Below are 56685 nucleotides of genomic sequence, written 5' to 3' on the forward strand. Positions count from 1 at the left end.
TCGCATGCTCGAGCAGGTCCTGCGCCTCCTGCTCGATCACGGGGACCCACTCGGCCGCGAGACGGTGCAGGGCATGTTCCGGTTCGAGGACCGACTCGTTGAACGCGCGTCGCTGGGCGCGGATGTCCCCTCGGGAGATGAGCACACCGTTGGGCTGGAACGGGCTCAGTGCGGCCACCTTCTCCTTGTTGGCCGCAGTGAACGATGCCGTATCGGTGCGCAGGATCCGGTTCACGTCCTCCGGCGTCAGGACGATCGCGAGGGTGCGGCCGGGGATCGGCACGACCACGGGCCCGTCACCGTGCCGCTTGCGCAGATCGGCGACCAGGCGGACCACACCGGCATCGGACTGGTTCTTCTCGAGCAGTTTCATCGCCCAACGCCGACGAGCGATCGGTCCCACCGCCACGAACGGCACGGCCACCTGCCCGAGGAGTCGAGCGGCGTCGGTGGGCGAAACGGTCGCGGTCGATGCAGGCACAGGTGCTCCCGGCGTCGGAGGGGACAGGACCTATGAAGGCTTCCCGTCGGGAGCACATCCAAACGTCCGTCCGGACCCGCAGGGGGAGATCACCGCAACCCTGGAACGAGCAGGCGTGCACGGTCCGCGGACAGAAGCACGCCTTCGGACGGCATGCAACTGTCTTCAGGGCGCGCAAACGTTCGGCGCTGCAGTGACAACTACCCGCCCTGGTTTCCCTGTGCCCTATTTTCCGCGCGCCTGCTTGCCGCGCGAGAGCACCCTGTCGGCCGCTTCCCAGTGCGCATCGCCGATCCACAACCGCGCGAACGCGTCGACCGCTTCCTCCGGACTCGCGCCGTTCACGACACGCTTGATGGACGCGGAGGACGGATTGGCGAGGGCGCGGCCGAGGGCGCGCCACCCTTCCTCGAAGGTCTCCCGCGGGATCAACTTGTCGACGAGGCCGATGCGTTCGGCCTCCTCGGCCCGCAGGATGTCGCCGGTCCCGGCGAGCATGAGGGCACGCCCGCGCCCGATCAGCGACGCCAGCCGTTCGGCACCGCCCCAGGCGGGCATGATCGCCAGCGACACCTGGTTGAAGCCGATCTTGATGTCGTCCGCGGCGATGCGGATGTCGGCGGCGACGGCCACCTCGGCACCACCGCCGAGTGCGTGACCGTTGAGCGCGGCGACGACGGGCGCCGGGAAGCCGGCGATCCGGTCGCACACGGCGCGCATCTGCCGGGCCATGTCGGCGGCCTGCTCGTGGGTGCGGAGCTCGGCGAGTTCCTTCAGATCGCCACCGGAGACGAAGGCGCGGTCGCCACCACCGCGGATCACCAGGGCACGTGCCTGCGCCTGCTCGGCCTCGTCGAGCACCTTCTCGAGCTGGTCCATCGTCTCGGGGGCGATGGCGTTGCGCGCGTGCGGGCGATCGATGGTGACGACGGCGAGTCCGTCGTCGAGCTCCAGCTCCACCATGGTCTGCTCTCCGAACTGATATTGGAATTCTACTTTTCGGAGAATAGCATCTCCACAACCGGCCAAGGCCGGTCTGCACCGGTCGCGCCGCGACGAACGGCGGCGTGACGCCACCCCCGACACTGGAGCTTTCAGATGCGGCAGATCCCCTCCGAACTGGTCGAACGCTACGAGAGCGAAGGGTGGTGGACTCGCGAGACGATCGGCGACATGCTGGCGCGCGGCCTGAAGGCCGCACCCGACACCGAGTTCCGCATCCACTCGACCATCCGACCGTGGGCGGGCACCGTGAGCGAGGTCGAACACGTCGCGCGGCGCCTCGCGGCCGGTCTGCACCGCCGCGGAGTCGGCCCCGGCGACGTCGTGGCCTTCCAGCTCCCCAACTGGATGGAGGCCGCGGCCGTCTTCTGGGCCTCGTCCTTCCTGGGCGCGACGGTCGTGCCGATCGTCCACTTCTACGGTCCCAAGGAACTCGGGTACATCCTGCGCGAGTCCGCTCCCAAGGTGTTCGTGTGCGCCGAGAAGTTCGGATACACCGAGTACCGGCCCGAACTGTGCGCCGACGTTCCCGTCGTCGGTGTCGTGGGACGCGACTTCGACGACCTGCTCGACGACGAGCCCTTCGAGAGCGTGCTCCCCGGCGATCCCTCGCAGCCGGCACTGCTGGCGTTCACCTCCGGCACCACGAGCGATCCCAAGGGCGTGATCCACACGCACCGGACGCTCGGCTTCGAGACGAGGCAGCTCTCCGAGCGCTATCCCGCCGACCGCGGCTCACAGCTCACGGGCGCGCCGGTGGGTCACTTCATCGGTATGGTCAACGCCTTCCTCATCCCGATCCTCGACCACACCCCCATCAACCTGCTCGATGTCTGGGATCCGGCCCGCGCGATCGAACTGATGGAGAGCGACGGACTCGTGATCGGCGGCGGTGCAACCTATTTCATCACCAGTCTGCTCGACCACCCGAACTTCGATCCGGACCGGCACCTGCAGTACATGAAGTACGCCGGCCTGGGCGGGTCGACCGTGCCCGCCGCCGTCACCCGTCGTCTCGACGATCTCGGCATCACGGTGTTCCGCGCCTACGGCAGCACCGAGCACCCGTCGATCACGAGTTCGCTCGTCACCGATCCGGTGGACAAGCGCCTGTTCACCGACGGCAACGCGTGCCCGGGAGTGGAGATCCGTATCGCCGACGACGGCGAGATCCTCAGCCGCGGACCGGATCTGTGCATGGGATACACGAACCCCGAACTCACGGCACTCGCATTCGACGAGGACGGCTGGTACCACACCGGAGACGTCGCGATCGTCGACGAGGACGGCTTCCTGACGATCACCGACCGCAAGGCCGACTTCATCATCCGCGGTGGGGAGAACATCAGCGCGCTCGAGGTCGAGGAGGTGCTCCTGACCCTGCCCTCGGTGGCCGAGGCCGCCGTCGTGTCGGCGCCGGACGAGCGCCTCGGAGAACATGCCGCCGCCGTGCTGCGCCTGCGGCCTGGGCACGAGATGCCGACGCTCGAGGACATCCGCACACACTTCCGGCAGGCGGGCATCGCCAAGCAGAAGTGGCCCGAGGAACTGCACCGCGTCGACGACTTCCCGCGCACGGCGAGCGGGAAGATCCAGAAGTTCCGGCTTCGTCAGGATATTGCGGCTGCGCACACATGAGAATAGTATTCTCGTAACAGGAGAAGGAGGATTTGATGACCGCGAACGATTTGCCGTACCAGCTGTTCGATGCGGACAACCATCTGTACGAGACCGAGGAGGCGCTGACGAAGTTCCTTCCGGAGAAGTACAAGGACGTGATCAAGTACGTGCAGGTCGACGGCCGCACGAAGATCGCGATCCGCGGTCAGATCAGCGATTACATCCCCAACCCGACCTTCGAGGTCGTCGCCCGGCCGGGCGCCATGGAGGATTACTTCAAGAACGGCAACCCCGAGGGCAAGAGCCGTCGGGAGATCTTCGGCAAGTCCATGAAGTCGATCCCGGCCTTCCGCGAGCCGGCGGCCCGTCTCGAACTCATGGACGAACTCCGCATCGAGCGCACGCTCATGTTCCCGACCCTCGCCAGCCTCGTCGAGGAGCGCATGCGTGACGATCCGGAGCTGATCCACGCCGTCGTGCACTCGCTCAACCAGTGGCTGTACGAGACGTGGTCCTTCAATTACAAGGACCGCATCTTCACCGTGCCGGTGATCAGCCTGCCGATCGTCGACAAGGCCATCGAGGAACTCGAGTGGTGCGTCGAACGCGGCGCGAAGGCGATCCTCGTGCGCCCGGCTCCGGTTCCCGGTTACCGCGGACCGCGTTCGTTCGCCCTGCCGGAGTTCGATCCCTTCTGGAAGCGTGTCGTCGAACTCGATGTGCTCGTCACCCAGCACTCGTCCGACAGCGGCTACGCCCGCCACACGGCGGAGTGGGACGGTGCCGACAAGGAGATGCTGCCGTTCGTCACCAACACCTTCCACATGGTCAACGAGTGGCGTCCGATCCAGGACGCGGTCGCGTCGTGGGTCTGCCACGGTGCACTCCTCCGCTTCCCGGAGCTGCGGATCGCGGTGATCGAGAACGGCGCGAGCTGGCTGCCCGGTCTGCTGCAGAACCTCGCCGACACCTTCAAGAAGGCCCCCGAGGGCTTCGGCATGAAGGACCCGGTGGAGGCGGTCAAGAACAGCATCCACGTCAGCCCCTTCTGGGAGGAGGACTTCAGCAAGCTCACCGCCCTCATCGGCGCCGAGCGCGTGCTGTTCGGTTCCGACTACCCGCACCCCGAGGGCCTGGCCGAGCCGACCACCTACATCCAGCACATCCAGCACCTGCCCTTCGAGGACCAGAAGCTGGTCATGGGCGGCAACCTCGCGAGGCTCCTGAAGGTATGAGCTGGCGGACCATCCCCGAGATGGTCCTCAGCGCCGGCGACCGCTTCGGTGATGCCGAAGCGGTCGTCGACGGGGACCTCCGGATCTCCTTCACCGATTTCACCGATCGAATCCGCCGCGCCGCCGGAGCATTCGCCGACGCAGGTGTCGGCAAGGGTGATCGGGTGGCGATCTGGGCCCCCAACTCCGCCGCGTGGATCGTCGCGGCCTTCGGCCTGCTCACCGCGGGTGGTGTGCTCGTCCCGGTGAACACCCGCTACCGCGAGGACGAGGCGGGCGACATCATCCGGCGCAGCGGAGCGAAGCTGACCCTCGTGCAGGACGGCTTCCTCGACCAGGAATACGCGGTGCCGGCCGGCACCCCCCGGATCGACATCGCATCCGGTTTCCTGGACAGCGGAAGACCTTTCACCCGCGAGGTGGTCGGCGAGGACATCGCCGACATCATGTACACCTCGGGCACCACCGGACGCCCCAAGGGCGTGATGATGAACCACCTGCAGACCCTCCGGATGTTCTCCGAGTGGTGCGATCTGGCCGATCTGCGACGCGGCGACCGTTACCTGCTCGTCAACCCGTTCTTCCACATGTTCGGCTACAAGGCCGGCCTCGTCGCGTCGTTCATCCGCGGCGCCACGATGATTCCCGTCCCGGTCTTCGAGACGGACACCGTCCTCGACCTGATCGAGCGGGAACATGTGACCATGCTGCCCGGACCACCCACGCTCTACCACTCGCTCCTCGCAGCGCAGCAGGACCGGACCCACGACCTGTCGTCGCTGCGCGCGGCGGTGACCGGATCGGCCGACATCCCGGTCGATCTGATCCGGCGGATCCGGAGCGAACTGCCCTTCGAGACGATCATGACGGGATACGGTCTGAGCGAGGCCGGCACCGCGACGGCCTCCCGCCGCGGCGACACCTTCGAACAGATCGCCACGACCGTCGGAAAACCCTGCGACGGTGTGGAAGTGAGCATCGCCGACGACAGCGAAGTGCTCATCCGCGGATACAACGTGATGCAGGGCTATCTCGACGATCCGGAGGCCACCGCCGCAGCCGTCGATACCGAAGGATGGCTCCACACGGGTGATCTCGGCGAGATCGGCGCCGACGGTCACCTCCGGATCATCGGCCGCAAGAAGGACATGTTCGTCGTCGGCGGTTTCAACGCCTATCCCGCCGAGATCGAAGGTTTCCTGCTCGAACACCCCGCCGTCGACCAGGTGGCCGTGATCGGGATCCCCGACGAACGGCTCGGCCAGGTGGGCAAGGCGTTCGTCGTCTCGTCCGATCCCGTCCCCGCCGAGGACCTGATCGCCTGGAGCCGCACACGCATGGCGGGATTCAAGGTCCCGCGTGTCGTCGAATACATCGACGCGCTCCCCCTCAACGCGACCGGCAAGGTCGTCAAAGAACTACTCCGTTGACACATCCCCCGCAGACAGGAGTTCCGGCATGTCGGACGAAGCTGCGATGATCGATTTCGCCGTGAAGTGGCGGCACTGGAACGGTGGTCCCGACGAGGACATCTGGGTCACCTTCGGGATCACCCCCGAGAACTACTTCCACCGCCTCCGCGGCCTGCTGACCAAGCATCGGTGGAACCGGTTGGAACCGCACATCCTCGAACAACTCGTGCGCATCTGCGACGAGCGGCTCGACACCGTCGACATCGCCTCCGCAGCGGGCCGACGTGATCGGGCACGGTACGCCTCCTCGGCACATCCGCTCAGCAGATTGTCCGCCTGACCAGGGTTTCGAGGAACTTCACGGGAATCGGTTTCGCCCTCCGTCGACTCGCGTATCCGCCGAGGCACCGAGCTCGATCGGAGGGAACAATCGTGAAGAACGGTTCCGTCGACCCGAAGCCGGAAGCTCACGAAGAGCCGCCGGAGAAGGTACGCCGCGCCATCGGTGCGTCGGCCATGGGTAATTTCACCGAGTGGTTCGATTACGGCGTCTACGCCTACACGGCCACCTACATCGCCGATTCGTTCTTCCCCGGCGATCTCGAATCCGCGACGCTGCTCACGCTGGGTGTCTTCGCGGTCTCCTTCATCATTCGGCCCCTGGGCGGTTTCGTGTGGGGTCCGCTCGGCGACCGGTTGGCCGTCGTCAGATCCTGGCGCTCACCATCCTTCTGATGGGTGGTTCGACGGTGCTGCTCGGCGCGGTCCCGTCGTACGAGTCGATCGGGTTCTGGGCGCCTCTGCTGCTCGTGCTGCTGCGCATCATCCAGGGCTTCTCCACCGGCGGTGAGTACGGTGGCGCGGCGACCTTCATGGCCGAGTACTCGCCCGACCGCAGGCGTGGCTTCTACGGCAGCTTCCTCGAGTTCGGCACGCTGGGCGGTTTCTCCGCCGGCGCGTTCCTCGTCCTGATGATCGACCTGCTGTCCACGGACGCCTTCATGGCGACCTGGGGTTGGCGCCTGCCGTTCTTCGTCGCCGGCCCGCTCGCGTTGGTGGGCCTCTACCTCCGTTCGAAACTCGACGAGACGCCGGTCTTCAAGGAACTCGAGGAGGCGCACCAGGAGGAGGCCAGCATCGGTGCCGAGTTCAAGGACCTGCTCACCCGGTACTGGCGACCGATCATCAAGATGATGGGTCTGGTCATCGCGCTGAACGTCTGCAACTACACGTTGCTGAGCTACATGCCGACCTATCTCGAGGATCGGATCGGTCTGACGACCACCTCGGCGCTGATCCTGGTGTTGATCGGTCAGCTCGCGATGATGGCGGTCATCCCGTTCTCCGGGGCGTTGTCGGACCGGATCGGGCGCAAGCCCCTCTGGGCGGCGTCGCTGGTAGGTCTGTTCGTTCTCGCCGCGCCGATGTACATGTTGATGTCGGTGGGCTTCGGCTGGGCGATTCTGGGCTTCACCGTGCTCGGCCTGTTGTACGTGCTGCAGCTGTCGACCATCTCGGCGACCTTCCCCGCCATGTTCCCCACGCAGGTCCGGTTCGCCGGGTTCGCGATCTCGTACAACCTGTCCACCTCGATCTTCGGTGGTACGGCTCCCGCGATCAACGAATGGCTCGTCGAGCGGACCGGCAACGATCTCATGCCGGCCTTCTACATGATGGGCGCGTGCGTGGTCGGGCTCGTCGCCCTCTACTTCGTGGCGGAGACCGCGGGGGCATCGCTGCGTGGACGCGGCATCCCGGGTATCGACAACGAAGCACACCCCACCGCCCTGTCCCATCACTGACGGGAGACGGCCGGCGCAGCTTCTGTATCGGTCCGGTCCTCGGGTCGGACACGACGGATGGCCAGGGTCACGGCGGCGGCCAGCAGCGCGGACGCCGCCCCGATCAGCATGCCGGTGAGGAGTCCTCCCTCGGACGGGATCGATGTTCCGCGGAAGGCGACGGTCGTCTGCGCCAGCACGACCCCCGCGACCGCCGCCGACGCCGTGCCTCCGACCGAACGCAGCAGGGTGTTGACGCTGTTGGCCGACGAGATCTGCGTCGGCGGCACCGCCCCCATGATCAATGTGGGGATGGCCCCGTACGCCAGTCCGATCCCCGCCGCGACGCAGCAGGTGAGCGCCATGAGACCCCACGGTGATCGCATGAGGAGTCCCGCAAAGGCATAGGCCGCGGCGATCATCAGGCAGCCCGCGAACAGGGTCGTGCGGGGGCTGCGCAGGGTCGTCAGCCGCGCCCCCAGCGGGGAGATCGCCATCATCAGCAGACCGGCCGGTGCGCACCACAGCCCCATGGCCACCATCGACTGTCCCAGTCCGTATCCGGTCTCCGTGGGCAGCATGAGGATCTGGGGAACGAGCAGCGCCTGGAAGTACATCGAGAAACCGATCAGGGCCGCGACGATGTTGGTGACGAGGACCCGGTTCCCCTTCGAGACCCGGAGATCGACGAGCGGTGCCGGAGACCTCAGTTCCCACCGGCCCCACACCACGAACGCGACGATCGAGACCGCGAACAGGATCGGGATCGTCGCACCCGTCCAGCCCCAGTCACCGCCCTTGGATATCGCCAGCAACCCGGCGACCAGTGCGACCGAGAGCCCGAGGGTGCCGACGAGGTCGAATCGGCCCGCCTCCGCCGGCACCGGGGTGTCCCGCACCAGCCGGGCGATGAGCACCGCGACGAGCACACCGGCGAGACCGGCTCCCCAGAACAGCATCCGCCAGTTCGTGTACTGGACGACGGCCGCAGCGAGCGGCAGGCCGAGTGCTCCCCCGATCCCCAGGGACGAACTCATCAGGGCGATGGCCGAGCCGAGACGAGCCGGTGGCACGAGGGAACGCAACGCACTGATGCCGAGGGGCACGATCCCGAAGCCCGCACCCTGGAGGGCACGGCCGACGAGCATCGGGGCCAGGGACGACGACAGTGCACACAGGAACGACCCGACGATGAGTGGGATCGTGCACACCAACAGCATCCGGCGCGCGCCGTACATGTCGCCCAGGCGTCCCGTCACGGGTGTCGCGACGGCACCCGCGAGCAGGGTCACCGTGACCACCCAGGACGCATTGGACGGGCTGGTCCCGAGCAGGGCGGGCAGTTCACCGAGCAGTGGGATGACGAGGGTCGACATCACCGTGGTGACGATGCCCGCGAAGACCAGTACCCGGATCGTGCGGCCCTTCGGTCGATCAGGCGTCCGCACCGGCACCGACGGCGGCGGGTTCGGGAAGATCGCGTCCGGTCACGGACGGCAGCGGGAAGTGGCAGGCCGCGTACTGGCCCGGACGGACCTCACGCATCTCGGGTTCCTCTTCGGCACAACGGTCCTGGGCCATCGGGCAGCGGGTGCGGAACCGGCAACCCGTGGGAGGTGCGAGCGGCGACGGCACGTCGCCGGCCAGGGGTGGTCCGGCGAAACCCTTCTCCGGGTCGGTCAGCGGCACCGAATCGAGCAGCGCGCGCGTGTAGGGATGCGCCGGGTCGTCGTACATCTCGATGGAATCACCGAATTCGCAGACCTTGCCCAGGTACATGACCATGACCTTGTCGCTCACCGTGCGCACCACACCGAGATCGTGGGCGATGAACACGACGGTGAGATCGAACTCGGCCTTGAGTTCCTCGATCAGGTTGAGGATCTGGGCCTGCACCGACACATCGAGCGCCGAGACCGGTTCGTCGCAGATGAGCAGCCGGGGATTCAGGGCGAGCGCTCGCGCGATGGCGACGCGCTGCGCCTGGCCACCCGAGAGCTGACGGGGCAGCATGCCGGCGAATCGCTCGCCGGGCAGACCGACCTGTTCGAGGACCGACACCGATGTCGTCGCCCGTTCCTTCGCAGGTGTTTTCGCGACCGTCAGGCCCTCGACGACGATGTCGGCGACCGACCGGCGCGGATTGAGCGAGGCGACCGGATCCTGGAAGATCATCTGCATGTCGCGCCGGAGGGAGCGCATGCGCTTCTCGCTCGCCTCCTCGATCCACTCGTCGCCGAACCGGATACGGCCGGAGGTGATGCGGTCCAGCCGCAGCACCGCACGACCGGTGGTCGACTTGCCGCACCCGGATTCGCCGACGATGCCGAGGGTTTCACCGGGCAGGATGTCGAAGCTGATCTTCGAGACCGCCTGCACCGTACCGTTGTCGGTGGGGTACTCGACCACCAGGTCCTGCACACTGAGCAGGGCCTCGTCGCCGCGCAGATGAGTGGCACCACTACCGGCCATGGGATTCACCTCCGGAAACGGCCCCGACCGGAACGGTCACCGGGCTCAGACACGCAACGTGATGATCGACGCCCACCGACTCGAGTGGGGGCGGCGTGGTGTGGCACTGGTCCGACGCGTGATTGCAGCGCGGCGCGAACCGGCACCCCTCGGGCGGTGAGGTCGGGTCGGGCAGCGACCCGCCGATCACCCGCAGCGGTGCGTGCCGCACGTGGTCGATCGTCGGGGTCGCCCCGAGCAGTGCGTGGGTGTAGCGGTGCATCGGCTGCTCGAACACCTCACGGGTGGAACCGACTTCGGCGAGCCGCCCCGCGTACATCACCGACACCCGGTCGGTGCGACCCGCGACCACCGCGAGGTCGTGACTGATGAGCATCATCGACATGCCCCGGTCGCGCTGGACGCGCCGCAGCAGGTCGAGGATCTGACGCTGGATCGTCACGTCCAGGGCGGTCGTCGGTTCGTCGGCGATGAGCAGATCCGGTTCGCACGCCAGCGCGATCGCGATCATCACGCGCTGGCGCATGCCACCGGACATCTCGTGGGGATAGTTGCGGAGGCGTCGTTCCGGATCGGGGACGCCCACCTCCTCGAGGAGCTTCAGCGCCCGCGTGTGTGCCTCGGATCTGCTGACGCCGAGGTGCTTCCGCATCCCCTCGGTGAGCTGTCGCTCGACCCGGACGACCGGATTGAGCGAACGACCCGGATCCTGGAAGACCATCGCGATCTGTTTGCCCCAGATCTCGCGCTTCTCCTTCTTGGTCAGGGCCAGCAGGTCGCGGCCCTGGAAGGTCACCGATCCGGATCGGCCCGAGCGGGGTGGCATGAGCCCCATGATCGCCCGGGCCATCACCGACTTTCCGGAGCCCGACTCGCCGACGATACCCAGCGCCTGTCCGGAGTCCAGGTCGAGCGACACGTCGTCCACTGCGCGGACGGTGCCTCGTGGCGTGCCGATGTAGGCACGGAGATTTCTCACTTCGAGAATCGGCTGAGTAGTCACGGCGAGCCGGTCCCTTCCGTCTTGTCGGCTGTATCGGCTAGTTGCTGAGCCAGAATTCGGCCGGCATCGGCGATCCGAGGGTGTAGAGCTGCACGCCCTGCAGATCCTTCGAGTAGGCGACCGAGGGGGTGGCCCGGACGTACCAGAGACCCACCACCTGATCGGCCAGGCGCTGCTGGACGACGTCGTAGGCTTCCTTGCGTTCCTCGACGGTCGCGCCGAACCGGCCGCGCTCGAGAGCTGCGTCGAGCTCGGGATCGTTGATCCCGGTGAAGTTGCCGGTCGACGTGGAGTCGAACGCGATCGAGAGCGGGAAGTCGGGGTCCTGCGTGATCGCCGAGGAAATGATCATGTCGAAGTCGCGCGCACCCGCCCGCGCCGTGAGCGTCGGGTAGTCGAGCACCTCGACCTGCATGTCCACGTTCTCGAATGCTCCGAGCTGGGCCTGGATGGCTTCGCCGAGAGAGCGCGCCTCCGCTGTCGGGTAGGCCAGGTAGGTGAACGAGACGGGCTTGCCTTCGGCAGCGAGTTCGTCGAACAGCTTCTGCGCTTCCTCGGTATTCGTCTCGGAGAGCTGGATGTCGGCGTAGTAGGGCGAATCCTCGGGGAAGAAGGTGCGGGGGATCTCGCCTTCGCCGTTGTACACCACGGTGTTCGCGGCATCGAGATCGACAGCGAGAGACACCGCGCGACGTGCCCGCTCATCGTCGAAGGGGGCCCTGCGGAAGTTCATCGCGGCGAACTGTCCACCGCCGGTCGATGTCACCTGGGTGGCGAGGCCCGCAGATTCGGCACGCTCGAGGCTGGTCCAGCTCGATTCCATCGACAGGTCCGCGGCCCCCGTCGTGGCTGCGTTCAGTCGCTGGTTGTAGTCGGCCACCGTCCGGATCGTGAGTTCGTCGAGGTAGGGCTTCGGGGCGTCCCAGTACGATTCGTTCTTCTCGAGTCGGATCGAGTCCTGACGGGTCCAGTTCACGAGCGTGAACGGCCCTGCACCGATGGGGTTCTCGTCGAACGCCTGCTGCCCCTGTTCGAGGGCGGCCGGCGATGCGATCCAGTTCAGTGCACCGGCGACGATGGCCTGGGCGAACTGCGGGTTGGGCTCGACCATCGTCACACGCAGGGTGGTCGGGTCGACGACCTCGGTGGACTCGATCTGCGATGCCTGACGGATCGTCGTCGAGGCCAGCGCCGGGTCCTTGAGGCGGTCCCAGTTGAACTTCACTGCGGCGGCGTCGAGAGGGGTGCCGTCGCTGAACTTCAGGTCGGGCTGCAGTGCGAGCGTGAACGTCTTCCCGTTGTCCTCGGTCGAGAAGTCGGTCGCCATGCGGTATTCGACGTCGAACGTGTCGTTGTTCGTGATGATCAGTTCGCCGTAGAGAGCGTTGCCCAGCACCGGCTGATGGGCCCATGTGTTGGACAGCGCGGCGGGATCGAGCGAGCGAGGCTCACCGGCCTGGAGGATGGTCGCGGAACCACCTGCCACGGGATCACCGACCGCCGCGGTGTCCTGGGCCGAGGCGGTATCGGAACCGCTCGATCCACAGGCCCCGAGGACCAGTACGGCGGAACAGGCCACGGCGACCGCCGCGAACATTCTTCTACGTCGAATCATGGTCGACCTTTCTTCGGAAATTCTGGGTACGAACACTTCTCGGTATCTCAGTCGTGGAGCGTGCGGTCGTACTTGGTACGGAGATGGTCGCCGACCTGATTGAGGGCGAACACCGTGAAGAAGATGACGAGCGCCGGTACGAACACCAGGTGCGGTGACGTGGCGATGGCGTCCTTGCCGTCGTTGATCATTCCGCCCCAGCTGGGCTGCGGCGGCGGGATGCCCAGGCCGAGGAAGCTCAACGATCCCTCCGCGACGATGAGCGCCGCGATCACGATGGGCATGTACGACGCGAGGGGCGCGAGGACGTTGGGCATGATCTCCCGGAACAGGATCCGTCCGCTGCCGGCGCCCATGTTCTTGGCGGCCCTGACGAATTCACGCGACGACCAGGAGAGGGTGTTGGCTCGCGCCAGGCGGATGAACGACGGGATCGCCAGCAGGCCGAGACCGAAGAGGATGGTCCGGATACTCGGGGTGAGGATCGAGGCGAGGGCCAGGAGCAGGATCAGCGGGGGGAAGGCGAGCATCGCGTCGGCCAGCAGCGAGATCACGGCGTCGACACGCTTGCCGAAGTATCCGGCGATCATGCCGAAGAACGATCCGATCAGGAAGCCCACGAGGCCGGCCACGGCACCGATGACGAGCGAGACCTGCGCGCCGTAGACGACGCGGGACAGGATCGACCTGCCGAGGGTGTCGGTCCCCAGGAGCGTGTCGAGCGAGTCGAGGTTCGGGGGCGTCCGCGGAGGTCCGATCGGAACGTTGTACGGCGCCAGCGGGAGAACGCTCGCGAAGATCGCGGCACCGATGATGAGCACCAGCCACACGATCGACAGGTAGACCAGCACCGAGCGGGTCTTCTTGGCGGCGGGTACCTTCGGCAGATCCTCGGTGGTCGACTCGACCCGCTGTGCGTCGTCCTTCTTCTCGAGCGCGACCTGCGTCATGCTCCGACCACCTTCCTGACCCGCGGGTCGACGACTTGGTAGCTGAGGTCGACGAGGGTGTTGATGCCCACGTAGACGACGGCGATGAAGGCCACGATCCCCTGCACCATGATCACGTCGCGGGAGGTGATGGAGGAGGCGACGAGTTGGCCCAGACCCGGGAGGCCGAACAGGGTCTCGACGATCACCGTGCCGCCGATGAGGCGGCCGAGGTTGATGCCGGCAACGGTGATGAGCGAGAACGACGAGGGCCTCAGTGCGTGCCGGAACATCACGTACCAGGACGGCATCCCCTTGGCCCGGGCCGCGGCGATGAAATCCTCACGCAGCGTGCCCATGAGGTCGGTACGGAGCAGGCGGTGGAAGGCCGCGATCTCGGTGAGGGCGATGGCGAGCGCCGGGAGCATCGCGCTGCGCAAGTTGTCGCCGAGACCTTCGCTGATCCGGGACCAGCCCATCACCGGGAAGATCTGGAGCTTGATCGCGAGGAAGTAGATGAGGACGGGGCCGGCGATGAAGGCGGGCACCGAGAGGAAGACGGCCGACAGGGCGTTCATGCCGCGGTCGACGGCGCTACCCGGGCGGGATGCGGAGATCACGCCCATGACGAGTGCGACCACCAGTGCGATCAGCAGACCCATCGCGGCGAGCTGGAGAGTGACCGGCAACCGTTCGGCGATGGCCTCGCTCACGGATTGACCCGTCAGCGGCGAGGTTCCGAGATCGCCCCGGACCGCGTCGGACAACCACCCGAAGTACTGGCTCCAGAAGGGCGCGTCGAGGCCGAGCTTGGCGTTCAGTTCGGCGACCGCCTGGGGAGTTGCGTTCTCCCCCAGGATGACCTGGGCGACGGAGCCGGGCGCGAGACCGAGCAGGCCGACGACCGCGATGGTCACCAGCAGGACCACCAGCAGGCTGCGGCCCACCTTTTTCGAAACTGTGAGAAACATCCGACTCAACTTTCGTCGTACTACCGAGGCCGTGGATCACGGCGACGCAGAACACGAGCAGAGTGCACTACCTGTGATGCCCCACACATTAGAGCCTGCGTGTGGCCGCGGCAATAAGGATTACAGAAAAGACGAATGGAGTTTCTAATTATTCAGAACGGCAATCTTGCAGCGCTGCAAGATACTCGAGATACGAGACGGAAAGACGGTGACGGGCCGGCTCGTACGCACGGCGAGGACCCGTGCACCGGACGGGTGCACGGGTCCTCGCCGAACAGCGATGGCGGGTGGAAGTACGGGATCAGCCTCCGGGGCCCTCCAGGATCGTCACGGCCGCAACGGCCGTCGGGCCTCCGACATTGTGCGCGAGACCTGTTCGCGCTCCGTCGACCTGGTTGACCGCCTGTCCGCGGAGCTGCTCGAACAATTCCACGCACTGGGCGACACCGGTCGCGCCCGGCGGATGCCCCTTCGTGTTCAGACCGCCGCTGGGATTGACCGGCAGCGACCCACCGACCTCGGTGACTCCCGCCTCGAGAAGCTTGAAACCCTCGAAGCGCTCGGCGAATCCGAGATCCTCGTAGCTGATGATCTCGATTCCGGTGAAGTAGTCGTGGATCTCGGCAACGTCGATGTCCCCCGGTGACAGGCCCGCGGTGCCGAACGCCTGCTTCGCCGCGCGCCGCGTCGCCACGAAGGAGGTGAGATCGCGCTTGTGCTGGTGCATCACGGCGTCGAAACCCAGACCGGTGCCGCGGATCCACACGGGCCTGTCGGTGTAGCGGTCGACGACGTCGTCCGCCACCAGGATCAGCGCGGCCGCACCGTCGCTCTGCGGCGCGCAATCGTAGACGCCGAACGGCGTCACCACCGTGTCGGCGGCCAGCACCTCCTCCACCGTCAGCTCGAATCGGCGGCACGCCTTGGGATTGTTCAACGCGTTGCGGTGGTTCTTCACCGCGACCATCGCCATGTGTTCACGGGTGGCCGGCGACTCGTACAGATAGCGGCGCATGTGCAACGCGAAACCCGCCTGCGCGAGGCCGAGCGGGAAATCCCACGCCATGTCGCGCGTCATGGATTCCCATTCCCAGAGCATGCCCTTCGAGGCCGTCTCCCGGAGTTTGTCGGCACCCATCACGAGCGCGACGTCGCATGCCCCCGATGCGATGCCGTAGACGGCGTTGCGGATCGCGTCGTGTCCGGTCGCGCAGGAGTTCTCGACCCGCGTCACCGGAACGTCGTGCAGCCCGAGGGTGTCGGCGAGGATCCCGGACGGGAAACCGTCCGTCGTCCCCATCGAGCCGAACCACGCCGCGTCGATGTCCGACTTCCGCACGCCCTTGTCGACGCTCGCCGCGCAGTCGGCGAAGGCCATCGGAAGCAGGTCCCGGATGCCCAGAGCGAAATGTTCGGCGAAGGGTGTCATTCCTGCGCCGACGATCGCGACCTTTCTCATGCCGCTTCCTCCTCGTCCACGGGATCCGAATCGGGTTCGAAGGCGTATCCGTAGTCGGGGACACCCGAGCGCACCGCGATGCGGCGGAGCACCAGCCGTCCCCGGTCTCCGATGTCGACACTGCCGGCGGCAGTGCCGGTGACCCGCACCAGCGCACGGACTCCGACACCGTCGAGGTCGACGACGACGAGCGAGTACGGGGTGCGCAGACCCGGCACCGGCACGTGCACGGTGACCTCGGTGTAGACCGTCCCAGTGCGCGGTAGTTCGACGAAGGTGTACTCGGTGTCGAGCGAGCCGTCCTCGTCCACCCGGTAGCGCGGCGGGAAGTCGACCTGGTCGCTGTCGAGGAAACGCCCGCCCTCCCATCGCACCTTGGCTTCGAAGGCCCGCTCGTAGGCCGCCAGCGAGATCGGGATCTCGCCGGGCAGGGTCTGCGCCGAATCGAGCACGGGCCGCGCAGGTCTCTCCCGGCGACGGACCTCGGCCGTCCCCTCCGCGACGGTCAGTCCCGACAGGCTGGCCTGTTCGACTCCGACGAGAGGTCCGGTGAGACCGGCCTCCGCCATCGCCGCCAGGGCGAAGAGCGCCGAACTCGCGCCCGTCGTGGGCAGATCCGTGGTCTGCGTGGCCGCGAGCGAGGCGGCGTGCTGCGCCGGGACCCCCGCCACGACGGCCGGGGTGTCCACCCAGGCCGTCGCGAGCGAGGCGAGATAGCCCCGCTTCCGGAGCAGTCTCGGGTCCCCGTAGTCGTGGATGTCGCCGGAGGCGTTCCGCGTACGTACGGGCAGGCTGCGCGACACGCGTGCGGCGGTGCGCACCTGCAACCCGTGGTCGGAGGTGAGGGCCGCCGCCGCACCGGCCGAGTTCAGGTCGACCCCGATGACCAGTGTCCGTGGTCGCGCCGAGCCGAGGGCGTCCAGCGTCGCCGGCGCGCCCCCGAGCCGCTCGATCACTTCGAGTTCGGGATCGAGTCCGAGTCCTGCGAGCAGAACCGCAGCGTTGCTGCTCTCGGTCAGCGGCAGATCCCGGCCGACGAGGACGACGTACTCGACGGATCCGCCCGCTTCGAGTGCGGCGCGGCCCGCCTCGACGGCGAGGGTGACGGCGTCCTCGTCGTCACCGGCGATCCTGGCGTCGGGGGTGCCCCAGCACGGCAGGTACGTTCCGATCGATGCGATGTAAGGCATTGGCCCTCCCTGAACCGGGTGCAGCCCCGACTAGGTGACTGCGCCCGCTGTCTTGAGCTCGATGATGCGCTCCCAGTCCAGCCCGAGCTCCTGCAGGATCTCCTCGGTCTGGGCGGCGAACTCGGGTGCCGGTCCGGTCTGCGGCGGCGTCACGTCGAACTGCACCGGATTGGCGACGAGTTCGAGTTCCCCTGCCTTGACCAGATATTCGTTGTCGCGGACCTGCGGGTCGCTCACGACCTGCAGCGAGTCCTGGACCGGTGCCCACGGCCCGGCGAGCGTGCCGAACCGCTGGACCCATTCCGCGAGCGGGCGGCTGCCGATGACCTCGCGCAGGATCTCGACGGCCTCGACGGTGTTCGCGGCGATCGACTGTGCGTCCGCGAAACGCGGATCGTCGATGAGGTCGGGGCGGTCGATGTGCGTGCACACATCGGCCCAGAACCTCGCCGGCTGCAGCATCACGAACGAGATGTAGCGTCCGTCCGCCGTGCCGTAGACACCCGAGAGCGGGTTCGTCGGGGCGCCGTGGCCACCGGCCTTCGGTGCTTCCATGTGCTGCCCGAGATGCGCGGACAGTGCGATGGTGTGGCCCATCGCCCACACCCCGCTGCTGAGCAGCGAGACGTCGACCACCGAGGGTTCGCCCGTGCGTTCACGCTTGAACAATGCCGCCGCGATACCGCCGGCGAGGTTCGTGCCCGAGATCGTGTCGCCGAAGGCGGGCCCGGGAGGTGCGATCATCCCGTCGATGCCGGGCGGGGTGAGCGTGGCGGCGACACCGGCGCGCGCCCAGAAGGCCGTCATGTCGTATCCGCCCTTGCCGGACTCGACACCGCGCGGGCCGAGCGCACTCCCCCGCGCGTAGACGATCTTCGGGTTGACCGCGCGGATGTCGTCGACGTCGATCTGCAGCTTGGTCCGCACCTTGGGCAGGAAGCTGGTGAGGAAGACGTCGGCGGTACGCACGAGCTCGAGCAGCACCTCGCGGCCCTCGGGGATCGAGATGTCCAGGCCGAGGCTGCGCTTGCCGCGGTTGGCGTGCTCGACGTTGGGGTTCGGATCACCTTCGACGCGAAGGGTTCCCGTCTGTCGCAGACCCCGCTGCGGGTCGCCGGTCACCGCGTGCTCGATCTTGACGACGTCGGCGCCCCACTCCGCGAGCACCGCGCCCGCGGAGGGAACGAAACCGTACATCGCGACCTCGACGACGCGGACGCCTTCGAGTGGCTTCACGAGGTCACCGCCTTCGAGAACGCCTTGAGCTGCTGGAACTCCTCGAGTCCGGCCCTGCCCATCTCACGGCCGATGCCGGACTGCTTGTAGCCGCCGAACGGGACGTCGGGGCTGAAGTAGTTGCCGCCGTTGACGGAGAAGGTGCCGGTGCGGATGCGGCGGCCGATCGCGATACCGCGTTCTTCGTCGGCGGTGAGCACGCCGCCCGACAGGCCGTACTTGGAGTTGTTGGCGATCCGCACGGCATCGTCGTCGTCGTCGAACGGGATGACGGCGAGGACCGGTCCGAAGACCTCCTCCTGCGCGATCTCACTGTCGGGGTCGACGTTCGCGAGGAGGGTGGGCTTGTAGAACCAGCCCGGATCGACCTTCTCTCCACCGGTGACGAGGGTGGCGCCGTCGGCCACGGCGCGCTCGACCATGCCGTGGATCTTCTCGCGCTGCTTCTCGCTGATGACCGGGCCCATGTAGATCTTCGGGTTCGACGGATCGCCGTAGGGCACGTGCTGCATCATCCCGGCGACCTGCGCGACGATCTCGTCGTGCTTGTCGCGGGGGACGAGCAGACGCGTGGTCAGCGCGCAGCCCTGGCCGGCATGCGAGCAGATGCTGAAGGCGGCGAACTGCGCGGCGGTCGCGAAGTCGGCGTCCTCGAGGACGATGAGCGCCGACTTGCCGCCGAGTTCGAGGAAGACCTTCTTCAGCGAGTCCGCGGCCGCGGCCATGATCTTCTTGCCCACGGGGGTCGAGCCGGTGAAGGTGACGACGTCGACGTCCGGATGGGTGGTCATGAGCTCACCGGGGGCGACCTGCGACGACGAGATGATGTTGACGACACCGGCCGGGATGTCGGTGTGCTCGGCGATGATCTCGGCGAGCGCCTGGGTGACGAGCGGGGTGTCGGGTGCGCCCTTGAGCACCACCGTGCAGCCCGCGGCGAGCGCGGCCGGCAGCTTCGCCATGGCCAGCTGGGTCGGGTAGTTGTAGGCGACGATCGCGGCGACGACGCCGGCCGCTTCCTTCTCCACCCAGCGGCGGTGCGGCTGTCCGCGGAACTCGACGTCGCCGAGGTCCTCCGTGAACTCGGTGTTCCGCAGCAGGTCGGCGTAGTACTTCACGATCTCGAGCGGCGCGTCGACCTGGTTGCCGTGGGTGAGGATGCGCGGGGCGCCGACCTCGGCGATCGTCAGCTCGCGCAGTTCCTCGACGTTGTCGCGCAGGGCCTTGTAGAGCTGGTCGAGGCACTTGATCCGGAACTCGACATCGGTGGACCAGGTGGTCGTGTCGAATGCGCGTCGCGCTGCACGGATGGCGGCTTCCGCCTCCTCGACACCCGCATCGGGGGCGTAACCCACCAGTTCACCGGTCGCCGGATTGTAGGAAGCGAAGGTGCGCTCGGTGGTGGTGAGCTTCCCGTCGATCAGCAGCCGTTTCGCCACTTCGGTGGTCGCGGCGTCGGCCACCGCGGTGGCTCCGTTCTCCTGCACTGACATCCCATCTCCTCGCATCGTGTGGAAATCACATTCTCAGATCAGAGAATTAATCTGTTCGACTTTCGAGAACTTTAGCAAGGAGCAGTCCGGCAGGATAGCCCCGGGAGTGACCCGCGCCACGCGACAACGGCCTACATGGGCGAATTCTCCGGGTCTTGCGGCTCCCAATTGCGCGAGAGTATGGTTCTCGCAACCGGAAGGGAGATTCTTGTGATCAGCACTACAGCCCTCAGCCCGTCACTCGGTGTGGAAGTCACCGGCCTGGACAGCCTCGACGACGAGCGTGTGGTCGCCCAGCTGCTCGAGGCACTCAAATGGCGTGGCGTACTTCTCGTGCGCGGTATCCACCTCGACGACGAGGCCCAGGTCGCCTTCAGTCGCAAGCTCGGCAAGGTCGTCATGCCTGTCCCGGGCGAAGAGATCTTCACCGTCTCGCTCGACCCCGCCAAGACGCCGACGGCCGAATACCTCAAGGGCACGTTCCACTGGCACATCGACGACACCACCAACGAGGTGCCGGCGAAGGCCACCACACTCACCGCCCGCCACGTCGCAATGGTCGGTGGCGGAACGGAGTTCGCCAGCACCTACGCCGCCTACGAGAATCTTCCCGACCACGAGAAGAAGCGGTACGAAGGCCTGCGCGTCGTCCACAGCTTCGAGGCCGCCCAGCGTCTGGTCTACCCCGACCCCACCGAGGAGCAGGTCGCACGCTGGCGTGCGCTGCCGCCCCGCGAGTCCTCCCTCGTCTGGGAGCGCCGCGACGGACGACGCTCCCTCGTCATCGGCGCCACGGCCGATCACATCGTCGGCATGCGCCCCGAGGAGAGCCGCGAACTCCTCGACGAGCTGCTCGCGTGGACCACGCAGGAACGCTTCTGCTACTCCCACGAATGGCAGGTCGGCGACCTCGTCGTCTGGGACAACACCGGCATGCTGCACCGGGCACTGCCCTACGACCCGTCGTCCGAGCGCCTCATGCGCCGCACCACGATCGTCGGTGACGAACCGTGGCAGTGAAGACAGCGGTCGTCACGGGCGGAAGCTCCGGAATCGGCAAGGCGATCGCCGAACGCCTGCGCAAGGACGGCCACCAGGTCGCGGTGCTCGATCTCAACCCCTCCGGTGAGGAGCTCGAGTACAAGGTCGACGTCTCCGACCGCGCACAGGTCGACGACGCCTTCGCCCGGATCCGCGAACAGCTCGGCCCCGTCACGATTCTCGTCAACGGCGCGGGACTCGAGCTCTACAAGCGCTTCCACAACATCGACTACGCGACCTGGCAGAAGGTCGTCGACGTCAACCTCGGCGGCGTCTTCCACTGCGTGCAGGCCGCCCTGCCCGACATGCTCGAGGCCGGCTGGGGACGCATCGTCAACATCTCGTCGTCGAGCGCGCAGTCGGGTCAGCAGTTCATGACCGCCTACGTCTCGTCCAAGGCCGGCGTCAACGGACTCACCAAATCACTTGCGCTGGAATATGGTCCGTCCGGCATCACCGTCAACGCCGTACCCCCCGGTTTCGTCGAGACTCCCATGCTGCACCGCTCCGCCGAGAAGGGCCTGCTCGGCGGCACCATCGAGGAACACGTCCAGCGCACCCCCGTCCGCCGAGTCGGACAACCCGAGGACATCGCCGCCGCCTGCTCCTTCCTGATCTCCGAGGAGGCCGGATACATCACCGGCCAGATCCTCGGGGTCAACGGCGGACGCAACACCTGATCCACCCTCTCCGCCGAAACCCGATCGAAAGGACAATCCAGTGGGACGTGTCGAAGGCAAGGTCGCGTTCGTCACCGGTGCGGCGCGCGGCCAGGGCCGCAGCCACGCGGTCAAGCTCGCGTCCGAGGGTGCCGACATCATCGCTGTCGACATCTGCACGGACATCGACTCGATGGGGTACTCCATGGCCACGCCGGAGGACCTCGAGGAAACCGTGAGGCTCGTCGAGAAGGAAGGCCGCCGGATCGTCGCGATCCAGGCCGACGTCCGCGACGCAGCCCAGATGGAAGACGCTGTGGCGCAGGGCATTGCCGAGTTCGGCAAGCTCGACGTCGTCGTCGCGCAGGCCGGTGTCGCCGGCATGAAGGGCGAGCCCCAGACCCAGGCCTGGACCGACGTCGTCAACACCAACCTCGTGGGCACGATGAACGCCGTCCACGCCGCCCTGCCGCACCTGAAGGCAGGCGCCTCCATCATCGCCACCGGTTCCACCGCGGCACTGATGGACGTGTCGAAGGTCGACCAGCCCGGCAAGGATCTCGGTGGCGTCGCCTACGTGTTCTCCAAGCGGGCCCTGTCCCAGTTCATCGACACGCTCGCAACCCATCTCGCGCCGCGCATGATCCGCGCGAACGTTCTGCACCCGACCAACTGCAACACCGACATGCTGCAGAGCGAACCGATGTACCGCTCCTTCCGCCCCGACCTCGAGCACCCCCGGCGTGAGGACGCGGAGCCCGCCTTCGGTGTGCAGCAGGCCATGCCGATCCCGTACATCGAGCCCGAGGACTCGAGCAACATGGTGCTCTTCCTCGCGTCCGACGAATCGCGCTACGTGACCGGCATGCAGATGCGCGTCGACGGTGGCGGCTACCTCAAGTGGTACGACTACCACATCTGACCGTTCGATCGTGGCGGGCGACCCCCGCACGCGGCAGAACGTTGCCGGACCGGACCAGTACACATCATCGACCGGGAGGAACATCGTGAAGGTCAGAGTCGACCCCGACCGCTGCCAGGGCCACACCCTGTGTGCCATGGCCGCACCAGAAGTATTCGAACTGAGCGACATCGACGGCCACGCGACCGCCGTCGTGGAGGACGTGCCCGCGCATCTCGAGGAGAACGTGCGCGAAGCAGCCCGGTCCTGCCCCGAGCAGGCCATCGAGATCTCCTGACCACCAGCGTTTCGACAGCCCCGATCGAAGCGTCAGAGAGGACAGTCATGAGCGTCGACGACGTCGTTGCCGACACATCCCACCGCACTCCGGTCTACCAGTTCGACCGGCACGCACCCGACTACCGCGACAACTTCCTTCCGATCACGGAAGAGATGCAGTCCAAATGCCCGATGGCCTGGTCGGACACCCACGGCGGCCACTGGGTCGCCGCGGGCAGCGACGAGGTGTTCAACCTCGTCCGGTCCCCGAACGTCTCCAACGACCACGACATCAAGGGTGTCCGAAAAGGCTACAAGGGCATCATGATTCCGACGGCCGAGCGCGCCTCCGGCGTGCGCGGTGGAATCCTCGAAATGGACGACCCCGAGCATCGGGAGTTCCGCGCCCTGCTCAACCCCTACCTCTCCCCCGCGGCGATCAAGAAGTGGATCCCCGTCATCGACGAGGTCGTGCGCGCGAGCCTCGACGAGAAGATCGAGAGCGGACGGATCGACTTCGTCGACGATCTCGCGAACATCGTGCCGGCCGTCATCACCCTGGCCATGCTCGGTGTCCCGATCAAGAAGTGGGAGGTGTACTGCGAGCCGGTCCACGCCGCGATCTACACCCCGCCGGACTCGCCGGACGTCGCCCGCGTCAGCGAACTGCACCGCAGCATGGGCATCGACCTGATCACGAACCTGTTCGAGATCCGCGAGAAGCCGCGTCCCGGCCTGATCAACGCGATCGCCGACGTCGAGGTGCTCGGCGAGAAGCCCGACGACATGGAGCTTCTCGGCATCCTGAGCCTGCTGATCGGTGGCGGATTCGACACCACCACGGCACTGACCTCGCACGCCCTCGAATGGCTCAGCCAGAATCCCGACGAGCGCGAGCGTCTCAGCCAGGAACGCGACAGCCTGCTCGACAGCGCCACCGAGGAGTTCCTGCGGTACTTCACCCCCTCGCCGGGTGACGGTCGTACCTTCTCCACCGACTGCGAGTTCAAGGGCACGCAGTTCAAGGAGGGTGAGCGTCTGTGGCTGTCGTGGGCGATGGCCAACCGCGATCCCGCTCTGTTCGACGACCCGAACTCGATCGATCTCGAGCGGAAGGGCAACCGTCACTTCAGCTTCGGTCTGGGTGTCCACCGGTGCATCGGATCGAACCTGGCGCGCACGGTGTTCAAGCGGATGCTGCTCGCCGTGCTCGACCGGATGCCCGACTACACGTGCGATCCGGAGACGACGGTGCACTACGACTCCATCGGCGTCATCCAGGGCATGCGGCACCTCCCGGCGACGTTCACACCGGGCAAGCGCCTCGGCGCCGGCCTCGACGAAACGCTGGAGAAGCTGCAGGTCCAGATCGACGAGCAGGAACTCGCGGCACCCATCACGGCTGCCAGGTAACACCGCTCGGACGTAACCAGGAGTGAGGAAGGCCGGTATCGGTGGCTGAGACGACAGTGGTCGAACGGGAGACGGGCGACGCCTCTGCGAAGGCGTCGGGACGCCCCCTCCCCCAGTTGACCCTGCAGAACAAGTTCTTCTGGACCTCCGGCGAGGACGGCCGGTTGCGGATCCAGGAATGCGAGTCGTGCTCGGCTCTCATCCATCCGCCGCAACCGGTCTGCCGGTACTGCCGGGAGAAGAAGATGGGTGTGCGCGTGGTCTCCGGATACGCGACACTCATCGGGTTCACCGTCAACCACCGTTTCGGGCTGCCCGGCCTTCCCCCTCCGTTCGTCATCGCGCAGGTCGCACTCGAGGAGGATTCGCGGGTGCGCCTGACCACCAACGTGGTCGAATGCGATGCCGAACAGCTCGAACTCGGCATGCGCATGGAGGTCGTCTTCCATCGGGACGGCGACGTCTGGCTGCCGCTCTTCCGCCCGGCAGCGGAACAGGGCACACCTGCTCCGCTGCCCGTGGACGAGATCGAACCCGAGCAGATCCGCTTCCACATCCGTCCGCCCGCGAGCCCGGACAAGTTCGAGGACAAGGTCGCCATCACCGGTATCGGCATGTCCGACATCGGGCGCCGCCTCATGGTCGATCCCGTCTCCCTCACCGTGCAGGCGTGCGAACGTGCCGTCGCCGACGCCGGACTGACGATGGACGACATCGACGGCCTGTCGACCTATCCCGGTGCCGGCCCGATCATCGGTTTCGGTGAAGGCGGTGTCGCCGCCGTCGAATCCGCTCTCGGACTGCGCCCCACCTGGTTCAACGGCGGCATCGAGACCCCCGGGCCCAGCGGCTCGGTGATCGCCGCGATGCTCGCCGTCGCGAGCGGTCTCGCCCGGCACGTGCTCTGCTACCGCACCCTGTGGGAATCGAGTTACAACGAACTCGTCAAGGCCGGGCAGATCACGCCGCCCGGCGGACGGACCCCCAGCTGGATGGTGCCCTTCGGTGGTGTCTCCGCCGCTCACACCCTCGCCCAGAACGCGCAGCGGCACTTCCACCGCTACGGCACCACCCGCGAGACGCTCGGCTGGATCGCGCTCAACCAACGCGCGAACGCCGCCCTCAATCCCGGCGCGATCTACCGCGACCCACTGACGATGGACGACTACCTGTCGGCGCGACCGGTCACCACGCCGTTCGGCCTGTACGACTGCGACGTGCCCTGCGACGGCGCTGTGGCGGTGATCGTCTCCGCCGTCGACACCGTGAAGGACCTGCCCGGCCCGGCGATCCGCGTGGAGGCCGTCGGCACCCAGGTCGTCGAACGCATCGAGTGGGACCAGAGCACCCTCGCCCACGAACCGCAGGTCCTCGGCCCGGCCGCGCACCTGTGGACCCGCACGTCGCTGCGACCCGAGGACGTCGACGTCGCCCAGCTCTACGACGGCTTCACCTTCAACGCCCTGTCGTGGATCGAGGCACTCGGCTTCTGCGGGATCGGCGAGGCGAAGGACTTCCTCGACGGCGGGAAGAACATCGCACGCGACGGCGTCCTCCCCCTCAACACCCACGGCGGCCAGCTCTCGCACGGACGCACTCACGGCATGGGTCTCGTGCACGAGGCGGTCACGCAGCTGCGCGGCACCGCAGGAGATCGCCAGGTGCGCGACGCCCGCGTGGCCGTGGTCAGCAGTGGCGGACTCACTCCCGGCAGCGCGATGCTGCTGCGGAGCGACTCATGAGCACCGTCCGCGCACAGTCCTCACCGATCGAGGAGGCTCACGTCGGCGGCGCGGGAGACGTCTCACCCGTAGCCCGCGTCGTCGATGTCGAGGGCATCCCGATGTCGGCGCTGGTCGCCGAGGCACCCGAGCCGCGCGCCGTGATCGTGGCACTGCACGGCGGTGCCGCCCGCGCGGCCTACTGGGACTGCCCCGACCATCCCGAACTGTCGATGATGCGCGAGGCCGTGGCGCACGGATTCACTGTGATCGCCCCGGATCGCCCCGGTTACGGCGAGTCGCGGCCGCACCGCGACGAGCTCGGCGACCCCGAACGCCGCGTCGATCTGGCCTACCGCACCGTCGACGCGCTGCTCGGCACAGCACCCCGCGGCGCCGGTCTGTTCCTGTGGGGGCACTCGGTCGGAAGCGAACTGACGACACGCATGGCCGTCGAGAACCGGCACGACGAGGTACTCGGCATCGAGCTCTCCGGCACGGGCCGCGAACACCATGCTCTGGCCGCCGGCATCCTCGGTACGCGCGAGCGGTACGCGAACGCCCGCGGTGTCGGCGAACTGCTGTGGACACCCGCCGAGCTCTACCCACCCGACATCGTCGGTGGCGCCGTGATCGCCGCACGCACTCCCGACTACGAGGCCGACGTGACGGCCGGCTGGCCGACCGTCGACTTCCCCGCCCTCGCCGCGCAGGTCCGCGTGCCCGTGCACTTCACCGCCGCCGAACACGAGAAGGTCTGGCGCAACGATCCGCAGGCGCTCGAGGACGTCGCTGCGCTGTTCACGGCAGCGCCGGGCGTGACCCTGCACCTCCATCCCGGCGGTGGACACAATCTCAGCATCGGTTACGCCGGGCCGGCCTACCACCGGACGGTGTTCGCATTCGTCGACGAGTGCATCGCGCACCAGGAGGTACCGGCCTTATGACGTCCCACCCCCGATCGGAGGCACTGTGATGCGTGTCGGATTCATCGGACTCGGAAGCCAGGGTGGGCCGATGGCCCGCCGGATCGTCGAGTCGGGATACGAGACGACGCTCTGGGCCCGTCGTCCGGAATCCCTTGATCCCTACGCCGATACGGCCGCGAAGTACGCGGAGTCACCCGCCGAGCTCGGTGCGGTCAGCGACCTCGTCTGCCTGTGCGTGGTGAACGACGACGACGTGCGCCAGGTGATCACGGGTGAGAACGGTGTCCTCGAAGGCATGAACGAGGGCGGCATCATCGCGGTACACAGCACGATCCATCCGGACACCTGCCGCGAACTCGCCGCAGCTGCACGCGAACGAGGTGTCTCGCTCGTCGACGCGCCGGTCAGCGGAGGCGGAATGGGGGCCGCCGCAGGCACTCTGCTCGTCATGGTCGGTGGTGAGAGCGACGTCGTGGAGCGGTGCCGGCCGGTGTTCTCCACCTACGGCGATCCGGTGGTGCACCTCGGGGACCTCGGAGCGGGCCTGGTCTCCAAGCTCCTCAACAACCTGTTGTTCACGGCGAACCTGGCGCTCGCCGAGAACACCCTGGCGCTCGGCGCGGAACTCGGCGTCGATCCCGCCCGCCTCGGTGAGGTCGTCTCACACGGTTCGGCGAACAGCTTCGCGCTCGGACGCGTCGTGTCCGCCGGGGGCAGCCTCGCCCGGATAGGCGGCCACGCCGGCGAGTTGCTGAAGAAGGACGTGAGCCTCGTGGCCGGTCTGGCCGCAGCGGCCGGGGCCACGGAGGGCATCACCTTCACCACCGCCGATGCGAGCCTCGAACAGATGGGACACCCGCGATGAGCCGCGTGCACTTCGTCGGCGCCGGACGTATGGGGCTGCCGATGGTCGAGCGTCTGGTCGCCGACGGACACGACGTGCACGTGCTCGCGCGGCGCGACGACGCCCGGGCGGCCGTGGAGAAGACCGGCGCGACCGCGGTCGGTGGCATCACCGCTGTCGGCACCGACGCCGAGCTCGTCGTCGTCTGCGTGTTCACCGACGAGCAGGTACGCCGGGTGTGCCTCGACGACGGCGTGCTGGAGCGTATGCCGAAGGGTTCGACCCTCGTGGTCCACACCACGATCAGCCCGCGCACCGTGGAGACCCTGGCCTCCGCGGCCGAGCCGTTCGGGGTCGCGGTGATCGACGCCGCCGTGAGCGGTGGCCCGCACGACATCGCCGCCGGTGCACTGACGCTGTTTCTCGGCGGAGCGGACGAGGCCGTCGCCGCCGTGACGCCCGTGCTGAAGAGCTACGGCGATCCCGTCCTGCACGTCGGCGCGCCCGGCAGCGGACAGAAGGTGAAGCTGGTCAACAACGCCCTGTTCGCCGCCGAGATCGGGTTGCTCGCCGAAGCCGCCGAGCTCGGCCGGCAACTGGGGGTCGACGAGGCGGCGCTGTTCTCCGCCCTCCCCCACGGCAGTTCGTCGTGCAAGGTCATGGGGAACATCGCGATGCGCGGATCGGTGTCGGAATTCCGCAGTGCCGTGGGTGAATTCCTCACCAAGGACGTGGCGGTGGTGCGGGCCGCCGTGTCGGAGCTCGGAGGAGACCTCGGGGTCCTCGACACGGCCATCGACGCACACACCCGGTAGGCGGTCCGGCGAGGCGTCCCGGGTGGTGGTCCTGCTCCACTGCACGGGACGCCGTCCGCGCCGTCCCCCGGCTCGATCCGCACTGCTCCGATCCGCACTGTTCCGATCGAACGAAAGGTCATGTCGTGGAAGGTCTGAAGGACAAGGTCGTCCTGGTCGCCGGTGCCGCAACGGGTCTCGGCGCCGATTCCGCCCGTCGCCTCGCCCGTGAGGGCGCCCGGGTGGTGGTCGGCGACCTGAACCACGCCGGTGCGCAGAGCACCGCCGCGTCCATCACGGAGACCGGCGGCACGGCCGTCGCGGTCGAGTTCGACATCTCCGACGACGACTCCGTGCGGGCGCTCGTCGCGACGACGGTCGAGACGTACGGCGGGCTCGACGCCGTCCACATCAATGCCGGCGACATGGGTGCCGTCACGAAGGACACCGACGTCGTCGACATCGACCTCGAGATCTGGGACCGCACGGTAGCCGTGAATCTGCGCGGCCACATGCTCGTCACCCGTCACAGCGTCCCGAAGCTGCTCGAACGCGGCGGCGGAGCGATCGTGTACACCTCGTCCATCGCCTCGTTCACCGGCGACCCGCAACGTCCGGCCTATTCGGCGACGAAGGCGGGTATCAATGCGCTCGCACGGCACGTCGCGTCGCGATGGGGCCGGGAGGGGGTCCGGGCCAACGCGGTGACCCCGGGACTGATCCTCACCGACGAGATCCGGAACGGAGCGGCACCGGAACTGCTGGCAGGCATGCTCGCGCGCACGCGCAGCACCCGGCTCGGTGAGGCCGCGGACATCTCGAGCATGGTCGCCTACCTGATGTCCGACGACGGCTCGTGGATCAACGGCCAGGTGGTCAACGTGGACGGCGGCACCGTGCTCCGGTGATAGGTCTCACCGGATGATTCGCCCGATTAATCAACCAGGTTGATAAACCCGGTTGTATATTCGGCCGGGTGGACACGATCGAAGGAACCCTCGCCCAGTCCCTCAGGGAATCCCTGCGGCCGCTGTGGAGACAGCTCAACGCACACAAGACGCTCTCCACGGGCAAACTCGACGTGCTCGTCCACCTCGCCGACCGCGGTCGCGCCACGTCCGCGGAACTCGCGACGGCCGCGAAGATCAGCCCGCAGGCGATCGCCAACGCCGTCCGCGAGATCGAGAGCCTGGGCCTCATCACCCGGACTCCCGACGACCGCGACCGACGTCGGGTGTGGATCGAACTCACCGAGGCCGGCCGGGAACGGCTCGCCCACGAACGCTCGATCGGCAACGCGTGGCTCGAACGGGCGATCGCCGATCAGCTGACCGACGACGAGAGACAACTGCTCGGTGCCGCGATTCCCCTCCTGCGGAAGCTGACGGGCGGTGCGGCCGTTGAGTAAGCGCACCGAACGGTCCCTGCTCCTGCCCGCCCTCGTCTACACGGCGCTGACCAGCGCGATCGTCAGCTCCCTGGGCATGCTGCTCGTGCCCACCATCGCCGAGGAACTGTCGGTGTCCGTCAGCTCCGCACAGTGGATGCTCACGATCAATCTGCTCGTCGGCGCCGTCGCCACCCCGATCATGGGGCGGCTCAGCGACGGCCCGCACAAGAAGCGGCTGCTGTTGGTGTCCCTGGCGACCATCCTGGTGGGATCCGCCCTGGCGGCGTGCGCCCCGAACTTCACCGTCTTCCTCATCGGACGGGCCCTGCAGGGGCTGTCCTACGGCATCGTGCCCGTGACCATCGCCCTCGCCCGCCGATACCTGGCGGAGGACAAGGTGCGTGTGGGTATCTCGAGCCTGTCGGTCACCGTCTCCACCGGTCTCGGAATCGGTTATCCGCTCACCGGCATCCTGGCCAGTGCCGCCGGTTTCCGCGCAGCCTTCGCGTTCGCCGCCGTCTTCCTCGTGACCGCGTCGATCGTGGTGTGGCGCATCGTTCCGAACGGACCGGACGAGCGTGGCCTCCGCAGGAGGTTCGACACCTTCGGCGCCATCCTTCTCGGTGCGGGGCTCGCGGCCCTGCTCGTCGCGGTCAGCGAAGGCTCGAACTGGGGCTGGTCCTCGGCATGGACCCTCTCCTGCTTCCTCGCGGCAGCCGTTCTGCTGGCCGGGTGGGCGTTCGTCGAACTGCGCATCCCGAATCCGCTCGTGAACCTGCGGGTGGTCCGCAACAAGGACGTGCTGCTTGCCAACGGCACCGCCATCGGCCTCGGTGCCGCGATGTACATCGGGTTGTCGGTGAGCAGCCTCATCGCACAGTCGCCGACCTCCACCGGTTACGGCATCGCCCTGCCGCTGTTCTGGGCCGGCTTCGTCATGCTCCCGCTGTCGGTGGGCAGCTTCGGCGCCAACCGTGTCGTGCGTGCACTCGCGCGTCGCATCCGGCTGACGACGCTCCTCCCCCTCGGTGCCGGGGTCATGACGGTCTCGGCCTTCCTGCTGTGGTTCGAACACGACCGACTGTGGGAGATCCTCGTCGGGATGTTCCTGTTCGGCATCGGCATGGGCACGACCTACGCCGCGATGCCCGCACTCATCGCACGCAGCGTGGCCGACACCGAACTCGGCAGCGCCGTCAGCTTCAACCAGGTCCTCCGCACCGTCGGTGGTGCCTTCGGCAGCGCCCTGTCCGGCGCCGTCCTCGCCGCACACATGGGTGCCGACCTGCACCCGACCGATGGTGGCATCACGCTCGCATTCGCCGTCGGGGCGTGCGGCAGCGTGATCGTGTTTGCCGCGCTCGCGGTCAACCACGTCCGGTCCCGTGCCAGAAAGGGTGAGGCACCCTCCTCGAAGGTGCCTCACAACGTGTCGTCCTCCCGCTGACGCGAGCTACTGCCCGCCCAGCGACACCCCGTACACCTGCTCGAGATGGCGCACCACCGCCATCTGGTCCACCCCCGGCTCCAGTGCTTCGACGGCGGCGTTCCACACCTGCCCGATCGCTTCCCCGAGCACGGGGCTGATCCCCTGATCGTGGGCGAGGTCGAGTGCGATCCCGACGTCCTTGCGCATCAACGCCGCCGCGAACCCCGAATCGAACGTGCGCGAGAGCACGAACTTCTCGTACTTCGTCTCGGTCGCCTGGTTGCGGCCGCTGCCGGCGTTGAAGACCGAGAGCAGGGTCGCCGGGTCGAACCCGAACTTCTTCCCAACCAGCAAAGCCTCTGCCGCGACGAGCACGTTGTTCGCCGCGAGGAGATTGTTCAGTGCCTTGGCGGCATGACCCGATCCGACGGGACCGACCCGGATGATCTCGCTGCCCGTCTCCTGCAGCAGCGGCGTCACCCCGTCGACCACGGCGGCGTCGCCACCGGCCATCACGGCGAGGGTGCCCTGTTCGGCGCGCGCGACACCGCCGCTCACGGGAGCGTCGACGACGCGCACGCCCTTCTCCGCTGCGACCTCGGCGAGGCGTTGCGTGCGGGTCGGCACGCTCGAGCCCATGTCGACGATGACCGAACCCGGTCGCAGGTGTTGCAGCAGACCGTCCTCGGACAGCACGACGGAGTCGACGATGTCGCTCGTGGGCAGCATCAGGACGACCACGTCGCAGTCGGCGAAGTCCTCGGTGCCACCGGCACCGACGGCGGTGGGGTGCTCGTCGACGAACCGCTGCTGGGCGGCAGGATCGGCGTCGCGCACGATCAGGCTGCGACCGCCGCGGACGAAGTTCCGGGCGATGGGGCGTCCCATCGCGCCGAGACCGATATGGCCCACGGTCCCGAGAGTCACCTCGCTCATGCGTCCTCCTCCGTCGTCTCGTCGGCCTGCAGCGGGCCGAGTTCGTCGACGAGGACCTGCTGCACGACGCGCATCGCGGCGATGCCCGCGGGGCATCCGACATACGCCGTCGCGTGCACCACCGTCTCGGAGATCTCCTTCCGCGACAATCCGTTCCGGATCCCGGTACGGACGTGGGTGGCGAGTTCGTTGTGCTGACCGAGGGCGATCAGCAGCGAGATCGTCACGAGCGACCGGTCGCGGCGTTCGAGACCGTCCCGGGTCCATACGCCACCCCAGACGAATTCGCTGACGTACTCCTGCAGTCCCTCACCGTCGGTGCCGGCGTTGCGCGACAGCGCGGCGTCGACATACTCGTCGCCGAGGACCTCGCGGCGTACCGCGAGCCCGGAGTCGAGGACCGTTCGGTGTGCCGCCTGCATGGTGTCGTCGAGCGCGACCTGTGTTGTCATCGTTGCCCTTTCACATCCGCGACGAATCGAGCTTGACGGTCACGCATTTGACCTGACCGTAGTGGTGCAGCGCCTCGACGCCCTTCTCGCGTCCGTAGCCACTGTTCTTCCATCCCCCGAAAGGGGTCTGCACGGAGCCGGTGGACCAGGTGTTGACGAACACCTGCCCGGTGCGTAGGCGCCCGCTCACGGCGAGTGCGCGGGAGACGTCGCGGGTCCACACCCCGGCGACGAGTCCGTAGTCGGAGTCGTTCGCGATCTCCACCGCGTCGTCGACGGTGTCGAAGGGGACGACGACGAGTACCGGTCCGAAGATCTCCTCCCGCGCGATCCGCATCGAGTTGTCCACCCCGGTGTAGACGGTGGGCTCGACGAAGAAGCCACCGGTCTCCTCGGCCACGGCGGAGACCTTTCCGCCCGTCTCGAGGCGCACACCCTCCGCCTCGGCGATCCCGAAGTACTGCTGCACCTTCTCGAACTGGGCCCGGGTGATGATCGGACCGATGTCGACGCCGACGCGCAGTTCCGACACGCGGTCGACCACGCGGCGGACGACTTCGTCGTGCACCTCCCGCTGCACGAGCAGTCGCGTCCCAGCCGAGCACACCTGTCCGGCGTTGGCGGTGAACGCCTGCACCGCGCCGGCCACGGCGGCATCGAGATCCGCATCGGCGAACACGATGTTCGCCGACTTGCCCCCGAGCTCGAGGGTGACGGGCACGATCCGGTCGGCGGCGATCCCGCCGATGACCCGTCCCGTCGGCACGGATCCGGTGAACGCCACCTTGGCCACGTCGGGATGGTGGACGAGAGCGGCACCGGCCTCCCCACCGGTGCCCAGCACGACGCCGAGGACGCCGGGTGGGAAGCCCACCGCACTCGCGAGTTCCGCGAGGCGCACGCTCGATGCCGAAGTGTTCTCGGACGGCTTGAGCACCACGGTGTTCCCCGCCGCGAGCGCCGGTGCGCACGCCCGCGCCGACTGGTTGAGCGGCAGGTTCCACGGAGTGACCACGCCGATCACCCCGTAGGGCTCCCGCACCGTGTAGACGTGCTGGTCGGGAGCGATGTCGAGGGTCTCCCCCACGGGCATACCCACGAGACCGCCGTAGAACTCGAAGTAGGTCGCCGAGTTCTCCACCTCGGCCAGCGCGACCTTCTCGGGTTTCCCGGTCTCGCTGACCTCGAGTGCGGCGAGCCTCGGTGCGTCGGCCCGGATCGCGCGTGCGAGGTCGACGAGCAGACGGCCGCGGTCGAGTGCGGGGATCCGCAACCACTGCGGTCCGGCCGCGGAGGCGGCGCGCACGGCCGCACCGACGTCGATGGCATTGCCTCGGGCGATACGCCGGACGGGACGTCCGGTCGCGGGATCGCTGACGTCGAGGTAGTCGCCGCCGGACGGTGCCGTCGACGCCCCGTCGATCCAATGATCGAGTGTCTCCACGATGTCACCTCCCGCCGGTGCTCTGGAGAGCACCGGCCATCGACGGCAGAGCGTCCGGTTCGAACATGGCCCGCCGTTGGCTCAGGAAATCGTGCGGATATCCGGCCGAGATCGCCGAGGCCTCCTCCAGCCGCGCGAGCTGGTCGTCGCTCAACTGCAGGGACAACGCTCCGAGATTGTCGCGGAGCTGTTCGGCCGTGCGGGCACCGACCGACAGCAGCAGTCCCTGTCGACGCACCCAGGCGAGAGCCACCCGGGCGCTGGACGTGCCGAGTTCGTCGGCGATCTCCCGCGTCACCTTCACGATGCGTTGCATCCGGAGGGTGAGGGCGGCCAGGGATTCGTCCGTGTGGTCGCGGGCCAGTGCACCCCGCGCGAGCGGACTCCACGCATACACCGGGAGTCCGAGATGCTCTGCCATCGGCAGCAGTTCGCGCTCGGGTGTACGGGCCAGGAGGGAGTACTCGACCTGCAATGCACAGAACGACGTCCAGCCACGCAGCTCGGCGATGGCGTTCGACCGGGAGATCACCCACGCCGGGGTGTTGGAGATCCCGATCGCAAGCACCGTGCCCGCCCGGACGAGATCGTCGAGCGCACGCAGAGTTTCGGCTTCCGGTGTGCAGCGGTCCCACGCGTGGACCCAGAGCACGTCGAGATAGTCGGTGCCGAGCCGTCGCAGGCTCGTCTCCACACTCCGGCGCAGACTCTTCCGGTTGCTGCCACCGGAGTTGGCGTCGCGCGGGTCGGTAGGGAGCGTGTACTTGGTGCTCACCACCATCGCGTCGCGTTCGGAGGCGATGAACCGGCCGAGCATCTCCTCGCTCGCCCCGTTCGTGTAGTTGTTCGCGGTGTCGACGAAGTTGCCTCCGGCCGCGCGGTATTCGTCGTAGACCGCGCGGGATTCGGTCTCGTCGGCACCGAAGCCCCATTCGGTGCCGAAGGTCATTGCACCGAGGCACAATTCGCTCACGCGGATACCGGACGAGCCGAGCACGCGTTGCCCCATGATTCCGTCAGGCATCGTCGTCCACCACCCAGTTGACGAAGCGGTGCAGCGGGTACATGCCGTCGTGCGGGCTGCCCATGCTGCCCTTCAGCGCGCTGCCCAGTCGGACGATGCGCTGCACGCCGGCGGTGGCGAGCCGGTCGCGGATCTCCGCCTTGCGGTGGAACGGGTAGACACCGACGGTCTGGGTGGCCACGGTGGCGTAGGAGGCGGCCTCGTCGAGCGTCGAGATCGGCAGGACGTTGACGGTCTTGTTGGTCGGGTGGAAGTCGACCATCTCCGGCGAGCGCACCACGAGGCCGCTGCCGTCGGGCTTGCCCCACACCTTGTAATCCGGTTCGAGGAAGCGCATTCCCTCGACGGCGTCGCGGATCTCGGCGTCGGGCTTCGGTCCGACGGCCTCGGCGAAGTCGCGGTCCACGCCGAGTCGTTCGTGCAACAGGGCACAGAACCGGTCGATCCGGTCGTCGTCGCCCTCGACGCAGATGTGCCGCGCCGCCAGGCACGCGTCCTGGTTGAAGATCGTCGCATCGAGGGCCGCCAGTTCGGCGACCTCGCGCAGGGCCTCCTCGGATTCGAAGGCCTCGCGGCCGACGATCGACATCGACACCTTGGGATCGAAGGAGATCAGCTGGAAACCCGGTCCGGCATAGCGCGCGGCGTTCTCGATGGCCGAGCCACCACCCCACGCGACGAGCTTGTCGAAGTACTGGGAGCGGTAGAGGATGTTCTCGACCTTCTCGTCGCCGCCGCGCCAGTACACGGCGGACATCGACCGCAGTACCGGATGGCCGGGGGCGATGTCGGCCATGGTGCGCAGCACCGCCACGGTGGTGAACGGGTCGGCCGAGGGCATCTTGAACAGGTTGACGCCCTTGGTGAGTGCGGCGTCGGCGATGGTCGTCATCGCGGCGCTCGGCGAGTTCCCGGCCATCATGTGGACCAGGCGCGGCGGGAAGGCGCGGACGCGGCTGACGTTGCCGTTCGGGTCGGTGCGCTCGGCCCAGCCGTCGAGCACGTCGAGGCCGCCGAAGGTGCGTTCGAGCCGGTATTCGAGGGCCTGCCGGGTGAGGAACTGACCGGGCCGGGCGAAGGTGTTCTCGATGATGCGGCGCGGCAGGGCGCTCACCTGGACGGTCATCTCGAGGGATTCCTGGAGGTATTCGTTCTTCTCCAGGGTCAGGTACTGCGCGGTCTCGACGAGGAAGTCGATGATCTCGGAGATCGGCACGTCGAATGCCGGCCCGACCTCCGAGCGCGGCGCGAACAGACCGTTGTATTCGAGTTTCGGGGTGACGAAGGGGACGCCGAGGTCGCGGGAGAGATATTCGCTGTCCTCACCCCAGACGATCTCGCCGCGGACGAAGTGCGGGACCTTGATGCGGGTACGGGCCGGTGCGGTGGTGGTCATGGCTCACTCTCCCGAGAGTCCGCGGACGTAGGCGTCCATCGTTCCGGCACAGGTGATCTTGTCGTCGTCGCCGAGGTCGGAGTAGCGGACGATGTTCGGCAGCACGGTCTCGCCGGGCCGGCCGCACGGGCACGTTCCGAGGTCGACGGTGATCCGGTCGCCGGAGATCGTTCCGCCCCACCGGCCGTCGACGGTGGTGTCGACGAAGGCCGCGCGTCCCTCGACGATGGTGCCTTCGGGTTCGGAGAGGGCGCTTCCGTCCTTGGTGAGGACGAACAGCACGATCTCGTCCGGCACGTGGTAGCGGCCCTCCTCGGGGCACTTGAACATGCGGTTGTTGAGTTCCTGCATCGAGTAGTAGTGCAGGAAGCGCTCCGGCACGATGTTGAGGAGCCGGTAGATCTGTTCCTGGTAGTCGGCGGGAAGGTTCGTGCCCTTCAGTCCGCCGCCGCTGGTGAGCGCGTTGTTGCCGGTGATGTCGCCGTCGCGGACGCCCTTCTCCCGCAGGATCTCGCAGAGCCGGAACAGTTGCGGGAACTGGGAACTGAAGAGGATGTCCTCGGACCTGTGCGCGATGATCTCGTCGGCGAAGTGGTGCAGTCGCCGATCCTGCTGGGCGGCGCGCTCGGCGGATTCGGCCTCGAAGCGTGCGATGTCGTCGGGGGCGGCGGTGCCGTCGGCCATCGCCCGGCGCATGGCCGACAACTTGGCCATGTAGCGGTGGAAGCCCTCGGCGGGCGCCCCCTCGAACAGCGGAAGGGCGTCCGGGCGGGAGAACTCGCGGATGATCAGGTCGCGGACACCGTTGTGCTGCGTCTGGCCGGTCTCGGGGCCGACCGGGATGACGTGCCAGCGCTTCTCCGGCGGCAGTCCGAGCGCGGTGAAGCAGTCGAGCAGATTCTGCTTGTTGACCTCGAGGTCGCGCTGGGACTTGTTGAGGAAGGAGCCCTTGCCGCTGGTCCCGCTCGAACTCGACACCATGTGGCCGGCCCTCTCGAGGGCGGCGATCCAGTCGTCGACGTCGGCGACCCCGGAGACGTCGACGTCGTCGACCGGGCGGCTCGAAAGGGAACCGAGCCAGCGGTTCATCTGCTCCCACCGGCCCTTGGCGATGAGCATGTCGGGATAGCTCTTGTAGGTGGTGTGGGGGAAGAGCAGAGGGATCATGTCCTCGCGTGAGCGGATCTCCTCGATGCCCTGGTCGGCGGCGCGCTGCGCGAGCACGGGGACCCGGTCGCGCCGCTCTTGGAAGTACGCGTTCAGCGTCGCGACGACGTCTTTCTGCAGGGTTGTTTCTGTCATCTGGGTGTCCTCCGGCCCTCTGGATGCGGAACGTCGATAACTTGACTGAGCGGTATAGATAAAGAATTGCTGCAACCATACCCACGGGGAAAGTTTTGTGTCCAGGCCCGAAACGATTTGGCACACTTCCCTCATGACCCCGATCCGCAGCGAGCAGGACACACGACGCCGTGGTGGACGCCCCACCAGGGAGGAAGCGAGCCGGCTCGACGACGCGGTACGCGAGTCCGCCCTCCGGCTGTTCCTCGAGAACGGTTACGAAGGCACGACGATGAACGCCATCGCCGCGGCGGCCGGCACCACGAAACCGTCTCTCTATGCGCGTTTCCCGACCAAGGAGGACGTCTTCCGGTACGTCCTCGGCTGGGCCATGCAGCGCACCGACTGGCCCGCACCCGAACCGGAGATCCCCGACTACGACGATCTCGGGGACTCACTGACCGCCATCGCGGAGGCCGCCGTCCGGCGCGCCCTGGACCCGTCGATGATCAAGCTCCAGCAGGTCGCCATCGCCTACGCCTCGCGCTATCCGGACATCGCCCGCAAGGCCCTCGGCCCCGGTTACTGGCCGCGCAGGAAACAGGTCGCGGATCTGCTCCGCCGGCACGCCGCGACGGGGAGCATCGTCGCCGACGACCCCGACACGCTCGCCGAGTTGTTCCTGGCCATGGCATCGGGTGGTCCCGCGCGCCTGGCCTCGTTCGGGATCGTGCGCGGGGCCGAGGACGTCGACGCCCACGTGCGGGCCGTCGTGGACCTGTTCCTGCGCGGCCTACGGCCGAACTGACGCGCGATCCGCCCCAGAGGTGAGCGAGGCGACCACACCGCCGTCGACGAGCACGTCGGTGCCGTTGACGAAGCTCGCCTCGTCGGACAACAGGAATGTGACGACGGCGGCGAGTTCCTCGGCACGGCCCGTGCGGCCGAGCGGCGTCGCTCGCACCATCTCGCCCATCGACTCGTTGTGGTCCGCTTCCTGCCGGCCCTGAGGAGTGTCGATGATGCCCGGAGACACGGAGCATGCGCGCGCCCCGACTGCTCCGAGCCGCACGGCTTCGTCGCGCGCGAACTGCTGCACACCGTATTTCGCCCATGCATAGGCGACGCCGGGATGTTCGATCGCCTCCCCCACGACCTCCCGGAGACGGTCGAGGAAGTCCTCGGCGAGCGGATCCGCGAGCACGGCGATCTCTTCCGGTGACGGCTGCATCCGCCCGATGTTCGGTGCCATCGAGGCGAAGTAGACCGACGCGGTGCCTGCGGTCGCGAGTGGACGGAGCGCCCGGGCGAGCCGTGCGGTCCCGACCAGGTCGACGGCGAAGATCCGTCGCCAGTCGGCCATGGTCGGCGAGATACCCGCCGCATGGGCGACCGATCGCAGCGTCCCGAGTTCCGTCACGCGCGCAGCCAGTCGTTCGAGTCCGTCGACGTCGGTGACGTCGAGGACGATCGGTTCGACCCGTGTCCGATCACCGTTCAACTCGTCGGCGGTGGCGCGGACGGTGTCGGCGTCCAGGTCGACGAGCAGCACGGTGTCGACCGTGCCGATCATGCGTTGCGCGCACGCGTATCCCATTCCGCGACCGGCTCCGGTCGCGATCCCCACCGTGGTCATGACATGCAGTCCTCTCGGGTCATCAGGATGTGGCCCAGCACCGCGACAGTCCGGATTCGGCGGTGCGGGTGACGAGTTCGACGAGCACGCCCCGTCGACTGCGGGCGAATGCGAAGAACATACCGCCGCCGGGCAGCGCGCGGGTGGCCTCGACGACGAATCCTTCCTTCTCGAGAAGACGGCAGTCCGACTCGACGTCGTCCGACCAGTAGCCGAGGTGGTGGATACCGGAGGTCGCGGCCCACAGGGGTGCCTCGGGCACGGCCGAGACGATCTCGATCCGCGGTTCGGTGACCGAATAGGAGCACTGCAGATCGACACTCCGGTCGCCGTCCGGCAGCGTCACGTCGACGGCTCCGCCCACCTGTGGTCCCCACTGGTAGCCGAGCAGCGTCGAGAGTTCGTCCCGGGCGCCGCGTGGGTCGTCGGTGACGACCCCGAGGTGGAAGAGGTCTTCGGCCTTCATGTCTGCGCCTTTCGGATGTAGATGTTCCAATTGCTCTTCGGTCGTGTAAGAATGAGATTCTTGGTATCGAGATAGATATTCTCACCGATGGAAGGGAGGCGCAATGGCCTGGGACTTCGAGACCGAGCCCGAGTACCAGAAGAAGCTGGACTGGGCCGATGCGTTCGTGCGCGAGGAGGTCGAACCTCTCGACCTCGTGTGGGAACACGAACAGTTCGTCCCTCTCGACGGACTCCGCCGCAAGGCCATCGACCCTCTCAAGGAGAAGGTTCGCGCAGAAGGTCTGTGGGCCACTCATCTCGGCCCCGAACTCGGCGGTCAGGGATACGGACAGCTCAAGCTCGCACTGCTCAACGAGATCCTCGGGCGCTCGTCGTGGGCACCGATCGTGTTCGGTTGCCAGGCACCCGATACCGGCAACGCCGAGATCATCGCCCATTTCGGCACCCCCGAGCAGAAGGAGCGCTACCTGCAGCCGCTGCTCGACGGCGAGGTGTTCTCCTCGTACTCGATGACCGAACCGCAGGGCGGTGCCGATCCCGCCCAGTTCCGGTGCCGCGCGGTCAAGGACGGCGACCACTGGGTCATCAACGGGTGGAAGTTCTTCTCCTCCAACGCCCGCACCGCCGAGTTCCTCATCGTCATGGTTGTGACGGATCCCGACGTCCCCGTGTACAAGGGCACGTCGATGTTCCTCGTCCCCACCGACACCCCGGGCGTGAACATCGTGCGCAACGTCGGCCTCTACGGCGAACCGCTGAACGAGGGCACCCACGCGCTGATCCACTACGACAACGTGCGTGTGCCCGCCGACGCGCTCCTCGGCGAGGAGGGCCAGGCGTTCGCGGCCGCGCAGGTGCGACTCGGTGGCGGTCGCATCCACCATGCGATGCGCACCATCGGCCTGGCCCAGAAGGCCCTGGACATGATGTGCGAGCGTGCCCTCAGTCGCGAGACGGCCGGCAGCCGCCTCTCCGACAAGCAGGCCGTGCAGGGCTACATCGCCGACTCCTACGCGCAGCTCGCACAGTTCCGCCTGTTCGTGCTCAACACCGCGTGGAAGATCGACAAGTACAACGACTACAAGAAGGTCCGCAAGGACATCGCGACAGCGAAGATCATCATGCCCACCGTGCTCCACGACATCGCGTGGCGCGCCATGCAGGTGCACGGTGCACTGGGTGTCACCAACGAGATGCCGTTCTTCAAGATGATCCACGGCGCAGCAGTGATGGGCCTGGCCGACGGGCCGACCGAAGTACACAAGACCACCGTCGCCAAGCAGGTCCTCCGCGACTACAGCCCGGTCGACGACATGTGGCCCTCGGAGTGGATCCCGAAGAAGCAGGAAGAAGCCCGGAAGAAGTACGCCGACTACATCGAACTCGAAGTGGGGAACCTGTGATCGACACCGAGCGTCTCGCCGAATGGATGGACGAGCAGGGCCTGCCCGGCAAGGGCGCGCCGCTCGACGCGAAGTATCTCTCCGGCGGTACACAGAACGAGATCTACAAGCTCACGCGCGACGACTTCACGTGCGTCATCCGCATCCCTCCGGCCGGTGCACCGGCCGACCGCGACAGCGGGATCATGCGCGAGTGGCGGATCATCCAGGGACTGGCCGGAACCGACGTCCCGCACACGAAAGCCGTTGCCGCATGTGAGGACACGTCCGTCCTCGGACGCTCCTTCTACCTCATGGGACACGTCGACGGATGGTCGCCGATGGACCACCGCGGCACCTGGCCCGCACCGTTCGACACCGATCTCGACGCTCGCGCCGGCCTGGCCTACCAGCTCGCCGAGGGCATCGCCCTGCTGTCGAAGGTGGACTGGAAGGCACAGGGCCTGGAGGATCTGGGACGTCCCGACGGTTTCCACGACCGGCAGGTGAGCCGGTGGACCCGCTTCTTCGAACGGATCAAGGCCCGCGAGATCGAGGGCATGGACGTCGCGACGAAGTGGCTCGAGACCCATCGTCCGCTCGACTACATCCCGGGTCTGATGCACGGCGACTACCAGTTCGCCAACGTGATGTTCGAGCACGGCGCCCCCGCGAAGCTCGCGGCGCTCGTCGACTGGGAGATGGGTACCGTCGGCGACCCGAAGCTCGATCTCGGCTGGATGCTCATGAACTGGCCCGAGGACACGAGCGCGAACGAGGACAGTGCGGTCAGCTACGTCGACCTGACCGGGATGCCCGGTCGCGCGCAGATGCTCGCGCACTACGCCGAGGTCTCCGGCCGCCAGGTCGACGACATCGACTACTACCTGATCCTCGCCAAGTGGAAGCTCGCCATCGTCCTCGAACAGGGATTCCAGCGGGCCGGGGACGATCCCAAGCTGCAGTCGTACGGACCGGTCATCACCAGTCTCATGAAGTCGGCCGCCGATCTCGCCGAGTCGACGGACTACAAGGGCTGAAGGGGTCTGCGATGACGACTGTCGTGGAAGGGCTGGTGGAGGAACGGCACGGACCGGTGCTCGTCCTCCGCATCGACCGCCCCGAGGCGCGTAATGCCCTCAACGGAGCCGTGCTCCGCGGAATCGGCGCTGCGGCCCTTCGGGCGGAGGCGGATCCGGAGATCCGGACGATCGTGCTCACCGGCACGGGCGACCGGGCGTTCTGTGCGGGCATGGACCTGCGTGCGTTCGCGGAAGGCGAGGACATCGGCACGGACTCCGACGAGGCCGCCGGATACGCCCGGCTGTCCAAGGGCGAACTCACCGTCCCGGTCGTCGGCGCCGCCAACGGCAGCGCTGTGGGCGGCGGGCTCGAACTCCTCCTCGGCGCCGACATCATCGTGGCGTCCTCCGAGGCGAAGTTCGGCCTGCCCGAGGTGAAGCGGGGACTCTTCCCCGCCGGTGGCGGCACCGCCATCGGCACCCGCATCCCCGTCGGGGCGGCACTCGAGCTGACCCTGACGGGGGATCCGATCACGGCGCAGCGCGGCTACGAACTCGGGCTGATCAATGCCGTGGTGACGCCCGATCAGGTCCTGGACACCGCGCTCGACTACGCCCGGCGGATCGCGGCGAACGCCCCGCTCGGCCTGTCCGCGGTGAAGGAACTCGTCCGGCTCGCGCAGGCCGATCCCGAGCGCGCCGGCGAGCGACTCTCCCACTGGCAGTCGGTCGTCTTCACCAGCAACGACGCGAAGGAAGGCGCCACCGCGTTCATGGAGAAGCGGGCGCCGGTCTGGCAGGGACGGTGACCGCCCCGGCAGAACCGGTGGACACCGTTCGCGCCGTCGTCTGCACCGAATACGGGGAACCCGAATCCCTTCGGATGGAGTCGCGGCCGTCGTCCCCGCTCGCGCCCGGTCACGTCCGGGTGCGCGTGGGGGCGGCCGCAGTGAACTTCCCCGACGTCCTCCTCGTGGCGAACAGGTACCAGATCAGCGTGCCGCCACCCTTCGTTCCGGGCAGCGAGTACGCGGGCACCGTCGTCGAGGTCACGGACGACGCGGACGGATTCTCGGTGGGCGATCGGGTCACCGGTACCGGGCTGGTCGGAGCGTTCGCCGACGAGGTGGTTGCTCCCACGAAGGCCTTGAAGAAGACCCCCGACGGGATCGACGACCGGACCGCCGCATCCTTCGGAGTGGCGCACCGAACGGCCTATCACACGCTCCGGTCGGTGGCGCGCCTGCAGCCAGGAGAACGACTCGTCGTCCTCGGGGCCGGCGGGGGTGTCGGTCTAGCGGCCGTGCAACTCGGTGTGGCGCTGGGCGCTTCGGTCACCGCCGTCGCCTCGTCGGTCGACAAACTCGCGGTCGCGTCGTCCTACGGCGCCGCGCACACGATCGATCACCGCACGAGCGATCTGCGTTCGGCCCTGAAGGACGCGCTGCCGGAGGGAGCCGACGTCGTCGTCGATCCTGTCGGCGGCGAACTCTCGGAGCCGGCGCTCCGGTCGCTCGCCCGCGGTGGACGTTTCGTCACCATCGGGTACGCGTCCGGGTCGATCCCCCGGATCCCTCTGAATCTCGTTCTGGTCAAGGGCATCCGGATCATGGGCTTCCAGTTCCAGGATCTCGATCCGGAGGAGTACCGGCGGAACGAGTCCGAACTCGTGGACCTGCTCGTCTCGGGCACGGCGGTTCCGCACATCGGCGCGGACTATCCACTGGAGAACGCCGCGCGGGCGCTTCGTCACGTCGCCGACGGACGAGCGGTCGGGAAGGTCGTCCTCGACATGTCCCGCTGATCGTCCTCGCGCGACGAACCGATCCTTGCGCGCCCTACACGCCGGGCGAACCCCGATTCGGCGCGCAAGGATCGACCAGCGCAGCAATTCTCTTCCGGCACTACGACTGTGGCCCGGCCTCCGAGCAAGGAGGCCGGGCCACAGTCGTCGTGGTGCTCAGGCCATGGAGACGAGGTTGCCGCGCATACGGAGCGTGTCGGCACCTCCGGTGAGGAACGATTCGGTGGCAGCGACCGCGGTCGCCGGTGCCGCGGCAGCGGCGAGGGCATGCGACTTGAAGACCTGGGCCGCGCGACTCAGGCGGTGCTGCAGCGGCACGATGCGCGAGTCGAGTTCGGAGGGAACGTTCTCGCCCCACAGCGCGATCGTGGTGGGGTTCTCCGCCAGGGCCTCGAGGACACCGCTGCGGATCCGCTCGTCGGAGGCGTAGAGATCGGCGGCGATGGCGACGGTGTCGGGCATGGGACCGTAGGTCGCGGAGCTCAGGGCCGACTCGAGGTCGACGGCCTTGGTCGCACCGAGGATCTCGAACGGACGCAGATCGGAACTCTGCGGAACGACGACCACCACTTCCCAGCCTGCCGCAACCTGGTCGTACAGCCAACCGCCGGTATACCGGACGGCGTCTGCGACCTTGGGCGCAACGACGGCGACCCGTCGTCTCAGGATGTGGCGGCGGGCATGAGCTGTTGCTCGAGCGACTGTATGTAGTCCTCGAATATTGCGGTCAGTGGGAGCGAACGATCGAGCAGCCATGAGGTTTCCATTCCATTCAGGAAAGCGACGATCTCCACCGCTTTGACGGCTGGGTCCACATCCGTTCGATATCGCCCGGCGTGTTGTCCACGCCGGATGCCGGCTTCGACCGCGTCGAGAGCCGCTTGATACCGCCCGAGTAGGCGATCGTGCAGAGGGGCATCCGGTTCCAGGTTCTCGATGAGAAGCACCGCATACATTCCGACCAGTTCGGGCGACTCCTCGAAACGCTTCGGGAGTTTCCTGAGCTGTTCGACGAGATCTCCCGTCCGATCCACACGAGCGTTGTCGTCGTTGTCGCGGGCGTCGAGCACCGCGTGCAACAACTGGTCCTTCGACTCGAAGTGATGCAACAACCCGGCCGGGGTCAATCCTGCTTCCCGGGCGATCTGGGCGAGGCTCGTGCTCCGCCACCCGTTCCGCGCCAGAAACCGCTGGGCAACGCTGAGAATCAGCTCCCGGCGATCCTCACCTCTGGCGAGGAGAGTGTCGTATGCACGTTGGGACAACATCCCTCACTTCGCTGAAGAAGAACAACCTACTGAACGCACATTAGGTCATTTTCCCAAGTGTGACAAGGGTCTCATCACATATATGTTTCGGTCTCGGTCACACCAGTTCGACGACGGTCGCATTGGCGGTCCCGCCGCCCTCGCACATCGTCTGGAGACCGAAGCGAATGCTCTGATCACGCATGTGATGGATCATCCGGGTCATCAACACCGCACCCGAACCGCCGAGCGGATGACCGAGCGCGATCGCCCCGCCGAGCGGATTCAGCTTCTCCGGATCGGCACCCGTCTCGGCCAGCCACGCGAGCGGCACCGATGCGAAGGCCTCGTTGACCTCGAAGACCCCGACATCTCCCAGTGCGATACCGGCCTTCGCGAGGGCCTTCTCCGTCGCGGGGATGGGTCCGGTGAGCATGAGGACGGGATCGGCGCCGGCGACGACACCGGCCCGGTACCGGACCAGCGGAGTGAGCCCGAGTTCCCGGGCCTTCTCCGGCGTCGTGACGAGCAGCGCCGCCGCACCATCGGAGATCTGCGACGAATTACCGGCGTGGATGACGCCGTCCTCGGCGAAGGCGGGCTTCAGACCTGCTAGCTTCTCAACGGTCGATCCCCGCCGCACTCCTTCGTCCACCGACACCACGCCCGCCTCGGTGGCCACCGGGACGATCTGCGCGTCGAACGCACCGCGGTCCAGCGCAGCGGCGGCCCGCTCGTGCGAGAGCACCGAGAACTCGTCGAGACGGGTCCGGGAGAAGCCCCACTTCTGCGCGATCTTCTCGGCAGAGATGCCCTGGTTGAACGAGAACCCGTCGTACCGGGCCAGTGCCTTCGGTCCGTACGGCTGACCCGACGCCCGTGCCGAGCCCAGCGGCACACGGCTCATCACCTCGACACCACCGGCGACGACGACGTCCTGCTGGCCGGACATCACCGCCTGCGCCGCGAAGTCGAGCGCCTGCTGGCTCGACCCGCACGCGCGGTTGATCGTCGTACCCGGGATCGATTCGGGCCAGCCGGCGGCGAGGACCGAGTACCGGCCGATATTGCTCGACTGGTCTCCCACCTGAGAGACACAGCCCCACACGACGTCGTCGACGACCGCCGGATCGATAGCCGCGCGCTCGGCGAGGGCCTGCAGGACGTGCGCCGACAGATCCGCCGGATGCTCGCCCGCCAGTCCCCCGTTGCGCTTGCCGACCGGCGTGCGGACGGCTTCGACGATGACTGCTTCACGCATGTACTTCTTCTCCACTCGTTGTCTGTGGTTCCGGAGTCTGTGGTTCCGGATTCAGTGGTTCCGGATTCAGTGCCCACCGGCCGGTGAAGCGGACCTCGCGCTTCTCGGCGAAGGCCCGGAACGCCTCGGGGGCGTCGACGGTCCCGAAATTGACCGCCTGGGCGCGCGCTTCACCGGCGAGGGAATCCCGCAGGCCGCGGTCGACGGCTTCGTTGAGCAATGCCTTGGTCTGCGCCAGGGCGACGGGCGGCCCGGCCGACAGCCGAGCGCAGAGATCGTCGACGAACGCGTCGATGCCGTCCTCGGATTCGATCCACGTCACCAACCCCAGCCGATGCGCCTCGTCGGCGTCGATGGCCTCGGCCAGCAATGCGAGCCGTTTCGCCTGTTGCAGACCGACGAGCCTCGGCAGCAGCCATGTACCGCCGAGATCGGGTGACAGTCCCCGCTCGGCGAAGATCTGCGAGAAGGTCGAGCGCGGTGTCGCGACCACCAGATCGCATCCGAGCGCCAGGTTCCAACCGGCCCCGTAGGCGACGCCGTCGACCTTCGCGACGGTGGGAACAGGCAGTTCGTGGAGCAGCAACGCGACGTCCGTCAGTTTGCGCAGCTTGCGCAAGGGATGTGCGACACCGGGATCGGCGATGTCGGCACCGGAACAGAACGCGCCGGCCGCGCCGGTGATGACGAGGACACGCACGTCCGGGTCGTCGGCGGTGTCGACGAGCACGTCGTGCAGCGCCTGCCAGAGCGGACCGTCGATCGCGTTCTTGCGACGCGGCCGGTTCAACGTGAGGGTCCGGATCCCGTCGCGGTCGTCGACGAGGAGGGAATCGGTGCTCATTCTGCCGCCTCCGTACCCGGTGCGCGGTATGCGGGGCCGATCGCGCCGGCCTCGCGCAGCCGCGCGATCTCGGTGCCGGTGATGCCGAAGTCCTGCAGCACCGCGTCGGTGTGCTCACCGAGCCCCGGCACCGCGCCCATGGACAGTTCGAATCCCGCGACGACCGGTGGGGGAAGCAACGCCTCGATCGGCCCGTTGGGGGTCGCGACCTCCCGCCAGCGATCGCGGGCCTGCAGCTGCGGATGTGCGATCACGTCGCTGGGCAGGTTGTACCGGGAGTTGCCGATACCGGCCTCGTCGGCGATCTTCTGGATGTGCGCGAGGGGGTGCCGGGCGCACCACTGCGCGATCGCCTCGTCGAGCACGGCGCGATGTTCGCAGCGACCGGCATTGGAACGGAAACGCTCGTCGTCGGCCAGATCGTCGCGTTCGATGATCTCCCGCGCGAGTCGCTGCCACTCCCGGTCGTTGGTGGTGCCGAGCACGACCATCTGATCGTCGGCGGTGCGGTACGACCCGTACGGTGAGACGGCCGGCGACGACATGCCCAGGGGTTGCTGGTTCACTCCGGAATAGCGCGTATAGGTCAGCGGATATCCCATGATCTCGGTCATCGTGTCGAACAGGCTCACCGAGACCTTCGACAGGCTGCCGCCGCGGCCGCGGTGCCGTTCCTTGCCGCACAGCAGGGCGAGGATCGACACGGCCGAGTACAGGCCGGTGGTGATGTCGGCGACGGGCGGCCCGGGTTTCGCCGGCATGCCGGGATGGCCGGTGACCGCGCACGCCCCCGACTCCGCTTGGACGAGAAGGTCGTAGGCGCGTTTGTGCGAGAGCGGACCGCCGGGGCCGTAGCCGTCGATCTCGACCGAGATCAGTTCGGGATAGCGTTCCTCGAGCTGATCGGGCGACAGTCCGAGTCGCGCGGTCGCGCCCGGCGCCAGATTCGACACCAGTACGTCGGAGCGGGCGAGGATCCGGTGCAGCACCGCGATCCCGTCATCCGACTTCAGGTCGAGTGTCACCGATTCCTTGCCGCGGTTGGCCCACACGAAGTGTGCGGCCATGCCGCCGACGACGTCGTCGTAGTCGCGCGCGAAGTCACCACCGCGAGGGTTCTCGATCTTGATGACCCGCGCACCGAAGTCGGCGAGCGTCCGCGTGCACATCGGTGCCGACACGGCCTGCTCGAGGGTGACGACGGTGACGCCCGCGAGCGGGCCGTCCGAGCCCACAGAACCTGTTGTCACCGTCCCGGTCATCACATCACCATGCCGCCGTCGACCGGCAGGACCTGCCCGGTGACGAACGATGCTGCGTCGGTGGCGAGGAAGACGAACGCTCCGGCGACCTCCTCCGGGGATGCCCAGCGGCGCAGCGGAATACGGTTGAGCATGTTCGCGGCGAACTTCTCGTTGGTGCGGATCGTCTCCGTCATGGGAGTCGCGGCGAGCGGGGCCAGCGCGTTGACGAGGATGTTCTTGCGGGCCAGCTCGCGGGCGAGCGACTTGGTGATGCCGATGATCCCCGCCTTGGCCGCGGAGTAGTTCACCTGTCCGAGAGTGCCTGTGATGCCCGCCGAGGAGGTCACGTTGATGATGCGCCCTTTGCCGTCGGTGGCGAGGAAGGGCAGCGCCGCCTGCGAGCAGTTGAAGGCACCGAGCACGTGGATGTCGTGGATGCGCTGGAACGAGTCGACGGTGGTGTCGGCGAACATCGCCGGGTCGGTGACACCGGCATTGTTGACGAGGATGTGGAGCACCCCCTCGGTCAGGCCGGCGGCACGCGCCATCGCGGCGTCGGCCGCCTCCCGGTCGCGGACGTCGAGCGCGGCGCTGTCGGCCTTACCGCCGTTCACCGAGATCCGTTCGGCGACAGCGGCTGCGGCGTCGCCGTTCACATCGGTGACGAGCACGGCCGCACCGGCGGCCGCGAGGGCTTCGGCGACGGCCGAGCCGATACCGCCGGCCGCGCCGGTCACCACGGCCGACCGCCCGGTGAGATCGAAGAGAGAATTGTTCACGGCCATCAGTAGCTCCTCGGCAGTCCCAGAGTGTGTGAGCTCAGGAAATTCAGGATCATCTCCTGGCTGATCGGTGCAATGCGCATGACGCGCGCTTCGCGGAAGTACCGCGAGACGTTGTACTCCTCCGAGTAGCCCATGCCGCCGTGCGTCTGCAGCGCACGGTCGGCAGCGGTGAATCCCGCATCGGCACAGAGGTATTTGGCGGTGTTGGCTTCCCGTCCGCACGGCTTGCCGTTGTCGTAGAGCCAGGTCGCCTTGCGCAGGACGAGTTCGGCGGCATCGAGGTGGGCGAGCGAATCGGCGAGGGGGAACTGGATTCCCTGGTTCATGCCGATCGGGCGGCCGAAGACTTCGCGTTCGTTGCCGTACCTGACCGCCTTGTCGAGCGCCACGCGACCGATGCCGAGGGCCTCGGCGGCGATGAGCATGCGTTCGGGGTTGAGGCCGTCGAGCAGGTACTCGAAACCCTTCCCCTCCTCACCCACGCGGTCCTCCACCGGCACCCGCAGGTCGTCGATGAACAGCTCGTTCGACGTGACGGCGTTGCGCCCCATCTTGCGGATGGGCCGGATGTCGACGCGGCTGCGGTCGAGATCGGTGAGGAACAACGTCATGCCGTCGGTCTTCTTCTGCACCTCGCCGTACCGCTGGGTGCGGGTCAGCAGCAGGATCTTCTCGGATTCCTGTGCCTTCGAGATCCACACCTTGCGGCCGTTGACGACGTAGTGGTCGCCGTCCCGCCGGGCGAAGGTCGTGATCCGCGAGGTGTCGAGGCCTGCGCCGGGTTCGGTGACACCGAAGCAGACGTGCAGGTCGCCGCTGACGATGCGGGGCAGGGTGCGGGCCTTGAGCTCGTCGGAGCCGTGTTTGACGACCGGCTGCATGCCGAAGATGTTGAGGTGGATCGAGCTCGCGGCGTTCATGCCGCCGCCCGAACGCGCGACCTCCTCGAGCAACAGGGTGGCCTCGGTGATGCCGTATCCGTGCCCGCCGTACTCCTCGGGCATGGTGATACCGAGCCAGCCACCGTCGGCCATGGCCTTGTAGAACTCCGAGGGGAACTCGTGGGCGAGGTCCTTCTCCATCCAGTACTGGTCGTCGAACCTCTTCGTCAGTTCGGCCACCGACTTGCGGATGAGCTCCTGATCCTCGCTGAGTTCGAAACTCATTCCGCTCATCGTCGGCACCGCCGGCCCTGCGGGCGGGGCTGCACGTCGTCGAGGTTCATGGTGGTCCCTTTCGTGTCGGTCAGTCGGAGGCGGGAAGCGGCTTCGCGGCCTTGAGAGTCATGGGGATACCGCCGTAGCCGAGTTCCCCGGGCCCCGAGGAGGTGCACAGCACCTCGACCGTGTCGTCCGCATCGACGTAGCGCTTGCCGAGAACGGTGACGGCGTCGCCGGCCGACGGTTCGGGTCGGCCCGGCGGCGCCGGAATCATCGGGGCGCCACCGCATGTGAGTTCCTGTGCGTTCTCCGCAGGGGCGCGGACGACGACGACCCTCGTGGAGCCTTCGGCGGCGGCGAGCTGCACTCCTGGACGAAGTGGTGCGGGTGTGGTCACGGCGTACCTCTCTTTCGATCGCTCGACGGGCGAGCGCGACCCCGGGTGGCTCGTGCGATGAAAACTATCCTCTCTTTTGAGGAGAATCAACCTTCGCGACGCGCCGCCCACAAGAGGGGGAGGCTCGTAGATCTCATGCCTCCACCGGCAGCGTGGAGCGACAGCCGCTCCGCGCGCGAGCTTCCCACCAGCAGAAACGGGCCATTTCTCGCGGAACGTTGACTATCCGGCGCGGACGTGGAAATCTATCGATCAGAAATGAGAATGCAATTCTCTCGAACAGGGAGGAGGTTGATGTGGCACTGCTATCCCCGCTGCCGGCGGAACTCTGGGACGAGGACGTCGACGCAGCACTGAAAGGTCTTATGCCCCGGCACATGAGGAATCCGGAGCAGGCCGGCACCGCGATGGCGACGCTCGTCCACCATCCGGAGTTGACCAAGGCCTTTCTCGGCTTCAGCGTGCATCTTCTGTTCCGATCCACACTCCCGGCCAGGCTGCGCGAACTCGTGATCCTGCGGGTCGCCGCACTGCACGACTGCTCGTACGAGCGGGAGCACCACATCGAGATCGCGCGCACCGAGGCCGGCCTCACGCCGGACGAGATCGCCGCGGCCGTCGACGGGTCGGCCGAGGATCCGTTCGAGCAGCGCCTGCTCGACTCCGTTCGGGAGTTGACCGAGACTTCGCGCCTGTCCGAGGAGACCTGGACAGCGCTCTCGGAGCATCTCACCACCAAACAACTGATGGACCTCATCTTCACCGTGGGTGGCTACAGCCTGATGGCCATGGCCTACAACACCTTCGGTATCGAGTTCGAAGACGAAAGGTAGAACCTTGCCCCACTTCACCAAGCCGGCCGAGGGAAGCTGGACCGAGCACTATCCCGAACTCGGCACCGCACCCGTCGACTACACCGACTCCATCGATCCCGCCTTCTTCGAGGCGGAGCGCGAGGCGATCTTCAAGCGCACGTGGCTCTACATGGGTCGCGTCGAGCAGCTGCCGCGCGTCGGCAGCTACTTCACCAAGGAGATCCCGTCGGCCGGGCCCGGCACCTCGCTGGTCATCGTCAAGGGCAACGACGGCGTCATCCGCGCGTTCCACAACGTGTGCCGCCACCGCGGAAACAAGCTGGTGTGGAACGACTTCCCCAACGAGGAGACCGCCGGTAGCTGCAAGCAGTTCACCTGCAAGTACCACGCCTGGCGCTACAGCCTCGAGGGCGATCTGACCTTCGTGCAGCAGGAGGGCGAGTTCTTCGATCTCGACAAGAAGGACTTCGGACTCAAGGCGGTTCGCTGCGAGACGTGGGAAGGGTTCATCTACATCAACCTCGACGACGATGCGGCACCGCTCGTCGACTACCTCGGCGACTTCGCCAAGGGCCTCGAGGGCTACCCCTTCGACAAGATGACCGAGGTCTACAGCTACCGCTCGGAGATCAACGCGAACTGGAAGCTGTTCATCGACGCGTTCGCCGAGTTCTACCACGCACCGATCCTGCACATGAAGCAGGCGGTCAAGGACGAGGCCGAGAAGCTCGCCGGCTACGGCTACGAGGCACTGCACTACGACATCAAGTCGCCGCACTCGATGATCTCCTCGTGGGGCGGCATGGCCCCGCCCAAGGACCTCAACATGGTCAAGCCCATCGAGCGCGTCCTGCGTTCGGGTCTGTTCGGTCCGTGGGACGTCCCGGACATCGAGGGCCTGGCCGAGGATCAGCTGCCGCCCGCGGTCAACCCCACCAAGTTCCACAGCTGGGGCCAGGACAGCTTCGAGTTCTTCCCGAACATGACGCTGCTCATCTGGAAGCCGGGCTGGTACCTCACCTACACCTACTGGCCCACCGCCGTCGACAAGCACATCTTCGAGACGAGCCTGTACTTCGTCCCGCCGAAGAACGCTCGCGACCGCCTCGCGCAGGAACTCGCCGCGGTGACCTTCAAGGAGTACGCGCTCCAGGACGCGAACACCCTCGAAGCGACCCAGACCATGATCGGCACCCGCGCAGTGACCGATTTCCCGCTCAACGACCAGGAAATCCTCCTGCGCCACCTCCACAAGACCGTCGCCGATTACGTCAAGGAGTACCAGAAGTGACGACTCTGCCCACCGAATTCGCCGACCTCGAACCGTATGCCGACTGGGCTCTGGCCACCGAGCCCGAGCGCTACGCCAAGCGGCTGGCGTCGAGCATGCCCGAGATGCAGCAGTTCTACGACGCCGCCTTCGGCCGGCTCGAGGACGCCATCACCTACCTCGACAAGTTCGATCTGGACGACCTCGACGACGATGCCCGCGCGCTCATGCACCTGATGCAGTCGCTCGTGATGGTCTCGTTCCCCGTCGAGGTCTGGAAGCAGCCCCGCGTGCCGGACAGCGGCGCCGCCTGGGTCACCATCACCAAGGAACCGGTGGTGTGATGCCACCCGTCGGGACACTCCGGCGATGAGCACACCTCGCGCCCGTACCCGAACCCTCCGGGGTTCGAGTACGGGCGCGTTGTCGTTTCTTCGGTTCCACGCCGTCCATATTTCAAGATCGAACACAGTTGGTCGATCGTCGTCACATGATCGATCACAAGTCCGATATGCACGAAAGATCCCCTCGCGCCGGACTTTCCGACCCATGATTGGATGTGCGGGCGAGAAACGGCTTCGAGCGCGGGACGGCCGCGGGACGAGGCCGGACTCCGCAACAGCCCACCGCCTGCCCCGGGAGGAACCATGACCGACATCGAGACGAAGAACTTCTTCACCGATCCGGATCTCGTCGAGGACCCGTACCCCTATTACGACGCCCTGCGCGAGGGATGCCCGGTCAGGCGCGAACCCCACCACAACGTCATGATGGTCACCGGCTACGAGGAGGCGATCCAGGTCCTCAGCGACGAACAGACCTTCTCGTCGTGCATCTCGGTGACCGGTCCGTTCTCCGGCCTTCCGGCCTGCCCCGAGAGCGACGACATCACCGACTTCATCGAGGAGCACCGCCCCTCGCTGCCGATGAACGACCAGCTCCCCACCATGGATCCCCCGCAGCACACCGACCATCGCGGCCTGCTGATGCGGCTCATCACTCCCAAGCGCCTCAAGGAGAACGAGGCCTTCATCGAGCGCATCGCCGATCGCCTCCTCGACGACCTGCTCGCCCGGGGCGAGGGCGACTACATCACCGGCTTCGCCGCGCCGTTCGCGATGCTCGTCATCGCCGACCTGCTGGGCGTGCCGGAGAGCGACCACCAGGAGTTCATCGAAGGCCTGAACATCCAGGTGGAGAAGGGGTTCTCGCTCGGCAGCACCGAAGGCGAAGCACTGAAGCTCAACCCCCTCGAGTTCCTCTACAAGAAGTTCGGCCAGTACATCGAGGACCGCCGCGCGAACCCCACCGACGACGTGCTGACGGGCCTCGCCACCGCGACCTTCCCCGACGGCACCCTGCCGCCCGTCGACGACGTCCTGCGCATCGCCGCGAACGTGTTCTCCGCCGGCCAGGAGACCACCGTGCGTCTGCTGAGCTCTGCGCTGCGGATCATCGCCGAGCAGCCCGAACTCCAGAAGACCCTGCGCAGCGAGCCCGACCGCATCCCGAACTTCATCGAGGAGACGCTGCGTTTCGAGAGCCCCATCAAGGGCGACTTCCGGCTCGCGAAGACCCCCACCACCATCGGCGGGGTCGACGTCTCGGCCGGCACCATCATGATGCTGGTCAACGGTGCCGCCAACCGCGACCCGCGTCAGTTCTCCGATCCGAACGACTTCGACATCGACCGCCGCAACGCCCGCACCCACATCGCGTTCGGTCGTGGCGTGCACTCGTGCCCCGGCGCCCCGCTCGCCCGCACCGAGGGGCGCGTGGGCATCCAACGTCTGCTCGAGCGCACCAGCGAGATCCGGATCTCCGAGAAGGTGCACGGCCCCGAGGACGACCGGAAGTTCGGCTACCTGCCGACCTTCATCCTGCGCGGCCTGCTCGCCCTGCACCTCGAGTACGCGCCGGCGGAAGGTGAGTCGAAGTGAAGGTCTTCGTCGACGACGACGCCTGTCGCGGACACGGAGTCTGCCTCGCCGCCTGCCCGGAGGTCTTCGACCTGAGCGACGGCGGGTACGCGGTCACGCTCGTCTCCGAGGTCCCGGCCGAGCACGAGGAATCCGTGCGGGAGGCCGCAGCGGGTTGTCCCGAAAGGGCGATCCGGCTCGACTGAGTCACGATCGAAACCGAACACGGGCGTCGGTCCGGACCGAAAGGTCCGGGCCGACGCCCTTTTTCGTTTCTCCCATCGAGGGTCGATTGACGCCGTCCGGGGTTGTGTGAAAACCTCATAATCAAGGTATGAGAGTGACATTCTCATGATGTGTCGCTCTCCGATGAAAGGACGAGCGATGCTGACCCTGAAGGCAGCCGGACTGCTCGACGTCGACACGGGCGAGATCGTCCGCCCGGGAATCATCCGCGTCGACGGCGACCGCATCGCCGGAGTGGGCGGAACCTACAGTGATAATTCGGGCGACACGCCCGAGGGTGACGTCATCGACCTCGGCGACCTGATCCTCATGCCCGGCCTGATGGACATGGAGGTCAACCTCCTCATGGGTGGACGCGGCGAGAAGCCCGTCTACTCGACGGTCCAGGACGACCCGCCCCTGCGCATGCTGCGTGCCGTCGGAAACGCCCGCCGCACCCTGCGCGCGGGATTCACCACCGTCCGCAATCTCGGACTGTTCGTCAAGACCGGCGGATACCTCCTCGACGTGGCCCTCGGAACGGCCATCGACAAGGGCTGGGTGGACGGCCCGCGCGTCGTCCCCGCCGGTCACGCCATCACCCCCACCGGCGGACACCTCGATCCGACGATGTTCGCGGCGTTCGCGCCCGGCGTCCTCGACCTCACGATCGAGGAGGGCATCGCCAACGGCGTCGACGAGGTCCGCAAGGCGGTGCGCTACCAGATCAAGCACGGCGCCCAGCTCATCAAGGTGTGCGTCTCGGGCGGCGTCATGTCGATGACCGGATCCGCAGGTGCCCAGCACTATTCGGACGAAGAGCTGCGCGCGATCGTCGACGAGGCACATCGTCGCGGGATGAAGGTCGCCTCGCACACGCACGGCGCCGAAGCCGTGCGACACGCGATCGAAGCCGGAATCGACTGCATCGAACACGGATTCCTCATCGACGACGACACCATCGACCTCATGGTCGAGCGCGGAACATGGCTCGTGCCCACCACCCGTCTCGCCGACGCGATGGACACCTCCCACGCGCCGCCGGAGCTGCAGGCCAAGGCCGCCGAGATGTTCCCCAAGGCACGCACCTCGGTGCTCGCCGCATACAAGGCCGGGGTGAAGATCGCGGTCGGCACCGACGCGCCGGCCATCCCCCACGGCAAGAACGCCGACGAGATCGTTGCCCTCGTCGACCGCGGAATCCCTCCCCTCGCGGTGATCCAGGCCGCCACGATCAATGCGGCAGAACTCATCGGCGTCGACGACCGCGGTCGCCTCGCCGAAGGTCTGCTCGCCGACATCATCGCCGTCCCCGGCGATCCCACCGAAGACATCACCGTCACCCAGAACGTGCGGTTCGTGATGAAAGGCGGA

The 56685-nt window shown here is 67.2% G+C and carries 55 protein-coding genes and 1 pseudogene (2 of these 56 running past the window's edge); 28 read left to right on the forward strand and 28 right to left on the reverse strand.

The window, feature by feature from the left end; translation table 11 throughout:
- Together CKW34_RS21215 and CKW34_RS21220 are read right to left on the reverse strand one after the other, a co-directional pair.
- On the reverse strand, positions 1-481 hold the 5' portion of the coding sequence (locus CKW34_RS21215) for a cytochrome P450 (protein WP_059384074.1). 854 nt of this gene lie to the left of the window's left edge; only the first 481 of its 1335 coding nucleotides appear in the window; it begins with the start codon at positions 479-481; the stop codon falls past the left edge of the window.
- Positions 482-706: 225 nt separating this feature from the next.
- Entirely contained in the window at positions 707-1444 is a 738-nt protein-coding gene (locus CKW34_RS21220; RefSeq protein WP_059384073.1) for an enoyl-CoA hydratase/isomerase family protein, read from the reverse strand.
- A 135-nt stretch (positions 1445-1579) separates the two neighbouring features.
- On the opposite strand from CKW34_RS21220, the gene CKW34_RS21225 reads away from it, so the two are divergent.
- The 5 genes and pseudogenes from CKW34_RS21225 to CKW34_RS21245 all read left to right on the forward strand — a co-directional run bounded on the left by CKW34_RS21225 (position 1580) and on the right by CKW34_RS21245 (position 7552).
- On the forward strand, positions 1580-3121 hold the full coding sequence (locus CKW34_RS21225) for an AMP-binding protein (RefSeq protein ID WP_059384072.1): 1542 nt from the start codon (positions 1580-1582) through the stop codon (positions 3119-3121).
- A gap of 35 nt (positions 3122-3156) precedes the next feature.
- On the forward strand, positions 3157-4338 hold the full coding sequence (locus CKW34_RS21230; RefSeq protein WP_059384071.1) for an amidohydrolase family protein: 1182 nt from the start codon (positions 3157-3159) through the stop codon (positions 4336-4338).
- Positions 4335-5768, forward strand: a complete 1434-nt coding sequence (locus CKW34_RS21235) for a FadD3 family acyl-CoA ligase (protein WP_059384070.1) — start codon at positions 4335-4337, stop codon at positions 5766-5768. Before CKW34_RS21230 ends, CKW34_RS21235 begins: the two co-directional genes overlap by 4 nt.
- Before the next feature lie 28 nt (positions 5769-5796).
- Positions 5797-6090 (forward strand): DUF3263 domain-containing protein, encoded by a 294-nt coding sequence (locus tag CKW34_RS21240; RefSeq protein ID WP_059384069.1) that lies wholly within the window; start codon positions 5797-5799, stop codon positions 6088-6090.
- A gap of 176 nt (positions 6091-6266) precedes the next feature.
- Positions 6267-7552: pseudogene (locus CKW34_RS21245) on the forward strand (MFS transporter).
- On the opposite strand, the gene CKW34_RS21250 reads toward CKW34_RS21245, so the two are convergent.
- From CKW34_RS21250 to CKW34_RS21295, 10 genes are all read right to left on the reverse strand, one after another.
- Positions 7546-8985: an MFS transporter gene (locus CKW34_RS21250; RefSeq protein ID WP_059384068.1), complete on the reverse strand. Its 1440-nt coding sequence runs from the start codon at positions 8983-8985 to the stop codon at positions 7546-7548. The pseudogene CKW34_RS21245 and the gene CKW34_RS21250 overlap by 7 nt on opposite strands.
- Positions 8966-10003 (reverse strand): ABC transporter ATP-binding protein, encoded by a 1038-nt coding sequence (locus CKW34_RS21255; RefSeq protein WP_059384067.1) that lies wholly within the window; start codon positions 10001-10003, stop codon positions 8966-8968. The genes CKW34_RS21250 and CKW34_RS21255 overlap by 20 nt, the downstream gene beginning before the upstream one ends.
- On the reverse strand, positions 9993-10931 hold the full coding sequence (locus CKW34_RS21260; RefSeq protein WP_016692326.1) for an ABC transporter ATP-binding protein: 939 nt from the start codon (positions 10929-10931) through the stop codon (positions 9993-9995). The genes CKW34_RS21255 and CKW34_RS21260 overlap by 11 nt, the downstream gene beginning before the upstream one ends.
- Positions 10932-11043: 112 nt before the next feature.
- A complete protein-coding gene (locus tag CKW34_RS21265) occupies positions 11044-12621 on the reverse strand; it encodes an ABC transporter substrate-binding protein (protein WP_059384066.1) in 1578 nt (525 codons plus the stop codon).
- A gap of 47 nt (positions 12622-12668) precedes the next feature.
- Entirely contained in the window at positions 12669-13571 is a 903-nt protein-coding gene (locus tag CKW34_RS21270; protein ID WP_059384065.1) for an ABC transporter permease, read from the reverse strand.
- Positions 13568-14521, reverse strand: a complete 954-nt coding sequence (locus tag CKW34_RS21275; RefSeq protein ID WP_059384064.1) for an ABC transporter permease — start codon at positions 14519-14521, stop codon at positions 13568-13570. The genes CKW34_RS21270 and CKW34_RS21275 overlap by 4 nt, the downstream gene beginning before the upstream one ends.
- A gap of 301 nt (positions 14522-14822) precedes the next feature.
- Positions 14823-15980: a thiolase family protein gene (locus tag CKW34_RS21280; RefSeq protein WP_059384063.1), complete on the reverse strand. Its 1158-nt coding sequence runs from the start codon at positions 15978-15980 to the stop codon at positions 14823-14825.
- Positions 15977-17170, reverse strand: a complete 1194-nt coding sequence (locus tag CKW34_RS21285; RefSeq protein WP_059384062.1) for an OB-fold domain-containing protein — start codon at positions 17168-17170, stop codon at positions 15977-15979. Before CKW34_RS21285 ends, CKW34_RS21280 begins: the two co-directional genes overlap by 4 nt.
- Before the next feature lie 30 nt (positions 17171-17200).
- Positions 17201-18406 carry a CaiB/BaiF CoA transferase family protein gene (locus CKW34_RS21290; protein WP_016692320.1) on the reverse strand — a complete coding sequence of 402 codons (1206 nt, stop codon included), beginning with the start codon at positions 18404-18406 and terminating at the stop codon, positions 17201-17203.
- Positions 18403-19899 carry an aldehyde dehydrogenase family protein gene (locus CKW34_RS21295; RefSeq protein WP_059384061.1) on the reverse strand — a complete coding sequence of 499 codons (1497 nt, stop codon included), beginning with the start codon at positions 19897-19899 and terminating at the stop codon, positions 18403-18405. The genes CKW34_RS21290 and CKW34_RS21295 overlap by 4 nt, the downstream gene beginning before the upstream one ends.
- Positions 19900-20109: 210 nt before the next feature.
- Here CKW34_RS21295 and CKW34_RS21300 point away from each other — a divergent pair, with 210 nt between their 5' ends.
- From CKW34_RS21300 to CKW34_RS21355, 12 genes are all read left to right on the forward strand, one after another.
- Positions 20110-20919, forward strand: coding sequence for a TauD/TfdA dioxygenase family protein (locus CKW34_RS21300; protein WP_059384060.1), 810 nt, complete (start codon positions 20110-20112; stop codon positions 20917-20919).
- Positions 20916-21620, forward strand: coding sequence for an SDR family NAD(P)-dependent oxidoreductase (locus tag CKW34_RS21305; RefSeq protein WP_016692316.1), 705 nt, complete (start codon positions 20916-20918; stop codon positions 21618-21620). The genes CKW34_RS21300 and CKW34_RS21305 overlap by 4 nt, the downstream gene beginning before the upstream one ends.
- Before the next feature lie 40 nt (positions 21621-21660).
- On the forward strand, positions 21661-22521 hold the full coding sequence (locus CKW34_RS21310; RefSeq protein ID WP_059384059.1) for a mycofactocin-coupled SDR family oxidoreductase: 861 nt from the start codon (positions 21661-21663) through the stop codon (positions 22519-22521).
- 85 nt (positions 22522-22606) lie between these two features.
- On the forward strand, positions 22607-22798 hold the full coding sequence (locus tag CKW34_RS21315) for a ferredoxin (protein ID WP_016692314.1): 192 nt from the start codon (positions 22607-22609) through the stop codon (positions 22796-22798).
- A 47-nt stretch (positions 22799-22845) separates the two neighbouring features.
- A complete protein-coding gene (locus CKW34_RS21320; RefSeq protein WP_059384058.1) occupies positions 22846-24192 on the forward strand; it encodes a cytochrome P450 in 1347 nt (448 codons plus the stop codon).
- A gap of 56 nt (positions 24193-24248) precedes the next feature.
- Positions 24249-25934 carry a thiolase C-terminal domain-containing protein gene (locus CKW34_RS21325; protein ID WP_059384057.1) on the forward strand — a complete coding sequence of 562 codons (1686 nt, stop codon included), beginning with the start codon at positions 24249-24251 and terminating at the stop codon, positions 25932-25934.
- On the forward strand, positions 25931-26860 hold the full coding sequence (locus CKW34_RS21330) for an alpha/beta hydrolase (protein ID WP_059384056.1): 930 nt from the start codon (positions 25931-25933) through the stop codon (positions 26858-26860). The genes CKW34_RS21325 and CKW34_RS21330 overlap by 4 nt, the downstream gene beginning before the upstream one ends.
- Before the next feature lie 28 nt (positions 26861-26888).
- Positions 26889-27707 (forward strand): NAD(P)-dependent oxidoreductase, encoded by an 819-nt coding sequence (locus CKW34_RS21335; RefSeq protein WP_059384055.1) that lies wholly within the window; start codon positions 26889-26891, stop codon positions 27705-27707.
- A complete protein-coding gene (locus tag CKW34_RS21340) occupies positions 27704-28501 on the forward strand; it encodes an NAD(P)-dependent oxidoreductase (protein WP_059384054.1) in 798 nt (265 codons plus the stop codon). Before CKW34_RS21335 ends, CKW34_RS21340 begins: the two co-directional genes overlap by 4 nt.
- A gap of 125 nt (positions 28502-28626) precedes the next feature.
- Entirely contained in the window at positions 28627-29388 is a 762-nt protein-coding gene (locus CKW34_RS21345; protein ID WP_059384053.1) for an SDR family NAD(P)-dependent oxidoreductase, read from the forward strand.
- A 68-nt stretch (positions 29389-29456) separates the two neighbouring features.
- Positions 29457-29888 (forward strand): MarR family winged helix-turn-helix transcriptional regulator, encoded by a 432-nt coding sequence (locus tag CKW34_RS21350; RefSeq protein ID WP_016692307.1) that lies wholly within the window; start codon positions 29457-29459, stop codon positions 29886-29888.
- On the forward strand, positions 29872-31317 hold the full coding sequence (locus CKW34_RS21355; RefSeq protein WP_059384052.1) for an MFS transporter: 1446 nt from the start codon (positions 29872-29874) through the stop codon (positions 31315-31317). The genes CKW34_RS21350 and CKW34_RS21355 overlap by 17 nt, the downstream gene beginning before the upstream one ends.
- Before the next feature lie 6 nt (positions 31318-31323).
- Here CKW34_RS21355 and CKW34_RS21360 read toward each other — a convergent pair whose 3' ends face one another.
- Genes CKW34_RS21360 through CKW34_RS21385 form a run of 6 tightly spaced genes read right to left on the reverse strand, consistent with a single transcriptional unit; the run spans position 31324 to position 37853 of the window.
- Entirely contained in the window at positions 31324-32235 is a 912-nt protein-coding gene (locus CKW34_RS21360; protein WP_059384051.1) for an NAD(P)-dependent oxidoreductase, read from the reverse strand.
- Positions 32232-32687, reverse strand: a complete 456-nt coding sequence (locus CKW34_RS24510; protein ID WP_080968388.1) for a carboxymuconolactone decarboxylase family protein — start codon at positions 32685-32687, stop codon at positions 32232-32234. The genes CKW34_RS21360 and CKW34_RS24510 overlap by 4 nt, the downstream gene beginning before the upstream one ends.
- A gap of 10 nt (positions 32688-32697) precedes the next feature.
- Positions 32698-34134: an aldehyde dehydrogenase family protein gene (locus CKW34_RS21370; RefSeq protein WP_370670872.1), complete on the reverse strand. Its 1437-nt coding sequence runs from the start codon at positions 34132-34134 to the stop codon at positions 32698-32700.
- A 1-nt stretch (position 34135) separates the two neighbouring features.
- The gene (locus CKW34_RS21375; RefSeq protein WP_059384050.1) at positions 34136-35155 is read right to left on the reverse strand and encodes an aldo/keto reductase; all 1020 of its coding nucleotides are present in this window, start codon (positions 35153-35155) and stop codon (positions 34136-34138) included.
- Positions 35148-36551, reverse strand: a complete 1404-nt coding sequence (locus CKW34_RS21380) for an acyl-CoA reductase (protein WP_059384049.1) — start codon at positions 36549-36551, stop codon at positions 35148-35150. Before CKW34_RS21380 ends, CKW34_RS21375 begins: the two co-directional genes overlap by 8 nt.
- 3 nt (positions 36552-36554) lie before the next feature.
- A complete protein-coding gene (locus CKW34_RS21385) occupies positions 36555-37853 on the reverse strand; it encodes a hypothetical protein (protein WP_059384048.1) in 1299 nt (432 codons plus the stop codon).
- A 133-nt stretch (positions 37854-37986) separates the two neighbouring features.
- Between CKW34_RS21385 and CKW34_RS21390 the strand changes: the two genes are divergently transcribed.
- Positions 37987-38640, forward strand: coding sequence for a TetR/AcrR family transcriptional regulator (locus CKW34_RS21390; protein ID WP_059384047.1), 654 nt, complete (start codon positions 37987-37989; stop codon positions 38638-38640).
- Here the strand turns inward: CKW34_RS21390 and CKW34_RS21395 are convergent.
- A complete protein-coding gene (locus tag CKW34_RS21395) occupies positions 38626-39468 on the reverse strand; it encodes an SDR family oxidoreductase (protein ID WP_059384046.1) in 843 nt (280 codons plus the stop codon). The genes CKW34_RS21390 and CKW34_RS21395 overlap by 15 nt on opposite strands.
- A gap of 22 nt (positions 39469-39490) precedes the next feature.
- Entirely contained in the window at positions 39491-39934 is a 444-nt protein-coding gene (locus CKW34_RS21400; RefSeq protein ID WP_059384045.1) for a VOC family protein, read from the reverse strand.
- Positions 39935-40037: 103 nt separating this feature from the next.
- Here CKW34_RS21400 and CKW34_RS21405 point away from each other — a divergent pair, with 103 nt between their 5' ends.
- Genes CKW34_RS21405 through CKW34_RS21420 form a run of 4 tightly spaced genes read left to right on the forward strand, consistent with a single transcriptional unit; the run spans position 40038 to position 44144 of the window.
- Positions 40038-41339, forward strand: coding sequence for an acyl-CoA dehydrogenase family protein (locus CKW34_RS21405; RefSeq protein WP_059384044.1), 1302 nt, complete (start codon positions 40038-40040; stop codon positions 41337-41339).
- Positions 41336-42358, forward strand: a complete 1023-nt coding sequence (locus tag CKW34_RS21410; protein WP_229579655.1) for a phosphotransferase family protein — start codon at positions 41336-41338, stop codon at positions 42356-42358. The genes CKW34_RS21405 and CKW34_RS21410 overlap by 4 nt, the downstream gene beginning before the upstream one ends.
- Before the next feature lie 11 nt (positions 42359-42369).
- Positions 42370-43149, forward strand: coding sequence for an enoyl-CoA hydratase-related protein (locus tag CKW34_RS21415; RefSeq protein WP_059384043.1), 780 nt, complete (start codon positions 42370-42372; stop codon positions 43147-43149).
- Positions 43146-44144: an NADPH:quinone oxidoreductase family protein gene (locus CKW34_RS21420; protein ID WP_080968386.1), complete on the forward strand. Its 999-nt coding sequence runs from the start codon at positions 43146-43148 to the stop codon at positions 44142-44144. The genes CKW34_RS21415 and CKW34_RS21420 overlap by 4 nt, the downstream gene beginning before the upstream one ends.
- Before the next feature lie 156 nt (positions 44145-44300).
- Here CKW34_RS21420 and CKW34_RS21425 read toward each other — a convergent pair whose 3' ends face one another.
- The 8 genes from CKW34_RS21425 to CKW34_RS21460 all read right to left on the reverse strand — a co-directional run bounded on the left by CKW34_RS21425 (position 44301) and on the right by CKW34_RS21460 (position 51082).
- The gene (locus CKW34_RS21425; protein WP_306303681.1) at positions 44301-44711 is read right to left on the reverse strand and encodes a hypothetical protein; all 411 of its coding nucleotides are present in this window, start codon (positions 44709-44711) and stop codon (positions 44301-44303) included.
- Between the two features lie 95 nt (positions 44712-44806).
- Entirely contained in the window at positions 44807-45412 is a 606-nt protein-coding gene (locus CKW34_RS21430) for a TetR/AcrR family transcriptional regulator (RefSeq protein WP_059384042.1), read from the reverse strand.
- A 97-nt stretch (positions 45413-45509) separates the two neighbouring features.
- Positions 45510-46652 (reverse strand): thiolase family protein, encoded by a 1143-nt coding sequence (locus tag CKW34_RS21435; RefSeq protein WP_059384108.1) that lies wholly within the window; start codon positions 46650-46652, stop codon positions 45510-45512.
- A complete protein-coding gene (locus CKW34_RS21440; RefSeq protein WP_059384041.1) occupies positions 46645-47496 on the reverse strand; it encodes an enoyl-CoA hydratase/isomerase family protein in 852 nt (283 codons plus the stop codon). The genes CKW34_RS21435 and CKW34_RS21440 overlap by 8 nt, the downstream gene beginning before the upstream one ends.
- Positions 47493-48665 carry a CaiB/BaiF CoA transferase family protein gene (locus CKW34_RS21445; RefSeq protein ID WP_228525822.1) on the reverse strand — a complete coding sequence of 391 codons (1173 nt, stop codon included), beginning with the start codon at positions 48663-48665 and terminating at the stop codon, positions 47493-47495. Before CKW34_RS21445 ends, CKW34_RS21440 begins: the two co-directional genes overlap by 4 nt.
- Positions 48666-48757: 92 nt before the next feature.
- Entirely contained in the window at positions 48758-49525 is a 768-nt protein-coding gene (locus tag CKW34_RS21450) for an SDR family NAD(P)-dependent oxidoreductase (protein ID WP_059384039.1), read from the reverse strand.
- Positions 49525-50691: an acyl-CoA dehydrogenase family protein gene (locus CKW34_RS21455; protein WP_059384107.1), complete on the reverse strand. Its 1167-nt coding sequence runs from the start codon at positions 50689-50691 to the stop codon at positions 49525-49527. Before CKW34_RS21455 ends, CKW34_RS21450 begins: the two co-directional genes overlap by 1 nt.
- Positions 50692-50770: 79 nt before the next feature.
- Positions 50771-51082: a hypothetical protein gene (locus CKW34_RS21460; RefSeq protein ID WP_059384038.1), complete on the reverse strand. Its 312-nt coding sequence runs from the start codon at positions 51080-51082 to the stop codon at positions 50771-50773.
- A gap of 296 nt (positions 51083-51378) precedes the next feature.
- Here CKW34_RS21460 and CKW34_RS21465 point away from each other — a divergent pair, with 296 nt between their 5' ends.
- The 6 genes from CKW34_RS21465 to CKW34_RS21490 form a co-directional block, all read left to right on the forward strand.
- Complete coding sequence (locus tag CKW34_RS21465; protein ID WP_016695495.1) at positions 51379-51915, forward strand: carboxymuconolactone decarboxylase family protein; 537 nt, start codon at positions 51379-51381, stop codon at positions 51913-51915.
- Between the two features lie 4 nt (positions 51916-51919).
- Positions 51920-53188, forward strand: coding sequence for an aromatic ring-hydroxylating oxygenase subunit alpha (locus CKW34_RS21470; protein WP_016695494.1), 1269 nt, complete (start codon positions 51920-51922; stop codon positions 53186-53188).
- Positions 53185-53511 carry a hypothetical protein gene (locus tag CKW34_RS21475; RefSeq protein WP_059384037.1) on the forward strand — a complete coding sequence of 109 codons (327 nt, stop codon included), beginning with the start codon at positions 53185-53187 and terminating at the stop codon, positions 53509-53511. Before CKW34_RS21470 ends, CKW34_RS21475 begins: the two co-directional genes overlap by 4 nt.
- A 303-nt stretch (positions 53512-53814) precedes the next feature.
- Complete coding sequence (locus CKW34_RS21480) at positions 53815-55107, forward strand: cytochrome P450 (RefSeq protein ID WP_059384036.1); 1293 nt, start codon at positions 53815-53817, stop codon at positions 55105-55107.
- Positions 55104-55292 (forward strand): ferredoxin, encoded by a 189-nt coding sequence (locus CKW34_RS21485; protein ID WP_059384035.1) that lies wholly within the window; start codon positions 55104-55106, stop codon positions 55290-55292. The genes CKW34_RS21480 and CKW34_RS21485 overlap by 4 nt, the downstream gene beginning before the upstream one ends.
- Before the next feature lie 178 nt (positions 55293-55470).
- A protein-coding gene (locus tag CKW34_RS21490; protein ID WP_059384034.1) for a metal-dependent hydrolase family protein crosses the window boundary here: on the forward strand, positions 55471-56685 show its 5' portion. Its footprint extends 21 nt past the window's final position; the window shows 1215 of its 1236 coding nt (coding positions 1-1215); its start codon is at positions 55471-55473; its stop codon lies beyond the right edge, outside the window.

This window comes from Rhodococcus rhodochrous, assembly GCF_900187265.1.
GTDB lineage: Bacteria > Actinomycetota > Actinomycetes > Mycobacteriales > Mycobacteriaceae > Rhodococcus > Rhodococcus rhodochrous.

Excerpts from the sequence above, each read along its gene's own strand:
- CKW34_RS21220 (WP_059384073.1), bottom strand. The coding sequence starts at position 1,444 with ATGGTGGAGCTGGAGCTCGACGACGGACTCGCCGTCGTCACCATCGAT.
- CKW34_RS21225 (WP_059384072.1), top strand. The coding sequence starts at position 1,580 with ATGCGGCAGATCCCCTCCGAACTGGTCGAACGCTACGAGAGCGAAGGG.
- CKW34_RS21230 (WP_059384071.1), top strand. The coding sequence starts at position 3,157 with ATGACCGCGAACGATTTGCCGTACCAGCTGTTCGATGCGGACAACCAT.
- CKW34_RS21235 (WP_059384070.1), top strand. The coding sequence starts at position 4,335 with ATGAGCTGGCGGACCATCCCCGAGATGGTCCTCAGCGCCGGCGACCGC.
- CKW34_RS21240 (WP_059384069.1), top strand. The coding sequence starts at position 5,797 with ATGTCGGACGAAGCTGCGATGATCGATTTCGCCGTGAAGTGGCGGCAC.
- CKW34_RS21255 (WP_059384067.1), bottom strand. The coding sequence starts at position 10,003 with ATGGCCGGTAGTGGTGCCACTCATCTGCGCGGCGACGAGGCCCTGCTC.
- CKW34_RS21265 (WP_059384066.1), bottom strand. The coding sequence starts at position 12,621 with ATGATTCGACGTAGAAGAATGTTCGCGGCGGTCGCCGTGGCCTGTTCC.
- CKW34_RS21270 (WP_059384065.1), bottom strand. The coding sequence starts at position 13,571 with ATGACGCAGGTCGCGCTCGAGAAGAAGGACGACGCACAGCGGGTCGAG.
- CKW34_RS21275 (WP_059384064.1), bottom strand. The coding sequence starts at position 14,521 with ATGTTTCTCACAGTTTCGAAAAAGGTGGGCCGCAGCCTGCTGGTGGTC.
- CKW34_RS21280 (WP_059384063.1), bottom strand. The coding sequence starts at position 15,980 with ATGAGAAAGGTCGCGATCGTCGGCGCAGGAATGACACCCTTCGCCGAA.
- CKW34_RS21285 (WP_059384062.1), bottom strand. The coding sequence starts at position 17,170 with ATGCCTTACATCGCATCGATCGGAACGTACCTGCCGTGCTGGGGCACC.
- CKW34_RS21295 (WP_059384061.1), bottom strand. The coding sequence starts at position 19,899 with ATGTCAGTGCAGGAGAACGGAGCCACCGCGGTGGCCGACGCCGCGACC.
- CKW34_RS21320 (WP_059384058.1), top strand. The coding sequence starts at position 22,846 with ATGAGCGTCGACGACGTCGTTGCCGACACATCCCACCGCACTCCGGTC.
- CKW34_RS21330 (WP_059384056.1), top strand. The coding sequence starts at position 25,931 with ATGAGCACCGTCCGCGCACAGTCCTCACCGATCGAGGAGGCTCACGTC.
- CKW34_RS21335 (WP_059384055.1), top strand. The coding sequence starts at position 26,889 with ATGCGTGTCGGATTCATCGGACTCGGAAGCCAGGGTGGGCCGATGGCC.
- CKW34_RS21340 (WP_059384054.1), top strand. The coding sequence starts at position 27,704 with ATGAGCCGCGTGCACTTCGTCGGCGCCGGACGTATGGGGCTGCCGATG.
- CKW34_RS21360 (WP_059384051.1), bottom strand. The coding sequence starts at position 32,235 with ATGAGCGAGGTGACTCTCGGGACCGTGGGCCATATCGGTCTCGGCGCG.
- CKW34_RS24510 (WP_080968388.1), bottom strand. The coding sequence starts at position 32,687 with ATGACAACACAGGTCGCGCTCGACGACACCATGCAGGCGGCACACCGA.
- CKW34_RS21375 (WP_059384050.1), bottom strand. The coding sequence starts at position 35,155 with ATGCCTGACGGAATCATGGGGCAACGCGTGCTCGGCTCGTCCGGTATC.
- CKW34_RS21380 (WP_059384049.1), bottom strand. The coding sequence starts at position 36,551 with ATGACCACCACCGCACCGGCCCGTACCCGCATCAAGGTCCCGCACTTC.
- CKW34_RS21385 (WP_059384048.1), bottom strand. The coding sequence starts at position 37,853 with ATGACAGAAACAACCCTGCAGAAAGACGTCGTCGCGACGCTGAACGCG.
- CKW34_RS21390 (WP_059384047.1), top strand. The coding sequence starts at position 37,987 with ATGACCCCGATCCGCAGCGAGCAGGACACACGACGCCGTGGTGGACGC.
- CKW34_RS21395 (WP_059384046.1), bottom strand. The coding sequence starts at position 39,468 with ATGACCACGGTGGGGATCGCGACCGGAGCCGGTCGCGGAATGGGATAC.
- CKW34_RS21400 (WP_059384045.1), bottom strand. The coding sequence starts at position 39,934 with ATGAAGGCCGAAGACCTCTTCCACCTCGGGGTCGTCACCGACGACCCA.
- CKW34_RS21405 (WP_059384044.1), top strand. The coding sequence starts at position 40,038 with ATGGCCTGGGACTTCGAGACCGAGCCCGAGTACCAGAAGAAGCTGGAC.
- CKW34_RS21415 (WP_059384043.1), top strand. The coding sequence starts at position 42,370 with ATGACGACTGTCGTGGAAGGGCTGGTGGAGGAACGGCACGGACCGGTG.
- CKW34_RS21430 (WP_059384042.1), bottom strand. The coding sequence starts at position 45,412 with ATGTTGTCCCAACGTGCATACGACACTCTCCTCGCCAGAGGTGAGGAT.
- CKW34_RS21435 (WP_059384108.1), bottom strand. The coding sequence starts at position 46,652 with ATGCGTGAAGCAGTCATCGTCGAAGCCGTCCGCACGCCGGTCGGCAAG.
- CKW34_RS21440 (WP_059384041.1), bottom strand. The coding sequence starts at position 47,496 with ATGAGCACCGATTCCCTCCTCGTCGACGACCGCGACGGGATCCGGACC.
- CKW34_RS21445 (WP_228525822.1), bottom strand. The coding sequence starts at position 48,665 with ATGTGCACGCGGACGCTCGCCGACTTCGGTGCGCGGGTCATCAAGATC.
- CKW34_RS21450 (WP_059384039.1), bottom strand. The coding sequence starts at position 49,525 with ATGGCCGTGAACAATTCTCTCTTCGATCTCACCGGGCGGTCGGCCGTG.
- CKW34_RS21455 (WP_059384107.1), bottom strand. The coding sequence starts at position 50,691 with ATGAGTTTCGAACTCAGCGAGGATCAGGAGCTCATCCGCAAGTCGGTG.
- CKW34_RS21480 (WP_059384036.1), top strand. The coding sequence starts at position 53,815 with ATGACCGACATCGAGACGAAGAACTTCTTCACCGATCCGGATCTCGTC.